General features: G+C 42.2%; 54 protein-coding genes (1 of these 54 running past the window's edge). 44 read left to right on the forward strand and 10 right to left on the reverse strand.

Going from position 1 to position 57,671, the window contains the following annotated elements; translation table 11 throughout:
• Nucleotides 1–921 precede the first annotated feature (921 nt).
• The 32 genes from ACI35L_RS03470 (at nt 922) to ACI35L_RS03625 (ending at nt 37,043) form a co-directional block, all read left to right on the forward strand.
• Nucleotides 922–1,665: a ClpP family protease gene (locus tag ACI35L_RS03470; protein WP_049672949.1), complete on the forward strand. Its 744-nt coding sequence runs from the start codon at nt 922–924 to the stop codon at nt 1,663–1,665.
• Nucleotides 1,662–1,874 carry a YlzJ-like family protein gene (locus ACI35L_RS03475; RefSeq protein ID WP_049671378.1) on the forward strand — a complete coding sequence of 71 codons (213 nt, stop codon included), beginning with the start codon at nt 1,662–1,664 and terminating at the stop codon, nt 1,872–1,874. Before ACI35L_RS03470 ends, ACI35L_RS03475 begins: the two co-directional genes overlap by 4 nt.
• A 177-nt stretch (nt 1,875–2,051) precedes the next feature.
• Nucleotides 2,052–4,391 carry a DNA translocase FtsK gene (locus ACI35L_RS03480; protein WP_049671377.1) on the forward strand — a complete coding sequence of 780 codons (2,340 nt, stop codon included), beginning with the start codon at nt 2,052–2,054 and terminating at the stop codon, nt 4,389–4,391.
• Nucleotides 4,392–4,951: 560 nt separating this feature from the next.
• Entirely contained in the window at nt 4,952–6,031 is a 1,080-nt protein-coding gene (locus ACI35L_RS03485; RefSeq protein WP_049671376.1) for a BMP family lipoprotein, read from the forward strand.
• A 600-nt stretch (nt 6,032–6,631) separates the two neighbouring features.
• Nucleotides 6,632–7,357, forward strand: coding sequence for a GntR family transcriptional regulator (locus ACI35L_RS03490; protein WP_049671375.1), 726 nt, complete (start codon nt 6,632–6,634; stop codon nt 7,355–7,357).
• 52 nt (nt 7,358–7,409) lie between these two features.
• A complete protein-coding gene (locus ACI35L_RS03495; protein WP_439802253.1) occupies nt 7,410–8,498 on the forward strand; it encodes a BMP family lipoprotein in 1,089 nt (362 codons plus the stop codon).
• A 185-nt stretch (nt 8,499–8,683) separates the two neighbouring features.
• Nucleotides 8,684–10,219 carry an ABC transporter ATP-binding protein gene (locus ACI35L_RS03500; protein ID WP_049671373.1) on the forward strand — a complete coding sequence of 512 codons (1,536 nt, stop codon included), beginning with the start codon at nt 8,684–8,686 and terminating at the stop codon, nt 10,217–10,219.
• Nucleotides 10,212–11,264 carry an ABC transporter permease gene (locus tag ACI35L_RS03505; protein ID WP_049671372.1) on the forward strand — a complete coding sequence of 351 codons (1,053 nt, stop codon included), beginning with the start codon at nt 10,212–10,214 and terminating at the stop codon, nt 11,262–11,264. Before ACI35L_RS03500 ends, ACI35L_RS03505 begins: the two co-directional genes overlap by 8 nt.
• Nucleotides 11,265–12,224, forward strand: a complete 960-nt coding sequence (locus ACI35L_RS03510; RefSeq protein ID WP_049671371.1) for an ABC transporter permease — start codon at nt 11,265–11,267, stop codon at nt 12,222–12,224.
• 252 nt (nt 12,225–12,476) lie between these two features.
• A complete protein-coding gene (yfmF, locus tag ACI35L_RS03515; RefSeq protein ID WP_049671370.1) occupies nt 12,477–13,754 on the forward strand; it encodes an EF-P 5-aminopentanol modification-associated protein YfmF in 1,278 nt (425 codons plus the stop codon).
• On the forward strand, nt 13,754–15,046 hold the full coding sequence (gene yfmH, locus ACI35L_RS03520; RefSeq protein ID WP_439802254.1) for an EF-P 5-aminopentanol modification-associated protein YfmH: 1,293 nt from the start codon (nt 13,754–13,756) through the stop codon (nt 15,044–15,046). Before yfmF ends, yfmH begins: the two co-directional genes overlap by 1 nt.
• A 167-nt stretch (nt 15,047–15,213) precedes the next feature.
• Complete coding sequence (ymfI, locus tag ACI35L_RS03525) at nt 15,214–15,942, forward strand: elongation factor P 5-aminopentanone reductase (RefSeq protein WP_439802255.1); 729 nt, start codon at nt 15,214–15,216, stop codon at nt 15,940–15,942.
• 111 nt (nt 15,943–16,053) lie between these two features.
• The gene (locus ACI35L_RS03530) at nt 16,054–16,845 is read left to right on the forward strand and encodes a DUF3388 domain-containing protein (RefSeq protein ID WP_049671367.1); all 792 of its coding nucleotides are present in this window, start codon (nt 16,054–16,056) and stop codon (nt 16,843–16,845) included.
• A 27-nt stretch (nt 16,846–16,872) separates the two neighbouring features.
• A complete protein-coding gene (locus ACI35L_RS03535; protein WP_439802256.1) occupies nt 16,873–17,769 on the forward strand; it encodes a helix-turn-helix domain-containing protein in 897 nt (298 codons plus the stop codon).
• Between the two features lie 97 nt (nt 17,770–17,866).
• Nucleotides 17,867–18,439, forward strand: coding sequence for a CDP-diacylglycerol--glycerol-3-phosphate 3-phosphatidyltransferase (pgsA, locus tag ACI35L_RS03540; protein WP_049672948.1), 573 nt, complete (start codon nt 17,867–17,869; stop codon nt 18,437–18,439).
• Nucleotides 18,440–18,482: 43 nt separating this feature from the next.
• Nucleotides 18,483–19,721, forward strand: a complete 1,239-nt coding sequence (locus ACI35L_RS03545; protein ID WP_439802257.1) for a competence/damage-inducible protein A — start codon at nt 18,483–18,485, stop codon at nt 19,719–19,721.
• Nucleotides 19,722–20,103: 382 nt separating this feature from the next.
• Complete coding sequence (gene recA, locus ACI35L_RS03550) at nt 20,104–21,156, forward strand: recombinase RecA (protein WP_049671364.1); 1,053 nt, start codon at nt 20,104–20,106, stop codon at nt 21,154–21,156.
• 376 nt (nt 21,157–21,532) lie between these two features.
• Complete coding sequence (gene rny, locus ACI35L_RS03555; RefSeq protein ID WP_049671363.1) at nt 21,533–23,092, forward strand: ribonuclease Y; 1,560 nt, start codon at nt 21,533–21,535, stop codon at nt 23,090–23,092.
• Between the two features lie 110 nt (nt 23,093–23,202).
• On the forward strand, nt 23,203–24,000 hold the full coding sequence (locus ACI35L_RS03560) for a TIGR00282 family metallophosphoesterase (protein ID WP_049671362.1): 798 nt from the start codon (nt 23,203–23,205) through the stop codon (nt 23,998–24,000).
• Nucleotides 24,001–24,135: 135 nt separating this feature from the next.
• Nucleotides 24,136–24,396, forward strand: a complete 261-nt coding sequence (spoVS, locus tag ACI35L_RS03565; RefSeq protein WP_029281188.1) for a stage V sporulation protein SpoVS — start codon at nt 24,136–24,138, stop codon at nt 24,394–24,396.
• 92 nt (nt 24,397–24,488) lie between these two features.
• The gene (locus tag ACI35L_RS03570) at nt 24,489–25,403 is read left to right on the forward strand and encodes a dipeptidase (protein ID WP_439802258.1); all 915 of its coding nucleotides are present in this window, start codon (nt 24,489–24,491) and stop codon (nt 25,401–25,403) included.
• A 169-nt stretch (nt 25,404–25,572) separates the two neighbouring features.
• On the forward strand, nt 25,573–27,309 hold the full coding sequence (locus tag ACI35L_RS03575) for a 2-oxoacid:acceptor oxidoreductase subunit alpha (protein ID WP_439802259.1): 1,737 nt from the start codon (nt 25,573–25,575) through the stop codon (nt 27,307–27,309).
• Nucleotides 27,310–28,176, forward strand: a complete 867-nt coding sequence (locus tag ACI35L_RS03580) for a 2-oxoacid:ferredoxin oxidoreductase subunit beta (protein ID WP_049671359.1) — start codon at nt 27,310–27,312, stop codon at nt 28,174–28,176.
• A gap of 227 nt (nt 28,177–28,403) precedes the next feature.
• Nucleotides 28,404–28,667 carry a hypothetical protein gene (locus ACI35L_RS03585; protein WP_049671358.1) on the forward strand — a complete coding sequence of 88 codons (264 nt, stop codon included), beginning with the start codon at nt 28,404–28,406 and terminating at the stop codon, nt 28,665–28,667.
• Between the two features lie 118 nt (nt 28,668–28,785).
• Entirely contained in the window at nt 28,786–29,268 is a 483-nt protein-coding gene (locus tag ACI35L_RS03590; protein ID WP_197089938.1) for a sortase, read from the forward strand.
• Between the two features lie 240 nt (nt 29,269–29,508).
• Nucleotides 29,509–30,537: an L-threonine 3-dehydrogenase gene (gene tdh / locus ACI35L_RS03595; RefSeq protein ID WP_049672947.1), complete on the forward strand. Its 1,029-nt coding sequence runs from the start codon at nt 29,509–29,511 to the stop codon at nt 30,535–30,537.
• A 40-nt stretch (nt 30,538–30,577) separates the two neighbouring features.
• Nucleotides 30,578–31,756, forward strand: coding sequence for a glycine C-acetyltransferase (locus ACI35L_RS03600; RefSeq protein WP_049671356.1), 1,179 nt, complete (start codon nt 30,578–30,580; stop codon nt 31,754–31,756).
• A 169-nt stretch (nt 31,757–31,925) separates the two neighbouring features.
• Entirely contained in the window at nt 31,926–32,477 is a 552-nt protein-coding gene (lepB, locus tag ACI35L_RS03605; RefSeq protein WP_439802260.1) for a signal peptidase I, read from the forward strand.
• 169 nt (nt 32,478–32,646) lie between these two features.
• Nucleotides 32,647–34,194 carry a tRNA (N6-isopentenyl adenosine(37)-C2)-methylthiotransferase MiaB gene (miaB, locus tag ACI35L_RS03610; RefSeq protein WP_439802261.1) on the forward strand — a complete coding sequence of 516 codons (1,548 nt, stop codon included), beginning with the start codon at nt 32,647–32,649 and terminating at the stop codon, nt 34,192–34,194.
• On the forward strand, nt 34,195–34,626 hold the full coding sequence (locus ACI35L_RS03615) for a RicAFT regulatory complex protein RicA family protein (RefSeq protein ID WP_049671353.1): 432 nt from the start codon (nt 34,195–34,197) through the stop codon (nt 34,624–34,626).
• Between the two features lie 129 nt (nt 34,627–34,755).
• On the forward strand, nt 34,756–35,967 hold the full coding sequence (locus ACI35L_RS03620; protein ID WP_439802262.1) for a phospholipase D-like domain-containing protein: 1,212 nt from the start codon (nt 34,756–34,758) through the stop codon (nt 35,965–35,967).
• Between the two features lie 86 nt (nt 35,968–36,053).
• Nucleotides 36,054–37,043 carry a Gfo/Idh/MocA family protein gene (locus ACI35L_RS03625; RefSeq protein WP_439802263.1) on the forward strand — a complete coding sequence of 330 codons (990 nt, stop codon included), beginning with the start codon at nt 36,054–36,056 and terminating at the stop codon, nt 37,041–37,043.
• Between the two features lie 166 nt (nt 37,044–37,209).
• Here ACI35L_RS03625 and ACI35L_RS03630 read toward each other — a convergent pair whose 3' ends face one another.
• Both ACI35L_RS03630 and ACI35L_RS03635 read right to left on the reverse strand, forming a co-directional pair.
• The gene (locus tag ACI35L_RS03630; RefSeq protein ID WP_053103759.1) at nt 37,210–38,004 is read right to left on the reverse strand and encodes a TPM domain-containing protein; all 795 of its coding nucleotides are present in this window, start codon (nt 38,002–38,004) and stop codon (nt 37,210–37,212) included.
• Nucleotides 38,004–38,576 (reverse strand): LemA family protein, encoded by a 573-nt coding sequence (locus ACI35L_RS03635; protein ID WP_049671350.1) that lies wholly within the window; start codon nt 38,574–38,576, stop codon nt 38,004–38,006. The genes ACI35L_RS03630 and ACI35L_RS03635 overlap by 1 nt, the downstream gene beginning before the upstream one ends.
• Before the next feature lie 171 nt (nt 38,577–38,747).
• Here ACI35L_RS03635 and ACI35L_RS03640 point away from each other — a divergent pair, with 171 nt between their 5' ends.
• Nucleotides 38,748–39,470: a hypothetical protein gene (locus ACI35L_RS03640; RefSeq protein WP_049671349.1), complete on the forward strand. Its 723-nt coding sequence runs from the start codon at nt 38,748–38,750 to the stop codon at nt 39,468–39,470.
• A gap of 289 nt (nt 39,471–39,759) precedes the next feature.
• Here the strand turns inward: ACI35L_RS03640 and ACI35L_RS03645 are convergent, their stop codons facing one another.
• Nucleotides 39,760–41,031, reverse strand: a complete 1,272-nt coding sequence (locus tag ACI35L_RS03645) for an MDR family MFS transporter (protein ID WP_439802264.1) — start codon at nt 41,029–41,031, stop codon at nt 39,760–39,762.
• A gap of 295 nt (nt 41,032–41,326) precedes the next feature.
• On the reverse strand, nt 41,327–42,154 hold the full coding sequence (locus ACI35L_RS03650) for an STAS domain-containing protein (RefSeq protein WP_439802265.1): 828 nt from the start codon (nt 42,152–42,154) through the stop codon (nt 41,327–41,329).
• 462 nt (nt 42,155–42,616) lie between these two features.
• Here ACI35L_RS03650 and ppc point away from each other — a divergent pair, with 462 nt between their 5' ends.
• The 9 genes from ppc to ACI35L_RS03695 all read left to right on the forward strand — a co-directional run bounded on the left by ppc (nt 42,617) and on the right by ACI35L_RS03695 (nt 52,182).
• On the forward strand, nt 42,617–45,367 hold the full coding sequence (gene ppc / locus ACI35L_RS03655) for a phosphoenolpyruvate carboxylase (RefSeq protein WP_439802266.1): 2,751 nt from the start codon (nt 42,617–42,619) through the stop codon (nt 45,365–45,367).
• Between the two features lie 165 nt (nt 45,368–45,532).
• Entirely contained in the window at nt 45,533–46,258 is a 726-nt protein-coding gene (locus tag ACI35L_RS03660; RefSeq protein ID WP_439802267.1) for a hypothetical protein, read from the forward strand.
• A gap of 345 nt (nt 46,259–46,603) precedes the next feature.
• Nucleotides 46,604–47,080 (forward strand): competence protein ComK, encoded by a 477-nt coding sequence (locus ACI35L_RS03665; RefSeq protein WP_049671344.1) that lies wholly within the window; start codon nt 46,604–46,606, stop codon nt 47,078–47,080.
• Nucleotides 47,081–47,350: 270 nt separating this feature from the next.
• The gene (locus ACI35L_RS03670; protein WP_439802268.1) at nt 47,351–47,614 is read left to right on the forward strand and encodes a DUF2187 family protein; all 264 of its coding nucleotides are present in this window, start codon (nt 47,351–47,353) and stop codon (nt 47,612–47,614) included.
• 372 nt (nt 47,615–47,986) lie between these two features.
• Entirely contained in the window at nt 47,987–49,495 is a 1,509-nt protein-coding gene (locus ACI35L_RS03675; RefSeq protein ID WP_439802269.1) for a class I adenylate-forming enzyme family protein, read from the forward strand.
• Nucleotides 49,496–49,524: 29 nt separating this feature from the next.
• Nucleotides 49,525–50,415: a R2-like ligand-binding oxidase gene (locus tag ACI35L_RS03680; RefSeq protein ID WP_439802270.1), complete on the forward strand. Its 891-nt coding sequence runs from the start codon at nt 49,525–49,527 to the stop codon at nt 50,413–50,415.
• A gap of 139 nt (nt 50,416–50,554) precedes the next feature.
• Nucleotides 50,555–51,319 (forward strand): beta-ketoacyl-ACP reductase, encoded by a 765-nt coding sequence (locus ACI35L_RS03685; protein ID WP_439802271.1) that lies wholly within the window; start codon nt 50,555–50,557, stop codon nt 51,317–51,319.
• A gap of 12 nt (nt 51,320–51,331) precedes the next feature.
• Nucleotides 51,332–51,781: a MaoC family dehydratase N-terminal domain-containing protein gene (locus ACI35L_RS03690; RefSeq protein WP_439802272.1), complete on the forward strand. Its 450-nt coding sequence runs from the start codon at nt 51,332–51,334 to the stop codon at nt 51,779–51,781.
• On the forward strand, nt 51,778–52,182 hold the full coding sequence (locus ACI35L_RS03695) for a MaoC/PaaZ C-terminal domain-containing protein (RefSeq protein WP_049671339.1): 405 nt from the start codon (nt 51,778–51,780) through the stop codon (nt 52,180–52,182). Before ACI35L_RS03690 ends, ACI35L_RS03695 begins: the two co-directional genes overlap by 4 nt.
• A gap of 49 nt (nt 52,183–52,231) precedes the next feature.
• Here the strand turns inward: ACI35L_RS03695 and ACI35L_RS03700 are convergent, their stop codons facing one another.
• A complete protein-coding gene (locus ACI35L_RS03700; RefSeq protein WP_049671338.1) occupies nt 52,232–52,588 on the reverse strand; it encodes a helix-turn-helix domain-containing protein in 357 nt (118 codons plus the stop codon).
• A 215-nt stretch (nt 52,589–52,803) separates the two neighbouring features.
• The gene (locus ACI35L_RS03705) at nt 52,804–53,496 is read right to left on the reverse strand and encodes a hypothetical protein (RefSeq protein ID WP_049671337.1); all 693 of its coding nucleotides are present in this window, start codon (nt 53,494–53,496) and stop codon (nt 52,804–52,806) included.
• 130 nt (nt 53,497–53,626) lie between these two features.
• On the opposite strand from ACI35L_RS03705, the gene ACI35L_RS03710 reads away from it, so the two are divergent.
• Complete coding sequence (locus ACI35L_RS03710) at nt 53,627–54,205, forward strand: GNAT family N-acetyltransferase (protein ID WP_049671336.1); 579 nt, start codon at nt 53,627–53,629, stop codon at nt 54,203–54,205.
• A gap of 23 nt (nt 54,206–54,228) precedes the next feature.
• Here the strand turns inward: ACI35L_RS03710 and ACI35L_RS03715 are convergent, their stop codons facing one another.
• Both ACI35L_RS03715 and ACI35L_RS03720 read right to left on the reverse strand, forming a co-directional pair.
• Nucleotides 54,229–54,516 (reverse strand): hypothetical protein, encoded by a 288-nt coding sequence (locus ACI35L_RS03715; protein WP_156185629.1) that lies wholly within the window; start codon nt 54,514–54,516, stop codon nt 54,229–54,231.
• Nucleotides 54,517–54,920: 404 nt separating this feature from the next.
• The gene (locus tag ACI35L_RS03720) at nt 54,921–55,223 is read right to left on the reverse strand and encodes a hypothetical protein (protein ID WP_049671334.1); all 303 of its coding nucleotides are present in this window, start codon (nt 55,221–55,223) and stop codon (nt 54,921–54,923) included.
• A gap of 312 nt (nt 55,224–55,535) precedes the next feature.
• Here ACI35L_RS03720 and ACI35L_RS03725 point away from each other — a divergent pair, with 312 nt between their 5' ends.
• Nucleotides 55,536–56,732, forward strand: a complete 1,197-nt coding sequence (locus ACI35L_RS03725; RefSeq protein ID WP_439802273.1) for a S1C family serine protease — start codon at nt 55,536–55,538, stop codon at nt 56,730–56,732.
• A 55-nt stretch (nt 56,733–56,787) separates the two neighbouring features.
• On the opposite strand, the gene ACI35L_RS03730 is transcribed toward ACI35L_RS03725, so the two are convergent.
• Together ACI35L_RS03730 and ACI35L_RS03735 are read right to left on the reverse strand one after the other, a co-directional pair.
• A complete protein-coding gene (locus ACI35L_RS03730; protein ID WP_439802274.1) occupies nt 56,788–56,988 on the reverse strand; it encodes a hypothetical protein in 201 nt (66 codons plus the stop codon).
• 367 nt (nt 56,989–57,355) lie between these two features.
• Nucleotides 57,356–57,671 carry the 3' end of a LysM peptidoglycan-binding domain-containing protein gene (locus ACI35L_RS03735; protein ID WP_439802275.1) on the reverse strand. Its footprint extends 467 nt past the window's final position, so 316 of the gene's 783 nt are visible here — the last part of the coding sequence; its start codon lies off the right edge, out of view; the stop codon is at nt 57,356–57,358.

Raw genomic sequence — 57,671 nt, forward strand, 5'->3', positions numbered from 1 at the left:
GTTTTCGGCTTCAATCGGATGGATGAAAAAAATGGACTTTACATTCCTTTTCCTGAATGAATAAAAAAAATAAAAAAATGTTTGCAAGCGGTTTCTTTTTATGTGAGCCGGGTAAACTATAAATGAAAGGAGGATAGGAAAGAAATTAAAAAGAAAGCAGGATTAACACCTCAGGCGACTCAATCATATAGTGTTTCGTTCCGTGCAAGTACCAGTAAGAAGTAAATAAGCAAGAAACGTGAACGTTGGCTATATACCTGAATTGCCATGCGAAGAAGGGTTGCATGAATGGTCTAATGAAGATGTGGAGATATGGATTGCAGACCTGGAAGTAAAGGATATTCTGGCTTATAAACATAACTCAATCGGGAGAGGATGGAAGGGCTGATTTGGCAGACAGCTAGTGGGGATGTCACAAAAGGCCTGAATAGAATCGACCAAAAGCCTTTTATCGGATTTTCATTATAAAGGTGGCGTTATGGATATTACTTTACTTAAGGACAATCATCGATAAGCCCGATAATGACACTATTCATTGAGACATGGAAGATCGATTCCACATGTCAACACCAATCAAGTCGCAAAAGATGGGTTGAGTAACCAATAACTAAATATCAATGCAGTGTGTGTAATGTTTAGAACAAAAGGTGTAAAGAAACCTTTTATTAAGCGGAAGAAACACACTTCAGCTGAATGCAGGAACGTAAAGTACCGGACAGGAAAGTTAAGAATATAACCAGTTTATATTTAAATCAGCTGATGCATGGTTGAGTCACCTAAGGTGTTAAGAGAAGGGGAACCCTATAAAAAGGGTTCCTTTTTTGTATGCAGTGTGTTTATGACTAAACGTATGATTTCATCGTGTTTGCCCATACTAATGAGAAGCGTTTGCTTGATTTAAGAAGGGAGCCTGTGAAAACAATGGATAAAGCTGAAGAGGTGCCACGTGAGGAAAAGGCTGCTGATGAGAAGGGGGTTTCCCCAAGCAGCTTAATTGATAAGATTCAATCCCTGGGACAGACGAATGTGCCGCAATTACCAAAGGATTCAAATATTCATTGCTTAAATATCATTGGGCAGATCGAAGGGCATATGCAATTGCCTCCCCAAAATAAAACAACAAAATATGAACATGTCATTCCACAGCTTGTAGCGATTGAGCAGAATCCTGCCATTGAGGGACTGCTAGTCATCCTGAATACGGTAGGGGGAGATGTGGAAGCTGGACTGGCAATATCTGAAATGATTTCTTCTTTATCTAAGCCGACTGTATCAATAGTTCTTGGCGGAGGCCATAGCATTGGTGTTCCCATTGCGACTAGCTGCAATTATTCCTTTATCGCAGAATCGGCGACCATGACGATTCATCCCATTCGTCTGACAGGCTTGGTCATAGGTGTTCCGCAATCATTTGAGTATTTGGATAAGATGCAGGACAGGGTCGTTAATTTCGTCGTAAAGCACTCCAGTATTGATGAGGAAACCTTTAAGGATTTGATGTTTGCCCGCGGGAACCTAGCCCGTGACATCGGCACGAATGTCATCGGGGAAGATGCGGTGCGAACAGGCTTAATCAATGAGGTAGGAGGAATCGGGAGTGCCATTGCCAAGTTGAATGAATTAATCAAGGCAGGCAAAGAACAGGAGGGTACACCTATCCAATGACGTACTACACAATCATACCTGAGGAATTATTATCGATGGATCAGACGAACGTTGATTACCATAGCGTCTTTAACAAAGGCGGTGTGCCATTTGTTGGCGAGAGATTGCCTGATGGGTCCGTCCGGGTACACCGTATCATTAGCACTGAACCGAATGATTATTTATCCACTTCTCTATCCCCCGGCAATATAATTTATCATCCGGAATAAAAGGTTTTGAAAGGCCAAATATGCTATAATTAAGGGAACAGGGATAGGCAGCCGGGGCCAGGCTGCTTTCTTTGTTTTCCTTAAGCGTTATGTCAGCACTTTTTCACCAAGAAGTACATACATAGACAATTGGCTGATATGAAGCTGCTAATTTTAGAAAGAAATACGGGTGGTTGGATGGCTAAAAATAAACGAAAACCTAGGTCTAAGAAGAAAGACCAGATCAAGTCTACCTTAAAATACGAAATATCCGGACTCGCCTTATTTGGCTTTGCAGCGATTGCCATGGCCAGGCTGGGTGCAGTTGGAACTTCATTCGTGATTTTGGCTCGCTTTTTCATGGGAGAATGGTACATATTATTATTATTAGGCCTTATGATATTCAGTATATACTTGATATACAAACGGGAGATTCCGTTCTTCTTTAAAAGGCAGCTTGTCGGCATTTACTTAATGGTATTGGCGATTCTTTTATATCATCATACGATTTTGTTTGAGCATCTAGCTTCATCTGCAAACGATGCTCTGCGCCCTAGTGTCATTTTGAATACGTGGGAAATCTTTTGGATGGAAGTGAATGGCTCAGCCAGTACGATTGATTTAGGAGGGGGAATGATTGGTGCATTCCTTTATGCGGCTTTCCATTTCCTATTTGCTGATGCCGGAAGTAAATTTATTGCCTTTCTATTCATCGTTGGCGGCATCATACTCATAACCGGCAGGGGACTCATGGATTCCATCGGCAAGGTTATCTCCTCCTTTGGACGTTTCATTAAGAAACAGTGGGATGCCTTTATAGAGGATTTCCGCAGTTCCAAGACAACAAGGAAAAAGGCAGACAAACGAGCGACACGCAAGACTGAGCCGGTCATGAAAGACATAGATGTTGAGGTGCCTGGCGAGAATGCGGCAGAAGAGGTGCCATTCGAGGAAAGAATCATTTCCAATTTCGCAGACCGAGCTTATCAGGAAACGGATGGAGTGTCTGAGCCGGTATCAGATCAAGCGGATGTGCGGCCGAAAGCTGGAGAAGGGAATGCGGCTGAAAAGGAAGAGCCTATGACCTTCATGGAAGTGGAAAATGTCGACTACCAGCTTCCAAAGCTGTCATTATTAAAATCGCCTAAAAAAGCAGACCAAAGCGGGGAATATGAGCTGATTCATACGAATGCCGAGAAACTTGAGAGCACCTTTAAGAGCTTTGGGGTGAAAGCGAGAGTGACTCAGGTTCACTTAGGACCTGCTGTAACGAAATATGAGGTTCATCCTGATGTCGGCGTGAAGGTATCGAAGATTGTCTCACTGGCAGATGACCTTGCGCTGGCCCTGGCTGCGAAGGACATTCGAATTGAGGCCCCGATTCCGGGTAAATCAGCTATCGGAATCGAGGTTCCGAATTCAGATGTAGCCGTTGTTTCCTTGCGGGAGGTTCTTGAGGTCCAGCCGTCTGAGAAAAGCGGGTCTAAGCTCTTGATTGCACTTGGACGAGATATCTCTGGAGAAGCTGTTTCGGCCGAGTTGAATAAAATGCCCCATCTTCTTGTCGCAGGGGCGACAGGAAGCGGGAAAAGTGTCTGTATAAACGGCATCATCACCAGCGTATTAATGCGTGCAAAGCCCCATGAGGTAAAAATGATGATGATTGACCCGAAAATGGTTGAGTTAAATGTCTATAATGGTATTCCGCATTTGCTGGCTCCAGTTGTTACGGACCCTCACAAAGCGGCTCAAGCCTTAAAAAAGGTCGTAAGCGAGATGGAGCGGCGATATGAATTATTCTCTCACTCTGGTACGAGAAATATAGAAGGGTATAATGATCTAATTACACGCCAGAACTTGGAGGAAGGAGAGAAAAATCCTCTCCTGCCATATATTATTGTCATTGTGGATGAATTGGCTGATTTAATGATGGTTGCGTCAAATGAAGTGGAGGACGCGATTACGCGTCTCGCCCAAATGGCCAGGGCTGCTGGGATTCATTTAATTATCGCGACTCAGCGTCCGTCTGTTGATGTTATTACAGGGGTCATTAAGGCCAATATTCCTTCGAGGATTGCCTTCAGTGTATCCTCTCAAATCGATTCAAGAACGATTCTCGATATGGGCGGCGCAGAGAAGCTCCTGGGCCGAGGGGATATGCTCTTTATGCCGGTCGGGGCATCCAAGCCAATCCGTGTGCAAGGGGCTTTCCTGTCTGACCAAGAGGTAGAGGATGTGGTTGATTTCGTCATTTCTCAGCAGAAGGCGCAATATCAGGAGAATATGATTCCTGAGGATATACCGGAGCCGAGCAAGGAGACCACAACAGATGAACTGTATGATGAAGCTGTCCGTTTGATTGCAGATATGCAGACGGCATCAGTATCCTTGTTGCAGCGCCGCTTTAGGATAGGTTATACACGTGCGGCCAGGCTGATCGATGAGATGGAAGCACGAGGGGTCGTTGGCCCTTATGAAGGCAGCAAACCGCGTGCTGTCCTGGTGCCAAAGGATTTTGACCAGGCGAGTAATTCTTAATAAAGAGGACTGAAAAGGACTTCAGCGTATATAGGCTGAAGTCCTTTCGTTTTGTCTGAGTATTCGATCATATATAGGCTGATTAATTACCGGGTTATTATCGAACTAGGATGACTAAATGGTTAGATAAACATGAATAAGGTTATATTATTATATCAATAAATGATTTTGTCTATTCTTTATTATCAGGCAATATAATCGATTGATTACATATTTATCAACATTTTCTGTAGATTTCAACAGAGTTCCAAAAATTTAAAGTGTAACATTATTTTATATTAGAAAAACATATTCATTTTTTCTTTAAACCATGTTAAATTATCATTTGTTAGTAGACTTTCTATACGCGTCTGTTTTATTCATGATGTGAACTCCATGCGAAAGCATTGGAAACGTACAAGATACGGAATCATCTTAAGGCCTAAATACATATATAGATCACGTTGAATGACGGTATCTTTTTATTACCTAATTGATCAATGGAGATTTTACTCATAAATGCCGAAAAAATAGCTCATATTAAAAAGGCTACTGACTAGATTATTTTGGAGGTTAATGCAGTGAAGAAAAGAAAATTTGGAATTGCGCTTTCACTTGTTTTAGCGGCAAGTACCTTTATGAGTGCTTGTGGAAACAATGATGACAGCAGCAAAAATAATGCAGACAAGGATCATTTCACCGTTGCTATGGTGCCTGATACTGGAGGAATCGATGATAAATCCTTTAACCAATCAGCTTGGGAAGGGCTTCAAGCCTTCGGTAAGGAAAATGGCCTGGAGAAGGGCAAAGATGGATACAACTATCTGCAATCAGAATCTGATGCAGATTACACAACAAATCTAAACCAATTAGTACGCCAGAACTTCAACTTAATTTACGGGGTAGGATTCACAATGGATGGAGCCATTAAAGAAGTGGCTAATCAGAATCCTGACACAGAGTTTGCCATTATTGATTCAGTTGTAGAAGAAGATAATGTGGCAAGCATCATGTTCAAGGAAAATGAAGGTTCCTTCCTTGTAGGGGTTGCTGCTGGGTTGAAGACAGCCTCTAACAAGATTGGATTTGTTGGCGGAGTGGAAAGTGAACTCATTAAGAAGTTTGAAGTTGGTTTTATTGCCGGCGTTAAATCAGTTAATCCTAAGGCGGATGTCCAAGTGAAATATACAGGCACATTCAGTGATGCTTCCTTAGGAAAAGCGACTGCAGAAGCGATGTATAAATCAGGCATTGATGTCATTTATCATGCGGCTGGAAATAGTGGTAATGGTGTATTCACTGAAGCCAAAAACATAAAGAAAAATAATCCTGATAAAGATGTTTGGGTAATTGGGGTCGATAAGGATCAAGCCGATGAAGGAAAAATTTCCGGAACAGATATGAATGTTACGCTGACATCTATGGTAAAACGGGTAGACCTAGCTGTACAACAAGTATCAAAAGATGCGAAGAATGGGAAATTCCCAGGTGGTGAAACAGTCGAATTTGGTCTTGAAGAGGATGGGGTGGATTTAGCTCCGTCGAAGGATAATCTATCCGATGAGATCATAAAGGCTATTGATGATTATAAAGAGAAAATCAAAAAAGGCGATATTAAAGTACCGGCAAATGAAAAAGAGCTGGCTTCCTTCTTGAAATAAGGATATATCACTTCCTTATAAACAGATGGATAGAAGCAGACAGACTTCCTTTTGAGAAGGGTTTGTCTGCTTTTTTGATGGTTCATCAGCTGACTATAAAGAAGTCGTTTTTATCCATTAGTGAGCCTATTATAGGGGATACGAACGAATATATATTATTTTAGGATAGAATTAGTATGGCGTAATGGTTGATCGGAAGCAGAAGTTTTATTAAGGTATACTGTTTAGAAATTACCGGATAATACACCATATGATATGGGAAAAATAGGTAGTTATGTTTTCGTAAACAGGTTTTTAAGCTGCTTTAGGATGGCTTATATACAAGAAAACGTTTTTAATAGGTCATGCTAAATGGAATAGAATGAAAATTTCAAAAATATAATCTTTTGGATGGTACAAAAGTCCTTTCAGTTAAAAAACATTGATTTAATAAGGTTTACGGCGCTTACATGGCGAAAATTCGTCAATTCGACAAGTGTGACATTATTTATATTTTAGGCAAACCTATTTATTTCTTCCAAAATCCATGATAAATTATGATTGGTTAGTAGATTTGTATCTTTTAAATGATTAGGAAATAAGTAACTTGGAGGAAAAAGGATGTCTATCAAACAGGACAACCGGCAGCTTTATCTGCAGGTAATCGACAAGATTAGACAAGATATTAGCTCGGGTGTCTATAGGGAACATGAGAAGTTGCCTTCAGAGTTTGCATGGGCAAAAAAACTTGGTGTAAGCAGAGCGACATTAAGGGAAGCACTTAGGGTTCTAGAAGAGGATAAGGTGATTATTCGCAGGCATGGGGTCGGTACCTTTGTTAATGCGACACCGCTATTTACATCCGGCATAGAACAACTTAATAGTGTAACTGATATGATTCGGGAAGCAAACATGACTCCAGGAACGATATTTCTTTCATCATCCATTGAAGGTGCAACGGAAGAAGATATGGAAAGGTTCAACTGTAAGAAAGACGAAAAGTTTCTGATAATAGAGCGAGTCAGAACCGCAAACGGAGATCCGGTAGTCTATTGCTTGGATAAGATGCCGATTCATGTGGTATCGGATGCTTCCATGTTTCAAGAAGAGTCGATGCTGGCCTTGCTGGAAGAGAAGGCGGGCGTGAAGATTACATATGCTGTCGCTGACATCGAGCCTATTGGCTATGATGAAAAGGTATCGCCTCTATTGAACTGTAATCCGGAGACAGCCCTTCTATTACTGAAACAAACTCATTTCGACAGTCAGGACAAGCCATATCTCCACTCTGCCAACTTTTTTAGAGCTGATAAGTTTCATTTTCATATTCTGCGTAAAAGAATTTGAGAAGGCTCATACTAAAAAAGCTACTGCCAAAATTATTTAGGGGGTTAAGAACGTGAAAAAACGCAAATTTGGAATGGCGTTGTCTCTCGTACTAGCTGCAGGAACTATTCTTGGTGCTTGTGGAAACAATGATGACAGCAGCAGCAGTGAAGGTGATTCAAAAAAAGATAATTTCACCGTCGCAATGGTTACTGATACTGGTGGCGTTGATGACAAATCCTTTAACCAATCTGCATGGGAAGGCTTGCAAGCTTTCGGTAAAGAAAATGGTTTGGAAAAAGGCAAGGACGGCTACAACTATTTGCAATCAGAATCTGACGCTGATTATACAACTAACCTAAACCAATTAGTCCGCCAAAAATTTGATTTAATCTACGGTATTGGGTTCTTATTGGAAGGCGCAGTAAAAGAAGCAGCAGATCAAAACCCTGACAGCCATTTTGCAATTGTTGACTCTGTAGTTGATGCAGACAATGTTGCAAGTATTACATTCAAAGAACATGAAGGTTCTTTCCTAGTTGGTGTAATTGCTGGTTTACAATCTAAATCTAATAAAATTGGATTTGTTGGCGGAGTGGAAAGTGAACTTATTAAAAAATTCGAAACTGGTTTCGTAGCCGGTGTTAAATCAGTAAACCCTGATGCAAATGTTCAAGTGAAATACACTGGAAGCTTCAGTGATGCTTCTCTTGGAAAAGCAACAGCAGAAGCTATGTACAAATCCGGCATTGATGTTATTTACCACGCTGCAGGCGCAACTGGTAATGGTGTATTTACAGAAGCGAAAAATATCAAGAAAAACGACCCTGATAAAGAAGTATGGGTAATCGGTGTAGACAAAGACCAAGCTGCCGAAGGTAAAATCGACGGTACTGACATGAACGTTACGTTAACTTCTATGGTTAAACGTGTTGACCTTGCAGTTAAGCAAGTTGCAACAGACGCTAAAGATGGCAATTTCCCTGGCGGTGAAGTTGTTGAATTCGGTCTTGATTCTGACGGTGTAGATATCGCTCCAACGACTGATAACTTAACTGAGGACATGATCAAGTCTGTTGACGAATACAAAGAGAAAATTAAGAATGGTGAAATCGAAGTTCCTGCTACAGAAAAAGAACTTAATGCATTCTTAAAAAAATAAAGAAAACGATGAAGGGATAAGGGCGTCATCCTTATCCCTTCATTACCCTTGCATATGACTGTCTGACATCAGACCTCTTAGGGAAAATGGTAAAGGAAAGGTAGCGCAAGGGTGTAACATTGGGTTGCTTTTCTTTTGCCATCTTGCTTATGAATCTTCATGGAAATTAAAAGGAGTGAATATCCGTGAACTATGTTATTGAGATGTTAAACATCCGTAAAGAGTTCCCCGGCATTGTAGCCAATGATGATATTACCCTGCAGGTTAAAAAGGGTGAAATCCATGCGCTGCTAGGTGAAAATGGTGCGGGAAAATCTACATTAATGAATGTCCTGTTTGGCTTATATCAGCCAGAAGAGGGCGAAATCAAAGTAAATGGTGAAGCGGTTCGCATCACAAGTCCTAATATTGCGAATGACTTGGGAATCGGTATGGTCCATCAGCATTTCATGCTGGTTGACACGTTCACAGTTACAGAGAACATCATTCTAGGTAAAGAACCAACAAAAGCTGGCAAAATTGATTTGAAAGAGGCTTCTAGAGAAGTCCGCGAGCTGTCAGAGCGCTATGGATTGAAAATTGACCCGGATGCGAAGATCTCTGAAATATCTGTTGGAATGCAGCAAAGGGTAGAAATATTGAAAACCCTCTATCGCGGAGCTGAAATCTTAATCTTTGACGAGCCGACAGCTGTATTGACTCCTCAAGAAATTAAAGAACTAATCCAAATCATGAAGAATCTAATTGCTGAAGGTAAATCCATCATTCTTATCACTCATAAGCTGAAAGAAATTATGGAAGTATGCGACCGCTGTACAGTTATTCGTAAGGGTAAAGGAATCGGAACGGTTAATGTCAGTGAAACGAATCCAAATGAACTGGCAAGTCTTATGGTTGGCCGTGAGGTAGTATTCACAACCGTTAAGAAGGATGCCAAGCCTGCTGAGGATGTTCTCAAAATCGATAATCTCGTTGTAAAGGATTCAAGAGGTGTTGACGCAATTCGAGGCTTGAATCTATCTGTACGGGCTGGAGAAATTGTCGGCATTGCCGGTGTTGATGGCAATGGTCAGACTGAATTAATCGAAGCTATTACAGGTCTTCGCAAGAGTGAATCAGGAAGCATTACCATTAATGGAAATGATATTATGAACAAGAAACCGAGAAAAATCACGGAAACCGGCATTGGTCATATTCCACAGGACCGACATAAGCATGGACTTGTTCTTGATTATTCTATTGGCGAAAATATGGTGCTCCAAACCTATTACAAAGAGCCATTCTCAAAGCATGGCATCTTGAAATTTAAAAATATCTTTGATAAAGCGAAGCAGCTTATTGCAGAATTTGATGTACGGACGCCGAGTGAGTTTACCCCGGCACGTGCCTTATCAGGCGGGAACCAGCAAAAAGCCATCATTGCAAGGGAAATTGACCGTAACCCTGACTTGCTGATTGCTGCACAGCCGACACGCGGACTCGATGTCGGAGCTATTGAATTCATTCATAGACGTTTGATTGAACAGCGTGATAAAGGCCGCGGGGTCTTGTTAATTTCATTCGAATTGGATGAAATCCTGAATGTAAGTGACCGAATTGCCGTCATCTATGAGGGGGCTATCGTAGCGGTTGTCGATCCTAAGAAGACAACAGAGCAAGAGCTTGGTCTCTTAATGGCAGGAAGTAAAGTGAAGGAAGCGGGGCAGGAAACACATGTATAAACGTCTATCAAATATACTAATCCCTGTAATCGCCGTTATTTTGGGTCTTATTGCAGGTGCTATCGTCATGCTGGCGAGCGGTTATAGCCCTGTAGATGGATATATCGCATTATGGGAAGGCATATTCAGTGACACATATTTTATGGGAGAAACCATTCGTCAGGTAACTCCCTATATCTTAGCAGGTCTAGCAGTAGCATTTGCTTTCAGAACGGGTCTATTCAATATTGGTGTTGAAGGACAATTCTTGATGGGGTGGCTTGCATCCGTATGGATTGGAACCTTATTCACCGATCTTCCACGACTCATTCACCTTCCGCTGGCTGTATTGGCAGCAGCAGTAGCCGGTGCGCTATGGGCATTCATCCCAGGCTTGCTGAAAGCGAAATTCCGAGTTCATGAAGTTATTACGACAATCATGATGAACTATATTTCTCTGCATGTTGTCAACTATATTATTTCGAATGTACTGACTGACCGATCTGATAAGACTGAAGCAATCGCGGGTTCTGCGACACTGCGTTCGGAATTCTTTGCAGCATTGACAGACAACTCACGGATGCACTGGGGCTTTGCTATTGCCATTGCCGGTGCAATCATTATGTGGTTCCTATTAGAGAAGACCACAAAAGGATATGAACTGAAGGCGGTTGGGTTCAACCAGCATGCTTCTGAATACGCAGGAATCAGTGTTAATAAAAATATTATTTATGCCATGTTAATCTCCGGTGCATTTGCTGGTCTAGCTGGCGCGATGGAAGGTCTTGGAACATTTGGTTACATTGGTGTTAAAGGCGCTCATACAGGTGTCGGATTCGACGGTATCGCTGTTGCCCTTCTAGGTGCAAACACAGCCCTTGGTGTTGTTCTTGCCGCATTACTATTCGGCGGGCTGAAATATGGCTCATTGAACATGCCGCTTGAGACAGGCATTCCAACCGAGATTATTGATGTTGTCATAGCCCTGATTATTTTCTTTGTGGCTTCAAGTTATATTATTCGCGTCGTAATCAGCAAGTTTAGCAAGAAGAAGGGGGTGGAATAAGTGAGTTTCGTAGAAATTTTAGCTATACTTGTTCCTTCTACACTTGTCTATGCAGCTCCGCTTATTCTTACCGCTCTTGGCGGCGTGTTTTCTGAACGATCTGGTGTTGTTAACATCGGGTTGGAAGGGATCATGATTATTGGTGCATTCACAAGTGTCGTATTTAACTTAACATTCTCCGATTCATTAGGAAGCTGGACCCCTTGGGTTTCTCTAGTGGTAGCCATGGTTGTTGCGGGGATTTTCTCCTTGCTTCATGCCGTTGCGTCCATTACATTCCGTGCGGACCAAACGGTCAGTGGTGTCGCGATTAACATGCTGGCGCTTGGGGCGTCTCTGTTCCTCGTGAAATTAATCTATGGTGCTGGTCAAACAGACAAAATTGCTCAGCCTTTCTATAAGGAAGATATTCCGATTCTTAGCGACATTCCGGTTTTGGGCGATATTCTTTTCTCTGATGTTTACTATACTTCCATCATCGCCATCTTCATTTCGGTGATCGTGTGGTATGTTATTTATAAAACGCCGTTTGGGCTTCGTCTTCGCTCTGTTGGGGAACATCCAATGGCGGCAGATACGATGGGAATCAATGTAAATCGTATGAGATATATCGGGGTATTCCTAAGTGGTATTTTAGGTGGTTTAGGCGGTGCTGTTTACGCGACGACCATTGCCCTAGATTTCAACCATGCAACCATTTCAGGCCAAGGGTTCATGGCCCTTGCCGCAATGATTTTTGGTAAATGGCATCCAATTGGTGCGATGGGTGCGGCATTATTCTTCGGATTTGCTCAATGTTTGAGTATCGTAAGCTCGATGCTTCCGTTCTTCAGTGAGATTCCGAACGTCTACCTGCTCATCCTTCCATATGTTTTAACCATTCTTGCCCTTACTGGATTTATCGGGCGTGCAGATGCACCGAAAGCATCCGGGCAACCATATATCAAAGGCAAGCGATAAGAATGAACGTTCAAGCAGGCAAAGGAAAAGGGGAAAATCCCTCTTACCTTTGCCTGCTTTTTTTATTCGAAACGATCATCATTGATTGTAAGCCCGCTCCTTTCTACATAAGTATAAGTAGGCGGGGCAGGTGCTGTCCCTTGCTTTATTTTCATTCAACCATGTATATTCAAACTAAAGGTTTAAAATCATTCTGTGAGACGAACAATATGGATAATTTAACGATCAATCTCATATAGGGAGGTCAATGTTATGGCCGTAGTAACTGAAAGAACGATAAAGCATCAAGGTGTAACTGTCCACTTTGTGCCTACGAGCAAGTACAAGACAAATACTTTGGTATGGAAAATGAAAGCCCCTTTAAAAGAAGAAACCGTTACACTTAGGGCGCTTCTTCCCAATGTACTCCAAAGCAATACGGAAACATTTCCCACCTCAACTGCCTTCCGAAATCATCTTGACGGGCTATACGGGGCCAGCCTTTTTGCGGATGTAGGAAAAAAAGGCGAATATCACATCATGAGCTTTCAAATGGAGATGGTCAATGAAAAGTATCTATCCCATAAGGAGCCGTTACTCGAGCAAGCATTTGGGCTTTTAGCAGAGGTTTTGACGAAACCAAATGCCAAGGGAGGTCAATTCGACTCCAATACGGTTGCAAAGGAAAAGAGAGCGCTTAAACAGAGATTAGAATCCATCTATGATGATAAAATGCGCTATTCATCCCTTCGATTGACACAAGAGATGTGCGTGGAGGAGAATTACCGACTTGATGCAAACGGAATTGCCGACAGAGTTGAGGAGATTACGCCTGAATCCCTATATGCCTATTATGAACGTGCTTTCGCAGAGGATGAACTGGATTTGTATGTAATCGGGGACATTGAAGAAGAGCATGCAATGGATGTGGTCAACCGCTACTTCCAATTCGGTGAAAGAAAACCAGAGAGCGTATCGTACATAAATCATCAAGTACAAGAGGCGAAGGAGCTTCAAGAAATCCAGGATATAAAACAAGGAAAATTAAATATCGGCTACCGAACAAATATTACGTACAAGGACCCGGACTATTTTGCCCTGCAAATGTTCAACGGCATATTTGGCGCCTTCTCTCATTCAAAGCTGTTCATTAATGTACGTGAGAAAGCGAGCCTTGCTTATTACGCAGCTTCCAGGCTTGAAAGCCATAAAGGACTGCTTATGGTTATGTCCGGAATTGACAACAAGAATTATGAGCAGGCCGTTACAATCATTAAGGAACAAATGGAAGCAATGAAGCGCGGTGATTTCACGGAACAGGAAATCGTGCAAACAAAAGCAATCATTAAGAATCAATTGCTGGAAACGATTGATACCTCACGGGGGCTGACAGAGGTCCTCTATCATAATGTTGTGGCAGATCAGGATATTACGCTCGATGAGTGGCTCAGGCGCGTAGATGAAGTGACTAGAGAAGAGATTATTGCCTGCGGGGAGAAAATTGTGCTCGATACAATCTACTTCCTTCATGGAATGGAGGTGGCTGAATAATGGAAAAACAAATCTTTGAACAGCTGCAGGAAGAGCTATATGTTGAACAGATGGATAATGGATTATCGGTTTATATATTGCCGAAGCCTGGTTTCAACAAGACTTATGCCACTTTTACAACGAAATACGGCTCCATTGATAATCATTTCAAAGAACCAGGGGTAGAGGATTTCTCACGCGTGCCGGACGGCATCGCTCATTTTCTTGAGCACAAGCTGTTTGAAAAAGAGGATGGTGACGTATTCCAGCAATTCAGCCGACAGGGAGCTGCGGCTAATGCATTCACCTCCTTTACACGTACAGCTTACTTATTTTCCAGTACCTCTGATGTCGAAAAGAATCTTGAAACCTTGATTGATTTTGTGCAGGAACCGTATTTCTCTGACCAAAGCGTGGAAAAAGAGAAAGGAATCATCGGACAGGAAATCATGATGTATGATGATAATGCTGATTGGAGGCTTTATTTCGGCATTATCGAGAATCTGTATCACAATCATCCAGTCAAAATCGATATTGCTGGTACGGTTGAATCTATTGCTGGAATTACGAAAGAGCTGCTCTACCAATGTTATAATACCTTCTATCACCCAAGTAATATGCTCCTTTTCATCACGGGGCCGGAAGATCCGGAAACAATCATGAAGCTTGTCCGGGATAATCAGGCGAAAAAGGAATTCACGAAACAAGGAGAAATCAGCCGCAAATTTGATGATGAACCGACATCAGCAGCGATTAAGGAGCGCTCCATCCAAATGCATATACAGTCACCTAAATGTGTCGTCGGTATAAAAGCCGCTGACACAGATCTGCAAGGGATGGAAATGCTTAAACAGGAGCTATCAATCGGCCTGTTTCTCGAATGCACCTTTGGCAAGAGCTCTGAGTATTATGAGAGCCTGTTTGAGTCAGGAATGATCGATAATTCCTTCTTTTATGATTATACACAGGAATATGGCTTTGGCTTTGGGATGATCGGCGGTGATACACGGGAGCCTGATCAATTGGCTGAACGAATTAAATCCATCTTATTTGAAGTGAAAGAGGGCGGATTCTTGACGGAAGAAAAGCTCGATGCCGTTAGAAAGAAACGAATTGGCGGCTTTCTTCGCTCATTAAATTCATTGGAGTCCATCGCGAATCAATTTACACGGTATGCTTTCAATGAAATGGAGTTATTTGATGTCGTTTCTGTCCTTGAGGAATTGACATTGGCCGACGTGCAGAAGGCGGTTGACGGGTTGATTGAGAAGGACCGTCTCTCTGTTTTTCAAATACTTCCTTCTTCATCTTGAAGACTTTCTGTTCCATATGCTTGGTTCACACCAGCATATGGAACAGTTTTTTTATGCAGCAGAGTCAGAAACAATTTACCAATTGAGATTGATGGTTTTCCTTTTAGCCGCCAACCTTTATAATGAAAAGGATTGTTAGTGTTTATTGAAGTAAGGGGTATGGTAAGATGTCAGAAAAATTCGCGCTCATCACGGGTGCCAGCGGAGGAATCGGCCGTGCTATTGCCCGCCGGATGGCATCAGAGGGCTGGAATCTATATTTACACTATCACCAAAACGAAGCCGGAATTCATGCACTAGCAAAAGAGCTCGAGCAGTATTCGGTTAAGATAGAATTGATTCAGGCTGACTTGAGCTGCCAAGATGGGCATCTGCCCATTGTGAAACGGGTTTCAGACCTTGATGCGGTGATCCTGAACAGCGGAGACAGCTATTTTGGCCTAGTGACAGATATGTCTGATGAAGAAGCCCGGAGGATGATAACACTCCATGTGACAGCCCCGTTCTTACTTACGAAAGGGCTGCTTGGCAGGCTTATTCAAAAGCGGTCTGGAAATATTATTGCTGTTACATCTATCTGGGGGGAAATAGGTGCCTCCTGTGAAGTGCTATACTCTATGGTTAAAGGCGGGCAGAATACGTTCGTGAAGGCACTGGCAAAAGAAGTAGCTCCCTCAGGGATTCGAGTAAATGCCGTATCACCGGGTGCGATTTCAACACCGATGCTCGCTCATTTTGACGAGGAAGAATTGAGCGGATTGGCTGAAGAAATTCCAATGGGAAGACTTGGCCGTCCTGAGGAGGTAGCAGGTGCGGTATCCTTCCTGCTATCAGAGGATGCTGCCTATATGACAGGGCAGGTTTTGTCTGTGAATGGGGGATGGAGCACAGCCTAAAGTGTCAGATTGGTTTTTTTACTTTTCAGTCCACTGGAAATCAGATATGATTAGACTTAAGGAAAATATTGAGGGAATTTGTCAAATGATTTTTCCTTTGGAGGGGACGAAATGGAGAAGAAAGAATGGTATTTTGAGTACGAGATTCAAATTAACCGTCCCGGTCTGCTAGGGGACATTTCGTCATTGTTGGGGATGCTTTCCATTAATATCGTAACAATCAATGGTGTTGATGAAGGACGGAGGGGCATGCTCCTTCTCGCGAAAGATCATCGTCAAATCGAGAGGCTCGAATCAATTTTAAATACAATGGACACGATAAAGGTAACGAAATTGAGAGAACCAAAGCTGAGAGACCGCTTAGCTGTCAGACACGGCCGGTACATACAACGTGACGCGGATGACCGCAAAACCTTCCGTTTTGAACGGGAGGATTTAGGGCTGCTTGTAGATTTCATGGCAGAGCTCTTTAAGCAGGAAGGACATAAAATGATTGGCATCCGGGGTATGCCGCGTGTTGGAAAGACCGAATCGATTGTAGCGGCAAGCGTGTGTGCCAATAAGCGCTGGCTGTTTGTGTCCTCGACCCTGCTAAAACAAACCGTGCGCAATCAATTGATTGAGGATGAGTACAACGAAAACAATTTATTTATTTTAGATGGAATCGTATCGACAAGAAGAGCTAATGAAAAGCATTGGCAGCTTGTCCGGGAAATTATGAGGCTTGATGCAATCAAAGTGATTGAACACCCAGATGTATTTATACAAAATTCTGAGTATACGATGAATGATTTTGATTATATTATTGAACTCCGCAATGACCCAAATGAGGTCATCACCTATGAGACTGTCAATAATCAGCCTCTTTTTGGTGAATCAGAATTTGGTTCGTTTGAATTTTAAGAACTATAGTGAGTAGAAGGTGTTTAAATGACTGAACTAGGAAAAATATTAAAAGAAGCTCGTGAAGCCAAGGGGCTGTCATTGGATGATTTACAGCAAATCACCAAAATACAGAAGCGGTATTTAGTTGGAATTGAAGAGGGAAACTATGACATGATGCCGGGCAAGTTCTATGTCCGTGCCTTCATCAAACAATATGCAGAAGCGGTCGGCTTGGATGCGGAGCAATTATTTGCAGAGCATCAGACGGATATTCCAAAGGCAGTCCAGCAGGAGGAAGTTCCACAAAATCTTTCTCGTGTTCAATCCAAAAAGTCAACATCAATCGCTGTTCAGGACTCTAAATGGGTTGACCTTCTGCCGAAGATCTTGATTGCCGTTGTCCTAATCGCTGTTGCTGCGGTGATCTATTATTTCGTGGCCAAGGCAATCAGTAATAACGATGGAAGCGAAACGCCGAATGAAAGCAACCAGCAGGTTCAGGTTGAACAAGGAAAAAACAATGCTCCTGATACAGAGGAGAAGGCAACAGAGGAGACAACAGAAGAGGAGAAGCCAGCAAAAGAAGATGAGGCGGACTCTGATAAAGATAAAGAGGATGAAGCAGCTGCCGGTGAGCTAAAACTAGCCTCCTCAAGCGGTAATTCCTCCACATATGAATTATCGAATGCTGACGAGTTTAAGGTATCTGTCAAATCTACAGGCGAGACGTGGGTTACTGTGAGGGATTCAAACGGAAAGACGCTGTTTAATAATATGATTACAGCCGACAATCCTCAGGAATTTGACCAAACAGACGACACCAAAATCACCTTGAATATTGGACGCTCAACAGATACAGAAGTATATGTCAATGATGAGAAAGTTGACTATGCATCAGATTCCATCGTTCAAAACATTACCATTAATTACACGAAGGAATAACCGCAGGAGGTCATCAATGGTGATGGCCTTCTCATCTTTCCTTATACATAATAGGCAGGCATGCCAGGAAAATAAAAAGCAAAGTGAGGAACATCAAGTGAATTTACCAAATAAGATTACTGTATCAAGAATTTGTATGATTCCTATTTTCATCATCATCATGATGCTTGATTGGGGAGTTTGGACAATCAACGGAGTAGAGCTTCCAATCGCTCATTTTGTCGGTGCCCTGATTTTCATTATTGCCTCAACGACAGACTGGGTTGATGGATACTACGCTAGAAAGCATAACCTCGTTACCAACCTTGGAAAGTTTCTGGATCCTTTAGCGGACAAGCTGCTCGTATCTGCCGCTTTAATTATCCTAGTTGATTTGCATGCAGCGCCTGCATGGATTGTCATTTTAATTATCAGTCGTGAATTTGCTGTAACCGGCCTGCGTCTTATTTTGGCCGGCGGAGGAGAAGTCGTTGCTGCCAACCAGCTGGGCAAGATCAAAACATGGACACAGATTATTGCCATCTCAGCTTTGCTGCTTCATAATCTGCCGTTTGAATGGATTTCATTTCCGTTTGCTGACCTTGCCCTTTATGTAGCTTTATTCTTTACAATTTGGTCTGGGTGGGACTACTTTGCAAAGAATAAACATGCGTTTTCAAATTCAAAATAAGGGTATCATTCCCATATAATTCGCTGAATGGAAGGTGTATGGAATGAATGCTGAGATTATAGGCGTGGGTTCAGAATTGCTGCTTGGCCAGATTGCCAATACAAATGCGCAATTTATCTCCAAAGGCTTAGCAGAGATTGGTGTGAATGTTTATTTCCACACAGTGGTAGGAGATAATCAAGAACGATTGAGACAAGCCATTGAGACAGCGGAGCAGAGAGCTGACCTGATTATATACACTGGAGGCCTCGGACCGACCAAGGATGATTTGACGAAGGAAACCGTTGCTGAATACATAGGGAAGACCTTGATTACAGATTATAAATCAATGGAGAACATTGAAGATTACTTCGCGAAGGTCGGACGCCCGATGACGGAGAATAACCGCAAGCAGGCTCTCGTGATCGAGGGCTCTGAAATCCTGCCTAATAATCACGGTATGGCTCCTGGGATGGCCGTTTCTCATGGGAATATTATTCATGTGCTTCTTCCCGGGCCGCCAAGCGAAATGCAGCCGATGTATAAAGATTACTTAGAGCCATTTCTTTTGAAGGATATGGGAAGAAGGGAGCGGATCGAATCAAGAGTTCTCCGCTTTTTCGGAATCGGGGAATCCCAGCTTGAAACCGATATCGAGGATCTTCTTGATGCACAAACGAATCCGACCATTGCCCCTTTGGCGGCGAATGGAGAGGTTACCCTTCGAATTACGGCCAAGCATGAAACAGCTGCGGGGGCTGAGGAGCTGATCAGAAAGGCGGAAGAGGAGATTCTCAGCCGTACAGGGCAATATTTCTATGGGTATAATGATACGACGCTCATGAAAGAAGCCATCGCCTTATTGAAGGAACGTGAATGGACAATCTCTGCAGCGGAAAGCCTGACAGGAGGCATGTTCCAGGAAGAGCTCACACGAATTCCTGGAGCGGGTCTCATCTTGAAAGGCGGGATTGTCTGCTATACGAATGAAGCTAAGCAAAAACTCCTTCAAATTAAAGAATCAACCATTAACGAGCATGGAGTTGTCAGTGAGGCATGTGCAATCGAGATGGCCGAAAACATCAAAAAACTGCTTGGCTCTGATGTTGGCATCAGTTTTACTGGCGTAGCAGGCCCGGATGAATTGGAAGGAAATCCGGTTGGGACTGTCTATATAGGCCTCTCTCTGCCAGGCAGAAAGCCTTTCGCCAAGAAATTAAATCTTGGCGGAATGCGTGAAGGAAACCGGGTACGCAGTGTGAAATATGGCTGTCACTTCTTGGTGCATGAGCTGAAACAATAAGCAGGAATTGATTGATTATGAAGGCTCCCCGAGCGCAGCTTAGGATCGCCTCCGACTGAAACGAAAATCAACCCGTAAGATAACAGAGCTATTGTGAAAAGGGACTTAGAAGATGCTTCTTAGTTCCTTTTCTTTTTGTCTGCTGCAATGTTTCTTATTGTTTCTTAATCAAGTAAAATGAACATTCAGTTCATTTTTTGCTGGGAAAAGACAAATATATATAGGGAATATCGCCTTTTCAGCCTATATTGCCGGACGAAAACTATGCGAATAAATGTTCGGTTTTTACTTGGCAAATGGACGTGGATGAGGTATAGTATAGATATGTTCTAACAAGATTATAGGCAATTGTTTTCATATAGATATGGGGAGGAAATAAATAGTGAGTGATCGTCAAGCTGCGCTGGATATGGCGCTAAAACAAATCGAGAAGCAATTTGGTAAAGGTTCAGTCATGAAATTAGGAGAAAGAGCTGACAGAAAGGTATCGACCATCCCAAGTGGTTCCTTAACATTGGATGCGGCTCTTGGTGTCGGCGGATATCCGCGGGGAAGAATCATTGAAATCTACGGACCAGAGAGTTCTGGTAAGACAACAGTTGCTTTGCATGCAATTGCTGAAGTTCAGGCTCAAGGCGGACAAGCAGCATTTATCGATGCTGAGCATGCACTAGACCCTGCTTATGCACAAAAGCTTGGGGTAAATATTGATGAATTATTGCTTTCACAGCCAGACACAGGCGAACAAGCGCTTGAGATTGCTGAAGCTTTAGTACGAAGCGGGGCAGTTGATATTATCGTTGTTGACTCCGTTGCGGCTCTTGTTCCAAAAGCAGAGATTGAAGGAGAGATGGGTGACGCTCACGTTGGTTTGCAAGCGCGCTTAATGTCTCAAGCTTTGCGTAAATTATCAGGGGCAATCAACAAATCTAATACGATTGCCATCTTCATCAACCAAATCCGTGAGAAGGTCGGAGTTATGTTCGGAAACCCTGAAACAACTCCTGGCGGACGTGCGCTTAAATTCTACTCTACAATTCGACTTGAAGTAAGACGTGCTGAGCAGCTGAAACAAGGCAATGATATCGTCGGAAACAGAACGAAGATCAAGATTGTCAAGAACAAGGTTGCGCCGCCATTCCGTGTGGCTGAAGTTGACATCATGTATGGAGAAGGAATTTCAAGAGAAGGAGAAGTCATTGATATTGGCTCAGAGCTGGATGTCGTTCAAAAGAGCGGTTCTTGGTATGCGTATAATAACGAACGCCTTGGACAAGGCCGTGAGAACGCCAAGCTATTCCTGAAGGAAAATCCAGATATCCGTGCGGAGATTACACAAAAAATCCGTGCAGAATATGGCTTAGACACTGATGCAGCTATTGAAGCATCTCGAGAAGATGATGAAGCACTAGATGGTTTCGACCTTTCAGAATAAGGAATTACTGTGAAAGAGGCAGCCGATTTTTTGGCGCCTCTTTTTTACCATCAGTAATTTAAGAGGGGTGCAAGAATAGAGCTGTCTTATTGAATCAGCGTAATTTTGTTTTCACAAATTTGAAAAGATGGAAATATCATGGAAAGAAACGATTGAGTGAATATAATTTCTTTATTTTCGGAAAATGAGCCTGAGTCGCGTTCTGACTTGCTCTTGACAACAAATTTTCATAACTTTACAATAGAAATGTATTAATTTCTTTTTAAAAGACATGCGTGATATTAATGATGCTGTATATTTTAAAAGCGATGTACAAGCAAGAGTGAAAATGTAGTAAAAGAGATTAAAAAAGATTATAGCAAGAGGAGGTGTATTGATGGATCCAATCACTATCATCTCCATTTTGCTTGGCCTAATTGTTGGTGCAGTTGTTGGCTATTTGTTAAGAAAATCCATAGCGGAATCCAAAATTTCCGGTGCAACAAATGCGGCTGAAAAAATTATTGAAGACGCAAAACGGGAAGCGGATGCCTTGAAGAAGGAATCCCTTTTGGAAGCAAAGGATGAAATTCATAAACTTCGGACTGATGCTGAAAAGGAGGTTCGTGAAAGACGAGCTGAATTACAGAGACAGGAAAACCGAATTCTGCAAAAAGAAGAGAATCTTGACCGCAAAGCGGATTCACAGGATAAACGTGAATCTGTTCTTGAGAAAAAGGAAGATTCTCTAAACCAAAGACAACAGCATATTGAACAGATGGAAAGCAAAGTGGATGAGATAATTCGAGCTCAGCAATCTGAACTTGAACGAATTTCGAGCCTGACTAGAGAAGAAGCAAAATCCATCATCCTTGATCGGGTAGAAAAGGATCTTTCACATGACATCGCGGTCATGATTAAAGAAAGCGAAAACCGAGCGAAGGAAGAGGCGGACAAAAAAGCGCGTGAAATCTTGTCACTTGCCATTCAGCGTTGTGCTGCTGACCATGTCGCAGAAACGACGGTTTCAGTCGTCAATCTGCCTAATGATGAGATGAAGGGCCGGATTATCGGACGTGAAGGGCGAAATATTCGTACGCTCGAGACGCTTACAGGGATCGATTTAATCATCGATGATACACCTGAAGCTGTTATTTTGTCAGGTTTCGATCCAATCCGTCGGGAAACAGCAAGGCTTGCCCTTGAAAAGCTTGTTCAGGACGGACGCATCCATCCAGCACGTATTGAAGAAATGGTGGATAAAGCCAGAAGAGAAGTGGATGAGCATATCCGCGAGATTGGGGAGCAAACCACATTTGAAGTGGGTGTTCATGGCTTGCATCCAGATTTAATTAAAATCTTGGGCCGCCTTCGTTATCGTACGAGCTATGGTCAAAACGTGCTTAAGCATTCCATGGAGGTTGCCTATCTTTCCGGTCTTATGGCCGCGGAGCTGGGTCAGGATGTTACCCTAGCTAAACGTGCGGGCTTACTTCATGATATTGGGAAAGCAATTGACCATGAAGTGGAAGGAAGTCACGTTGAGATTGGAGTCGAGCTGGCGACGAAATATAAGGAGCATCCGGTTGTCATCAATAGTATTGCTTCCCATCATGGAGACACAGAACCACAATCGATTATTGCGATTCTTGTCGCGGCAGCTGATGCATTATCAGCAGCTCGTCCTGGTGCGAGAAGCGAGACGCTGGAAAATTATATTCGCCGTCTTGAGAAACTCGAAGATATCTCAGAATCTTATGAGGGTGTTGAGCGATCATTTGCTATCCAAGCTGGACGTGAAGTGCGAATTATGGTCAAGCCTGAAAGCATTGACGATTTAGAAGCGCATCGACTGGCGCGGGATATCCGCAAACGGATAGAGGATGAGTTGGATTACCCAGGACATATCAAGGTAACCGTTATTCGTGAAACAAGAGCAGTTGAATATGCAAAATAAAGCGGTGATTTTCACCGCTTTATTTTTTTGAATAATCCCTTAGGCTAAGCTTAGTCTTTTGTGAGATGCTAGAGCTAAAGCAACCGAGGTTAAGAAAGGAATTCAAGCAAATGAGGTTATTATTTATCGGCGATGTTGTCGGTTCGCCGGGAAGAAATATGGTAAAAGAATATCTTGGAAAACTGAAGGATAAATACCGTCCGCAATTTGTCATTATCAATGGTGAGAACGCAGCAGCAGGTCGGGGAATCACAGAGAAGATATACAAGGAATTACTCGAGTATGGTGCAAATATGATCACACTTGGCAATCATTCTTGGGATAACCGAGATATCTTTGAATTTATCGGTGAGGCGAAATACTTAGTTCGCCCAGCGAATTTCCCAGAAGGAACACCTGGGTCAGGACTTAAATTCATTAAGATGAATCAATATGAATTGGCCGTCATCAGTGTTCAGGGGAGAACGTTTATGCCGGCATTGGATGATCCGTTTTTGGCCGCTGATAAACTAGTGGACGAGGCGGCAAAGCGCACGCCATTTATTTTTGTTGACGTCCATGCGGAAGCCACAAGTGAAAAGCAGGCAATGGGCTGGTATTTAGACGGCCGGGTATCTGCGGTTGTAGGAACCCATACACATGTACAGACAGCGGATAATCGCATTCTGCCAAATGGTACAGCTTACATGTCAGACGTCGGGATGACAGGTCCGTATGATGGTATTTTAGGGATGGAAAGAGAAGCGGTTATTAAAAAGTTTCTCACGTCTATGCCAGTGCGTTTTGAAGTGCCAAAAGACGGCCGTGCCATCTTGAGCGGGGTCATTATTGATTTAGACCCAAAAACAGGCAAGGCAGTTAAAACAGAAAGAATCTTAATCAATGAGGACCATCCATTCTTCTATTAATCAAGCATTGGAGGACCGGCTATTTATGGCCGGTCCTTTTTGTATGGCATAACTCATCCGCCCTTTGAATATAGTTAACAGAAAATGCAATTCCACCAGGGGACATGTATTGGAATAAGATGAGGAGGACCAGAAATGGAAATATTAAAAGTATCAGCGAAATCGAATCCAAATTCTGTTGCCGGAGCACTGGCAGGTGTATTGCGTGAAAGAGGTGCAGCAGAAATCCAGGCAATAGGAGCTGGAGCCCTCAATCAGGCAGTAAAAGCAGTGGCGATTGCAAGGGGGTTTGTCGCGCCAAGCGGCGTTGATTTGATTTGTATTCCAGCATTCACAGATATTTTGATCGATGGCGAGGAACGAACAGCGATAAAATTGATTATTGAGCCCAGGTAAGCAATGGATAGAGCGGACTCATGAAGTGATGTTTAGGATATCGACTTCATAAGGGGATGCTCTTTTTTGTTGCTTTTTAGGAGGGTCGGGGGATGAAGATATTTGATGCTCATTGTGATGTTTTAATGAAAATGCTGCTGGAACCAAAGATTGATTTTATTCAAGCTTCTTCCTTGCAGGTAACAAAGGCCGGGATGGTGAAGGCTGGAATAAAAGTGCAGGTCTTTGCCATTTATGTACCAGAAGCGATTCATCCTTCTATGCGGTTTGAAGCGGCTTTAACGATGATTGAGCTTTTTTTTGAGCGAATCATAAAGGGAGCGGGCTTGACGTTTATTCAGCAAGAAGAGGATCTTTTCTCCTTGAAAAACGGAGAGATAGGAGCTGTTTTGGCTCTTGAGGGCTGTGATTGTATTGAGCAGGATCTATTGCGTTTACGAACGCTCCTTAGACTAGGAGTCCGCTCTGTCGGGTTGACTTGGAATCATGCTAACGCTCTTGCTGACGGAGTACTAGAAGAGCGAAACGGAGGGCTGACAAGACTCGGGAAGCAAGCTGTTTCCCTTCTAAGCGAAAGAAACTGCTGGTGTGATGTATCCCATCTTTCAGAAGCGGGTTTTTGGGATTGCCTTACACTTCATAACAAAATCATTGCCTCTCATTCTAATTGTCAATCCATTAGACCTCATCCTCGAAACCTGACGGATGAACAAATTCAAGCGCTTATTCACCACGGGAGTCCAATTGGAATTACGTTTGTCCCAGAATTCCTTACAAATAGACCGAACGCGCGTATTTCTGATGTGATTCAGCATGTAGAGCACATATGCTCACTTGGAGGGGTCAAGCATATTGGTTTTGGATCTGACTTTGATGGGGTTGATAATACGGTTATTGGCTTGGAAAGAATAGAGTCCTATGAAAACTTGATCAATGAATTGCTGAGACATTACGCTGAGGAAGATGTACAAGGTTTCTTGTATAAGAATTTCACGAACCGCTTTTGAGGTTATATTTTTATAATTTTTTGACAAATTGTCTGAAAAGGGTTGCGCTTTTTATGGTCTGCCCTTAATATTAAATACGTTTAGATGGTTTCTTTTGATAGATTTGGAAGTATATTCATAAGAGATTTCATGTACGTATTTCTGATGGAATAGAAGGGGTGTAGGGCAAATGATCGATCAACTTTCATGGAAAGTTGGAGGGCAGCAGGGCGAGGGCATAGAAAGTACAGGAGAAATATTTTCGATTGCTTTAAATCGGCTAGGCTATTATTTATACGGGTACCGCCATTTTTCTTCTCGAATCAAGGGCGGTCATACGAATAATAAGATCAGGGTCAGTACGAAAGAAATACGTTCCATTGCAGATGATTTAGATGTACTGGTTGCATTTGATCAAGAAACAATAGATGTTAACTATAAGGAATTACATAGCAATGGGATCATATTAGCGGATGCTAAATTTGGTCCTGTGGCACCGGCGGATACAAATGCCGTGTTATATGCGGTTCCTTTTACGGAAATCGCCCAGGATTTAGGGACATCCTTGATGAAGAATATGGTGGCTATCGGAGCGTCCAGCGCCGTGCTAGGCCTGAATATTGGCGTCTTCACTGAGGTAATTGATGAGATTTTCGGCCGTAAAGGACCACAGATTGTCGAGAAGAACTTAAATGCTGTCAAGGCAGGCTATGACCATATGATTGAGAAGATGGGCGACAAGGCAGGTGTGCTGCAATTAGCGGAAGCAGATGGCCAGAAGCGTTTGTTCATGATTGGCAATGATGCGATAGCAATGGGTGCTCTTGCAGGAGGAGCGCGCTTTATGGCGGCCTACCCAATCACGCCAGCATCCGAAATTATGGAATATTTAATTAAACATTTGCCAAAGTTCGGCGGCACGGTCATCCAGACTGAGGATGAAATTGCCGCTTGTACGATGGCTATTGGCGCCAACTATGCAGGAGTCCGCAGCTTGACCGCATCTGCGGGTCCAGGACTTTCACTCATGATGGAGGCCATCGGTCTGTCCGGAATTACCGAAACACCGTTAGTCATTGTTGATACGCAAAGGGGAGGCCCTTCTACCGGAATGCCGACGAAACAGGAACAATCCGATTTGATGGCCATGATCTATGGCACCCATGGAGAGATTCCAAAGATTGTCGTAGCGCCAAGCACCGTTCAGGAGGCCTTCTATGATACCGTAGAGGCTTTTAATTTGGCAGAGGAATACCAATGTCCTGTCATCGTCTTATCCGATTTGCAGCTGTCTTTAGGCAAGCAGACTGTTGAACCGCTTGATTTCAGCCGGGTTGAGGTCAGACGCGGTAAATTGATGCAAGAGGAGTTGCCGGAGATAACAGATAAGTCCTATTTCAAACGATATGAAGTGACAGAAGACGGCATATCTCCACGAACATTGCCAGGTATGAAGAATGGGATTCACCATGTGACAGGTGTAGAGCATGATGAGACTGGAAAGCCTTCTGAGGTAGCTTCTAACCGTGTAGCTCAAATGGATAAGCGTATGAGGAAGATTGAATCCGTCCATTTCAAGAACCCCCTTCATGTCCATGCTCCGCATGAAGAGGCAGATCTTCTTTTCGTTGGGTTTAACTCAACAAGGGGAGTGATTGAGGAAGTGATGGAGCGCCTTGAGGCTGATGGCGTGAAGGTTAATCATGTCCATGTCAGGCTCATTCACCCGTTTCCAAGCTCGGAGATTCTGCCGCATATTGAGAAAGCGAAAAGAGTCGTTGTCGTCGAAAATAACGCAACAGGCCAATTGACTAATCTGATGAAGATGAATGTCGGCCATGCTCATAAAATGACGAAGGTATTGAAATATGATGGCAATCCTTTCTTGCCGAATGAAGTATATTTTACATGCAAGGAGCTGGTTTAATTGGCTACATTCAAGGATTTTCGCAATAATGTCAAACCAAACTGGTGCCCTGGCTGTGGAGATTTCTCTGTTCAGGCATCTATTCAGAGGGCTGCTGCTAATGTTGGCCTTGAACCGGATCAATTAGCCGTTATTTCAGGGATTGGCTGTTCAGGCCGTATTTCAGGCTATATTCAGTCCTATGGATTTCATAGCATTCACGGCAGATCCCTCCCTATAGCACAAGGGGTCAAGATGGCAAACCGTGAATTGACCGTTCTTGCCTCAGGCGGGGATGGGGACGGCTTCGCCATTGGAATGGGGCACACGGTCCATGCTATACGGCGAAATATTGATATTACCTATATCGTCATGGATAACCAAATCTATGGATTAACAAAGGGACAAACATCCCCGCGGTCCGCTGCCGGCTTTAAGACAAAATCAACACCGTCAGGCTCCATTGAACAAGCCATCTCACCGATGGAAATGGCTCTGTCAGTTGGAGCAACCTTTGTTGCGCAAAGCTTCTCCAGTGATTTGAAGGACTTAACTGCACTGATAGAGGCCGGAATCCGTCATAAGGGATTCTCCTTGATTAATGTGTTCAGTCCTTGTGTCACGTATAACAAAATCAATACGTATGATTGGTTTAAGGAGAATTTAACAAAGTTAAGCACAATTGAAGGTTATGACCCTCATAATAAGGAAATGGCCATGCAGACATTAATGCAGCATGATGGGCTCGTGACGGGCTTAATCTATCAAAATACTGAACAGCCATCTTATCAGGAATTGGTATCCGGCTATTCAGAAGAACCATTATCCGAAGCAAATTTAACCTTAACACAGGATGATTTTGATCGCCTAACCGCGGAATTCATGTAATGGAATCCTAATCTTTCTTTATCTATTTTATATTAGGCAGGAACGCGATAATCCAGGGCGCTCCTGCCTTTTATTATGCTTTTCCTGTTCCTGTGAATCTTTCATAAGCAGGTATTATACAGTGATTGCCAAGAGAGGGATAATTTTAGCTGTTTGTACCATTGCTTCAGGGGAAATAGAGTATAAATATACTTTTTTATGAATGTCGTATGAAAGGCAGAATCTGTATGAATAAGACAGCAATGATTTTTACTGCAGCCATGTTTCTATCTGTATCCGTCTTGATTATTAATAACGGGGATTCTTATCATTCAAATGCCGAGGCAAAGATAAGTTTTTACTGGAATGAAATTGACGAAGGGGAATTACAGGAAGATAGCCTGTTTGGTCTTTTTTCCATCCTGGGCTTTGATAAGCCGTATATTAGGCAATTTACCGGTGCCATTTGTTTATTGCTTGCGTGGCTTCTGTACAGCTCAGGAGGGGATTGACATGATGACAAACAAAAGAATAGTGATTTTACTGCTGTCTTTTATAGGGCTGTATCTTTTGTTATCTCCTTTGGTAAATGTTATAAGGGATAGGTACTTAGCACAGGAGGTCTATGAAGTGGAGGAAGGTCAGATTTCCAGCAGTGCTGAGAATCAACAGAGCGGGAAAAACGATAATAAGAATAAGATCACAGAACCGCCATATGAGGATGGAGACATCATCGGTCAATTGATTATTCACAAGCTTGGCTTGGAAATTCCAATTGTGGAGGGGGTCCTTCAGAAAGACTTACAGAATGCGGTGGGGCATTTAGTGGAGACGGCCTATCCGAATGAAGGAGGCAATATCGTGATTGCCGGATTTAGAACGACTGATTCGGGTCCGTTATTTAATAAGCTGACAAGGCTTGAGGTGAAAGATCAGGTTGAGATTATTGATTTTCAACAAACATACATATATGAGGTAACAAATATTTGCATCATTGATAAGGACGAACAAGAGGATTTGCTCGATGAAATCAATGAGCAGCTGGCACTTGTCACAAGCACATGTGATGGAGCGGGAAGGATTGTTGTTATCGCCAATAAGGAAGAGAGATGAGGAACTGCATGATCTAAATGGATCATGACAGTTCTTTTTTTTGCCTTGAAATAAGCAGAGAAGCATCATTATTTGCCCTGTATAGGGAGATGTCTGGAAAAATTATCATAAAAAAATATCCATCATAGAGGCAGTTGTCTATACAGGGAGGAAACGCCCTTTACAAAAGATGGTAACTATTCTAAAATTTCTGTGATATTGAGCTGTCGTAAAGGATGTGTATGCAAGTTGGATGGGAAAATGAAGGCAATTGTAAAAACCAAAAGGGGTTATGGTGCTGAATTAGCAATGATTGATATTCCATCAATCCAGGATGATGAGGTGCTCATTAAAGTGAAGGCCACCTCCATTTGCGGAACAGATGTGCATATTTATACGTGGGATGACTGGGCCAAGAACAGAGTGAATCCCCCTTATGCGTTCGGACATGAATTCTCAGGTGAAGTTGTGGAAGTGGGGGCTGCTGTTTCGGGTATCCAAATAGGGGAGAATGTATCGGCAGAAACCCATATTATTTGCGGGAGATGTCCTCAATGCATGACAGGGCAATTCCATATTTGTCAGGAAACAAAAATTATTGGGGTGGATACACAAGGCTGCTTTGCTGAATATGTAGCCCTTCCGGCAAAGAATGTATGGGTAAACCCGAAGGATATGCCGGCTGCCATGGCTTCAATACAAGAGCCGATGGGAAATGCCGTTCATACGGTTCTCTCAGGAGAGGTTACCGGCAAGAGCGTTGCCATCATCGGGTGCGGACCAATTGGCATTATGGCAGTGGGAGTAGCTAAAGCCGCTGGTGCATCGAAGGTGATTGCACTTGATGTGAATGAATATCGATTGGAGCTTGCCAAAGGCATGGGAGCGAGTGCTGTCGTTAACTCTGCAAAGGAAGATGTTTTAAACCAAATGAAGCGGTTGACAGATGGATATGGTGTCGATGTCGTTTGTGAAATGAGCGGTCATCCAGAAGCCATCAATCAAGGATTTAAGATGGCGACAAATGGCGGAAGGGTTTCTATTCTAAGTCTTCCTGTCAAGCCGGTTTCTATTAATATTACGGATGATATTGTGTTTAAGGGGTTGACGGTACAAGGTATTACAGGAAGACAGATGTTTAAGACATGGGAACAAGTCTCTCGGTTATTGGAATCAGGCTTAGTAGATGCTGGAAAGGTCATTACACATCAATTTCCGCTCGAGGAGTTTGAGAAAGGCTTTGATTTGATGATCAAAGGGCAGTGCGGCAAGGTAGTCTTATTGCCATAATGAAAGGTAACGATAAATGATTAGTGAGGAGGAATTGGGGATGAAGGGTTTTGAGTATTTGCAGGCTGAGCTTGATGATATGAAGGAAAAAGGGGTGTTTCGCACACTCGTGCATTTGGAAACGGCTCAAGGGTCGAAGGTTCAAATTGATGGGAAATCGGTTATTCAATTATCATCAAATAATTATCTGGGCTTAACAGCTCATCCTAGGCTGCGTGAGGCAGCACTGGAAGCCGTCAAGACATATGGAGCAGGTACAGGATCGGTAAGGACGATTGCGGGTACATTCAATATGCATGGAGAGCTTGAGCGAAAGCTTGCTGAATTTAAGCATACGGAAGCGGCATTAGTCTTTCAATCGGGCTTTACGACGAATCAAGGTGTTCTTTCTGCTATTTTGACAGAAAAGGATGTTGTCATTTCCGATGAGTTAAACCATGCCTCAATCATTGACGGAATACGTTTGACAAAGGCAGCCCGCCGGGTTTATTCACACGTCAACATGGAGAGCCTTGAAGTAGCCTTGAAGGAAACACAATCCTATCGGAGGCGCCTGATTGTAACGGATGGTGTCTTCTCCATGGATGGCAATATCGCTCCCCTTCCTGCTATTGTAGAATTGGCGGAGAAATATGACGCCCTTGTGATGGTTGATGATGCTCATGCCTCTGGTGTTTTAGGAAAGAACGGACGAGGAACGGTCAATCATTTTGGGCTGGACGGTCGAGTTCATATTCAGGTCGGTACGCTAAGCAAGGCAATCGGTGTTCTTGGAGGCTATGTGGCAGGCCCCAAGACCTTGATTGATTATTTAATTCATAAAGGCCGTCCCTTCCTCTTCAGCACCTCCCATCCGCCCGCAGTGACGATGGCGAATATAGCAGCAATTGATGTGCTGCTGTCTGAGCCTGAGCTGATTGATAAACTATGGGAGAATACACGGTTTTTTAAAGAGGGACTTCATAAGCTTGGCTACGACACAGGAAGCAGCATGACACCCATAACACCTGTCATTGTCGGAGATGACAAGGCAGCATACGAGCTGTCCGATCGATTGTTTGAGTATGGGGTTTTTGCACAAGGGATTGTCTTCCCAACGGTTGCGAAAGGGAAAGCGAGAGTACGAACAATCGTGACAGCAGAACACACGCGTGAGGAATTGGCCGAAGCGTTACGCATATTTGAACAAGCAGGAAAGGAATTGAAGCTAATAAAATAGCGTTTTAATAGAAGTCACTTGGTGCGAATCAGGTGGCTTTTTATATTTTTCGGCGAGGGATTTGACGGCATTTCGTTTGCTCGTTGATTTTTGGGGAAATATTGGTAAGGAGAGAGTGAGAAGGTTTATCCCCTGCAAAAGATCATTGGGGAAGGAGTAAGTTAGAGGAATGAATAACCGTAAAGTATCAAGTGAACTTGCATCATGGCTGAAGGCTATTCTAATCGCGGTTATTGTGGTGCTTGTTTGCCGTCAATTTGTCTTCACACCCACAACGGTTAAGGGGAAATCAATGATGCCAAGTCTACAGGATGGCAATCGTGTCATCCTTAGCAAGATTACCCATATCGACCGCTTTGACGAAGTTGTATTCCATGCGACCGATTCACCGGATAAATATGTCAAACGGATTATCGGCCTTCCTGGAGATAAAGTGGAAATGAAGAATGACACCTTATACATTAATGACAAGCCATACGAAGAAGAATATCTAGATGAGCTTAAATCCAGCCTGGATGACGCTGGTCTATTTACGGAAGATTTCACATTAAAGGAACTGACCGGTGAAGAAGTCGTTCCGGAAGGAGAAATGTTCGTATTAGGAGATAATCGCCCATATAGTAAAGATAGCCGTGTGTTCGGATTTGTTCCGATGGAGCGGATTGTTGGAGAAGTAAAGATACGCTATTGGCCGATTAAGGATATAGGGATTGCCTTATAGGATAGTCACAGCCGTGCTCAACTGCTTGAGTACGGCTTTTTCTTTCCTCTAGTGCTATATTGTGAAATTTCGCTAAAAGCTTTATACTTACTTAATGTAAACTTACCTATTACCAATCAAATGGAATTCGATCCATAGATGATGATATTGGATAGAAAGGGGATTTTTTATGAACGAACAGCAACGATTAGATTCGGCCGCTGCTAAATCTGAAAAGAAACCTGATAAGGATTACAGTAAATATTTTGAAGCTGTCTATATGCCTCCTTCATTAAAGGATGCAAAGAAGCGCGGGAAAGAAACGATAAGTTACCATCAAGATTTCAGCATCCAAGACCAATACAGCCGCATGGGAGAAGGGCGTAAATTCTATATTCGCACGTACGGCTGCCAAATGAATGAGCATGATACAGAGGTGATGTCCGGAATCTTAATGGCTTTAGGATATGAACCGACGGACAAGGTGGATGAGGCTAATGTGGTGCTGCTGAATACCTGTGCCATCCGTGAAAATGCAGAGAATAAGGTATTCGGTGAGCTTGGCCACTTGAAAAGCTTAAAAAGAAATAAACCGGATTTATTGCTCGGTGTATGTGGATGTATGTCTCAGGAAGAATCAGTCGTTAATAAGATTCTACAAAAGCATGCGTTTGTCGATATGATTTTTGGCACTCACAATATTCATCGTTTGCCTGAAATTCTGATGGAAGCCTATATGTCTAAGGAAATGGTCGTTGAGGTTTGGTCTAAGGAAGGCGATATTATCGAGAATCTTCCGAAGGTGCGTAAAGGAAATATTAAAGCTTGGGTCAATATTATGTATGGCTGTGATAAGTTTTGTACATATTGTATCGTTCCTTACACACGAGGGAAGGAACGAAGCCGGAGACCAGAGGATATTATTCAAGAGGTCCGCAGCCTGGCAGCTCAAGGATATCAGGAAATCACCTTGCTAGGTCAAAATGTAAATGCTTACGGAAAAGATTTTGAAGACCGTGATTATCGTTTAGGTGATTTAATGGAGGATATCCGCAAGATTGACATACCGCGTATCCGCTTTACGACAAGCCATCCGCGTGATTTTGATGATCACCTGATTGAAGTGCTGGCTAAGGGAGGCAATATGATGGACCACATCCATCTGCCTGTACAGTCTGGTAATAACGAAGTATTAAAGATCATGGCTCGAAAGTATACCCGTGAGCAATATTTAGAGCTTGTCAGGAAAATCAAGGAAGCGATTCCGGATGTGAGTTTAACGACGGATATCATTGTCGGTTATCCAAATGAAACGGATGAACAATTCGAAGAAACACTCTCCTTGTATAAAGAAGTGGAATATGATCTTGCGTATACATTTATTTATTCACCGCGAGAGGGTACTCCTGCAGCGAAGATGAAGGATAATGTGCCGATGGAAGTGAAAAAACAACGGCTGCAGCGCTTGAATGCTGTTGTCAATGAAACTGCACTCAAGAAAAATAAGCAATATATCGGACAGGTTCTGGATGTACTTGTTGAAGGGGAAAGCAAGAACAATCCAGATGTACTTGCAGGCTATACGACGAAGAATAAGCTAGTCAACTTTGCTGGGGATAAATCTTCTATTGGCAAGATTGTCAAGGTCAAAATTACCGATGCAAAAACATGGTCACTAAATGGAGAGATCGCTGTTGAGCCGGAAACAGAAATTATAGGGGTAAAGGCGGGAGTATAAATGGAAAAATTCACGAAAGAACAAATTATTGATAAGGCAAGAGATTTAGCACGGATGATTTCAGAAACAGAAGAAGTAGATTTCTTCAAAAGAGCAGAAGAACAAATCAATGGCAATCAAACGGTTGCTGAACTTATGTCTGTCATTAAGGGGCTTCAAAAGCAGGCGGTCAACTTCCAGCATTATGGAAAGACAGAAGCATTGAAGAAGACGGAGGAAAAGCTGGCGAAAGTGGAAAGAGAGCTTGATGAAATTCCTGTCGTTCAGGAATTTAAGCAATCACAGGTGGAGGTAAATGACATGCTGCAAATGGTTGCAAACGTCATTTCCAATACGGTTACAGACGAAATCATCAAATCCACAGAAGGTGACCTTCTCCATGGAAAGACAGGCTCTAAGCTAAAAAGCGAAGAGGGCAGCCACAGCTGTTAATAAAAGAATCCAGTACGGTACTTTAACCTTACTGGATTCTTTTTTTGTTCTGCTTTCCCTTGCCATTCACAATAAATCATGGCTTCTTGTACATACTAACAAAAAATAACGGCTTAATAGGAGTTAGCTATGATCAAGAAATGTATATATACAGTCTTATGGGCACTAGGGATGTTCCTGCTTTTTTTGGCCCTGCTTTTAACTTGGATCCATCATGATATTCGAAAAGGGAGGGAAGCTGCTAAGGATGACAGCAGCCCGGTTATCTACCCCTTGAGGCAGAGTAACTTCGAGTTATTTACTGAATGGGATACATTTTATCCGCAGTTCGCTCGGGATATTGAACAGGCGAAGGAGTATGTGTATATCCATTTCTTTTCGATTGGAAGCGGGGAAGCCAGTGATCAATACTTTGATTTATTAAAGAAAAAGGCAAAAGAAGGAGTACAGGTGTACTATTCTGTTGACCGCGCTGGTTCTCTTAAGGGAAATCGAGCATGGTTCAAGAAACTTGAAGAAGCAGGTGTCCATGTCACCTACAGCAATGATCCTCATTTTCCGCATATTTGGTATACCATTCAGCACCGTAATCACCGCCGTATAGCCATTATGGATGGCAAGGTGGCTTATACAGGCGGAATGAACGTCGGAGAGAAGTATACGAAATCAAGCTGGCATGATTATCAGCTGCGGATGACAGGGGAAGGCATACAGGATTTTGAAAAGCAATTCTGTCATGACTGGAAAATAAACACGGGAGAATCCCCGCCTCTGCACACGGTACGGGCTTCTGCAGGCGTCACCCCGCATTACTTGAAATCGTATTCAAGCGGGTATGAGGTAGTCAATGATCTTATTCAGGCCTTTCATTCAGCTAAGGAGGATATTCTCATTGCCACGCCTTATTTTATCCCGGATAATGAAGACTTCATGGATGCGCTCAAGAAGGCTAAGAAGCGGGGAGTAGAAATCACGATTATGTGGCCGAAGCATTCAGACGGCCTTATGCTCACGCAAGCTGCTTATCCCTTTGTGAAAGAGGCACTCAAAAATGGAATGAACGTATATCAATATGAAAAGGGAATATTTCACGGAAAGCTAGTGCTGATCGATCGCAAATACCCTCTCATTGGAACAGTGAATATTGATTCTCGCTCCTTACGCTTAAATGATGAAATGACGCTGTTTATGGATGATTCTCCATTTACGGATCGTATCATTAATCAAGTGGAGCGAGATTTGGATGACTCATCTAAAATTACGCTGGATTATTTCAAAAAGCTTTCGACAAAGGACAAAATCCTCATGAAAATTGCCAAATGTGTTGATTATTATTTATAATAGACCTATCGACAAGAGCGAACACCAAAATTGGGAATCGCTCTTTTTTTGATATCGATTCAAATCCAGCTGAAGGGAGCAAGGAAATGAGTAAAGTGAAATGGGGAATTTTAAGTACGGCTAACATTGGACAAACACAAGTTATTCCTGCCATCAACCGTTCAAAGCTGGGGGAAGCAATCGCTATCGCAAGTTTGAGCGGCAGAGCACAGGAGGCAGCCGACAAACTGGGCATACCAAAGGTTTATGAATCCTATGAGGCACTATTGAGTGATGAAGAGATTGATGCCGTCTACATTCCGCTCCCAAATCATCTCCATGCCAAATGGGTAATGGAGGCAGCAAAAGCCGGCAAGCATGTGCTTGTCGAAAAGCCTGCTTCATTGACAGCGCATGAAATGGAAGAGATGTTGGATGTATGTAACCGTCATGGTGTCATTTTTATGGAAGCATTCATGTATCAATTCCATGCCCAGCATAAGCGGGTTAGGGATATATTGAAAACGGGTGAGATTGGCGAAGTGAAATATATGTATGCCAGCCATTCTTTTTTCCTTGATGATGAGGAAAATATCCGCCTTTCACCAGAAAAGGGCGGGGGTGCATTATATGATGTAGGCTGTTACAATATCCATGCTTTCCGTCATATCCTGCAGGCAGAACCAAAAGAGGTGCGAGTATTCTCTAAAATGAATAATCCTTATCATATTGATATGACGACAACCGGACATCTTTGGATGGATAATGGCGTTCAGGCCATGTTTGATTGCAGCTTCGAGATGAAAACGAGGGATGAGTACAGGGTAGTAGGTACGAAGGGAGAGATTATCTGCCAGCATGCCTATCGTCCAGATCGTAAAGACCATAAAGGGACCTTGATCATCAAAACGAATGAGGAAACAAGAAAAGAAATCATCTCCTGTGATCAATACCTTATGCAGGTGGAGCATTTTGCTGAGTGTGTGATTGAAGGGAAACAACCGCAATATACGGGGACTGATACCTTGCAGAATATGAAGGTGATTGACGCTTGCTATGAATCCATCCGGACAAATCAAACCGTAACGCTTCTCTAAGTAACCGAAGCTGATCTAATAAGCTCCATAAAGGAGTTCTTTGGATCAGCTTCTTTTCATACTAAGGCTGATGGCAGACAAACTGTTCAAACGAATCAAACCTAACCAAAAAAAGCAGGCAGAATCCTAAATGGGAATTCTGCCTGCATAGGCTGACATGGTTTAATCACCAGCCGCGGGAAGCACCGCCTCCGCCTGATGAACCTCCTCCTCCGCCTCGAGAGCCGCCCCCGCCTCTACCTCCGCCGTTTCTTGCGATTGCCGAGAGTATATGAAGCAGCATGTACGTAAAGGTCCCGCCAAAGAAGGTCATGTCGATGATAATAAAGATGATAATGATGGCTGCAATCAAGATTTTTTTCCAAGTGGCCATTCCGCTTTCTTGGCCCGCGTTGCTGGAATTCTCCGTTAAGCTATAGTCACTGATAGAATCAGCCGTTTCATCAAGACCATATTCAGCAGCTACCTCGTTAAATAATTGCTCATATGTAAGGATGATAGCTTGGTCAGGCTTGCCCTCTTTCCAATATGGCATTGTGTATTCATCAAGGATACGGCCAACCTTGCCATCCGGCAGTGCACCCTCAAGTCCATAGCCGACTTCAATCCGGGCTGATTTATCGGAGTCGTTTTCCTCAAAGGCCATGAGAAGAAGAACGCCATTTTCCAGTTCCTTGTCACCAAGACCATATTTCCGGAACGCTTCAAGTGCATATTCTTCTGGAGTGGAACCATCTAAAGAATCAATGGTCAGCACAGCAATTTGTGCTTTTGTCTGATCCTCCAGTTTTCTTCCTAATTGATTGAGTCCTTGCTTTTGTTGTTCAGATAAGATTCCGGCAAAATCTTGAACATAAATATCCCCTTTAGGTTCCGGGACTTCAGCATGAATGATATTCCCTGCGAAGCTTGATGCAATCACTGCAAGCATGCTCAGAATCAGGAATAGTTTTTTGCACATCAGTCTGTACCAAAATCAACTGTCGGAGCTTGATCAGCGCCTTCAGAAGAACGGAAATATTCCTTTTCATCAAAATTGAACACACCCGCAATCATGGAACCTGGGAATCGCTTAACCTTTTTGTTATAGGAAGCCACTTGATCGTTATAATCCTTGCGAGCTACCGCAATACGATTTTCGGTGCCAGCCAGCTCATCCATTAATTGCTGATAATTCTTGTTAGCCTTCAGGTCAGGGTAATTCTCAACCACAACAAGTAATCGATTTAAAGCACCAGTTAATTCATCATTGGCAGTTGCCTGATCTTCAGGGGTTCTGGCGCCGGCTAAATTTGCCCGTGCCTGTGTGACATCATTAATGACTGATTCCTCATGGGATGCATACCCTTTAACTGTGTTTACTAGGTTGGGAATCAAATCAGCTCTTCTTTGCAGCTGTGTCTCAATCTGGGAATAAGATTGATCGACGTCTTCCTCAGCTGAAACAAAGCCGTTATAGCTGGAGGCAAACATGGCAATCAGGATGCCTACCACAGCAATGCCGCTGATAAGGATAATTGTTCCTCTTTTCATACTGTACACTCCTTTCAATTCATAACCTATATAACGTTTCACATGCGGAAAGGTTTCACTTCACCATTTTACCCTGAAAACAGCTTCTGCAACCTTATAGCAAACGTTGTTTAAATTTGGCAGGGTTAGGGGATAACATGCTAAAGGGACGGAGAGAGAAGGAGGGATAAGATGAATTGGAAGGTATGGAATACGATTGTTTTCGTGTTGGTAATTGCCATGAATGCACTTGCTAATCTTCTCCCCATCAATGGGAAGACAACAGGAGAAATATCTAATCAAATCAATGTATTAATTACACCGGCAGGATATGCCTTTTCTATATGGTCGCTCATTTATATACTGATTGGCATTTGGATAATCCGCCAGTTCATCGGTGACAGGGGAGAATCTCCTGTATATACAAATACATGGCCTTGGTTTATCATGAGCGGTTTATTCAATATCGGGTGGCTTCTTGTATGGCATTATGAATTGTTCCTGTTAAGTATTGTGTTTATGCTGATGTATTTGATCAGTCTCATCATGCTATATAGAAGGCTGACTGAAGCACGAGCCACAATCCTTGAAAAGGCTCCCTTTTCCATTAATCTTGGCTGGATTAGTGTGGCGACGATTGTCAATATCGCTTATGTGCTGAAAGTGAATGGCTGGAATGGGTTTGGGCTGACTGATGAGATATGGACAATGATCATGCTTGCTATAGGAGCTGTTCTGGCAGTCCTATTCAGGATAAGGGAAGGGGATTTTCTCTACCCGCTTGTTTTCGTATGGGCTTATATAGCGATTGGAGTAAAGAATATGGGGGAAGCTGAAATGGCGGCATTTACGGCCTTTATAGCAGCCGTTGTTATTCTTATAGCCGATATAATCCCTTGGCGAAAAAAAAACTAGGAGACTCAAGGCATGTGCCGGGTCTTATTTACTTTGTGGGAACCGTCATTTTGTTTCTCTTTTGAAAGCAAGAAAATTTGAACGGCTGTGCAGGGTACAAGACCAATTAATGGAGCTGTTATGGATGAAGCTATTCATAGGGGGCTGCTAGACGATAAGATTCAGACAGAGGGGAATGGTCGAGTTAATCTCAAGTGAAAAGCAAAGTGATAATCAAAGGATGCCCAGTCTTAAACCATTATTGATAGGGGAAAAGGAGCGCTCAGAATAACGCTCCTTTTTCTTATGCTTATATGGATACTTCCTTCATTTCATTCTTTGCATAAAGACGGTACATCAAGAGATAGATACCAGCTGAAAGGAAAGCGACGACTGCTAAGATATAGGTCGTTTCCCGGGAGCCAATCAAGCCCGTTAAAGTAATGGATAGAGGAGCTAGTACTCGGCCAATGCTGAAACGGAGCTGTGCGGCTGAGAAATACATGGCTCGCTGATGCTTTGGCGCAATGACAGAGACGAAATTCTGGGCTATTCCAACGGTCATCAGCTCAGCAAGGCTGAAGATGATAATACTCACTATATACATCCATGGATAAGGGAATAAGCCCATTAATAGAATGGATATCCCATATAAGATTGAGGAGCCGGCGAATACATATTTCTCCCGATAAGTCATCATCCACTTCGTCACAAGAACGGTGCATAGGGCGACAATTCCGCCATTTAACGCCACAACAAAGCCGAAGAGCTCTGTTGCGCTCAAGGAGACGATCAAATTTCCTAAGGAAAGCAAGTTTGCTTCATCTACGGTCTCGGTAATATGTATGGGTATGAATAAATCCAATTGCATAAAGGTTTGCGAAACCAGGATTCCAGCGAGAATAAAAAGCAGCAATACCCGATCGGTAAATATAACTCGGTAATCAGCAAACTGTCCTTTGACGACCTGCTTGAAGCTGAGTGATTTGCTGGTTGCTGCTTCTCTGTCAGGAATGGTTTCCCGAGAGAAGAAGTAGAGGAGCAGGAATAAAAAGATCGCTCCGCAAGTAACAATCACAAGCAGCCAGAATCGGTGATTGGTGAAGAAAATGGCTCCTATTATCGGACCAACGACGACCGCAATATTAGTCATCATATAAAAGATGGAAAATACATAGCTTCTATTCTTGGGCTCAACCACATCCGCAACCATTGCCTGGGCTGCAGGCTGATAAATATTCGAAAATAAACTAGCAATGGTAAAGCCAATAAAGCCAAACATAGCTGAATCAATGGCAGGGTGACTGGCTAAAGCGAAGATGCCGTAACCCATGGCCTCCCCTCCAATAGCGATGAGCATCATTCGTCTCCTTCCAAAGTGGTCGGCAAAAAAGCCTCCGAATAATCCACAGACAACCGCGATTACTTGTGACAGCATCAAAAGTGCACTTGCGGTTGTGATTCCCATTGTCTCTGCAAAATAAATGGCAAGGAAGGGAAAGACCATCCAAAAAGCTATTTGTACAAATGCCTCACCAAGCAAACGAACCTTCAGGTTGGTGTCCCAATGTCTAATACTCATATGTTTACTCCTTCTACTGCTATCTGTTTCTAGTGAGCTGTTTAATAGTAAATAAAAAATTATCACACTATTATTTATTCTTATATAATAGATGATTCTTGTAAACACTTAAATTATTTTAAACTGCTCTGTTCATTTTAATGGCAGTTCTACAGCAGGTGAAACTAAGAGGTCTTCTCTGTCCGCTAATCCAGCAGTCATTCGCCTAAAACGTATGGAGCGGAGTTCTACTATCGCCATTCATCTTTAACAAAGCCAAAAAAAAGAACCTCTTTACAGAGGAACTGTTCTTTCATTATGGGGCGATTTTGACCCCATAATTTCGCAGGGCCTGCTTTAATGTGCTTGAGGTGGAAAAATGACTTAAGTTAATGCCTGATTGGATTGTATACAGTGCGACTTCCGGTTTCATTCCTGAAATGGTGGCGGAAATACCGAGAAGCTTGAGCATTTTGGTTAATCTGGAGAGCTGCTCTGAGATGAGGACGTCAATGACGGGGATACCGGACATATCGATAAAAAGATGATTGACCTCGAGATGAATACACTGGTTTGGGACAGCCTTTAGAACAAATTCGAATCGTTCAGAATCCATCTGTCCGGTTAAAGGGAGGACGCCGATTTGATTGATTAATGGAATAACAGCCGTACTCAACTCATTGATAAGCCGCTGCTGTTCAGACAACTGACGGTTCTTGTATGTATCCATCCGGTGGATAAAATGAGATAGCATCCGGTCAAATCCTTCATTAATGAGAGAAAACCAATGACAGGTGATGCCGAGGGTCAGCTCTTTTCCTTGGCTAAGGATAAATTGTTCAATATATTGACAATAGATTCGACGGTCATGTGTTAGAAGGTCGGCAAGGTAAGAAACAGAGATATTCAACTGTAAGCTTCTTTTCATGACAATGTCTGCCCATTCTTTCAAATGTGATTCGAAAAATCGAGAGCTGTCCAACAGACGGCTGTTAATTGTCTTAACGGTAGTGTTGGCTATTTCTTTTAATATATCTGCCGGCAGGCTCTCGCGGTTGGTGTCCATTTGGATTATATCATTCAGAATGGATTCATGATTATCTTTTAAAAAGTCATACAGTTGGATATCTGTTAGTGGTTTCATTTGATTTCCCCAATTCTTAATTTGATGTCTCCATTGGCGCTGTTAAGCCTAGTGTATCGTATGATTTCAAAATTCGATACTTACAAATAATTTAAGGGGGGTTAGAAGAGGGGGCTATTTCTGTAGCTAACGGTCGAAAAATCTTGATGAATCAACGTTCTTTTTGAAAAAAATAGCCAAAAAGAGGAGAAAATCCTATCTTTTAAAGGCGTTCTTACCCTTTTTGAAGAGATTTTTCAAGCGGATTATGCGAAAGCTCTGTTGTATCCTTACCGATGTCGAATTGGATAGGTGTCGAAAAATTTTCATCTATTTCTTGAAAGAAAGGGTAAAAATTTGTGAGATTACCAAATATTGATTAGAATATAAGAGAGTGTTGGAATTCTTTGTTAGCAATAAGGTTAAATAATAAAGACTGAATATTCAGAACAACACGATCGATTAGCGACGAGGAGGGTTTTGATGGTCACAAAGCAGGATACAAGTTTGCCCCTTCGCAAGGAAGTTAAAATGCTTGGCAATATTCTAGGGGAAATATTAATCTATCAAGGCGGACAAGAACTGTTTGATACAGTTGAACGGATCAGAATCATGTGTAAGTCCCTTCGTCTACATGTAGAGGATGAGACATACCATGATTTAAAGAAAGAAATTGCTTCCTTATCACCATTGATGAGGATGCAGGTTATTCGGGCATTTTCTGTTTATTTTCATTTAATCAATGCAGCGGAACAGAATCATCGAATAAGACGACGCCGTGATTACCAATTAAATTCAGAGGATGAGCAGCCTGGTTCCATTGAACAGGCGATTCAATCCATGAAGGATAAACAAATATCCGGAGAAATTATCCAAGATGTTCTTAAACGTTTGTCATTAGATTTAATTATCACAGCCCACCCGACTGAAGCGACGAAGAGATCGGTTCTTGAGATACAGAAAAGGATATCCAATCTGCTTATTCGTTTAGACAGTCCTCTCTTGACGAATAAGGAAAGAAAGAATATCGAGGAAAGCTTATATAATGAGATTACGACATTATGGCATACAGACGAATTAAGGGATCGAAAGCCGACTGTTATTGATGAGGTTCGTAACGGACTCTATTATTTTGATAAGATCTTTTTTGATGTCCTTCCTGAAATACATCAAGAGGTGGAGGACAGCCTGAAGGAACATTATGAGGATGATGACTGGAATGTGCCGACATTTCTCCGTTTTGGATCATGGATTGGCGGAGATAGGGATGGCAATCCCTTCGTAACGCCTGAAGTGACATGGGAGACATTGACAAGACAACGTGGCCTTGTTCTGAGAAAGTATGAGAAAGTATTAATTGAATTAATGAAACGCTTATCGCATTCCAGTGCGAGAGCCCCAATAAGTGATGCTATTTTGCAATCGGTCGAATACGGCGAGTCAAACTATATAGCAGCAGATAAAAGATGGCCTGTACATAATGAAACCTATCGTCGTATGCTTGCCATTGTAATCGAAAGACTGCGAATGGTTGGTGAAAGCTCTCTGGGATATAAAAGCGCCAATGAACTATTGGACGATTTACAGATGATCAAGGAAAGTATTTATGGTCACCACCCAAAAGCGCATGAATTGAAGCTTCTTCAGAAACTTATCCGTCAGGTTCAATTATTTGGATTCCATCTTGGTACATTGGATATCCGGAATCATAGTGAAGAGCATTCTGCCGCATTAACGGAAATATTGAAGAAGGTTAATGTAGAGAAGAATTATCAGGCTCTTACAGAAGAGCAGAAGCTGGATTTGCTTGAGAACCTGCTGACAGACTCCCGGCCATTATTGCTCGCTCGTGAGGAATACAGCGAGGAAACGAGGGAAATGATTGAGGTATTTGACCTGATCAAGAGAGCACATAAAGAATTTGGAAAGGAATCAATCCGTGTTTATATTGTCAGCATGACCAGATCAGCGAGTGATTTGCTTGAAGTGCTGCTGCTGGCCAAGGAGGCAGGACTATATAGACGCCATGTTGATGGGACAGTTGAGAGCGATTTGAATGTTGCCCCTCTGCTTGAGACGATTGAGGATCTATCCAATGGTTCAGCCATCCTTCAGACATTGCTGCAAATGCCGGTATATCGTGAGCATTTACGCATCTTGAATAACCAGCAGGAAATTATGCTGGGCTATTCAGATGGAAGTAAGGATGGAGGCACATTGACAGCAAATTGGAAGCTGTACAAGGCCCAGATTGAACTGCATGATATAGCGAAGGAATATAGTGTATCAACGAAGTTTTTCCATGGACGCGGCGGTTCACTTGGCAGGGGCGGCGGTCCGCTTAGCCGAAGCTTATTATCACAACCGCTTGAAACGCTTGGGGATGGAGTGAAGATTACCGAACAAGGCGAGGTTCTCTCATCTCGCTACCTCATTAAAGATATAGCTTCCCGTTCACTGGAACAAGCGGCTTCAACCTTGATTGAAACGGCGGCTAATGTGTCGAAACGTTCGGAGCAAGGTCATTTCCGTGATCCATCGTGGGTGAGGGCAATGGAGGAAATTTCAGACATTTCCTATCAGAAGTATCAATCTCTTGTATTCCATGATGAAGGTTTCTTAACTTATTTCAACCAAGCTACTCCTCTAAAGGAAATTGGTGAGCTCAACATCGGCTCAAGGCCAATGGCGAGAAAAAATAGTGACAAGTTTGAGAACTTAAGGGCCATTCCATGGGTGTTTGCCTGGACGCAAAGCAGGCAGCTATTCCCTGCCTGGTATGCAGCCGGAACCGGCTTAATGAGCTATGTAGAACAGGCACAGGGAAATATTCATGTCTTGAGAGAAATGTATCAGGACTGGCCATTTTTCCGTTCCACGGTCGATAATTTACAAATGGCACTTATGAAGGCAGATTTAAAGACTGCGAAGGAATATGCTGCTTTAACAAGTGATCCGGAGATTGGAACAAGAATCTTTGCTAATATTGTAGAAGAGTACAACCTAACGAAGAGGGTGCTGCTTGATATTACCGGTGATGAGGAACTTCTTGAGCAAACGCCGAATATTAAAGATTCGGTTCACCGCCGAAATCCATATGTTGATCCTCTGAACTTCATACAGGTGCACTTAATCCATGAATTACGAGAAAAGGACGGGAAAGATACGGATTTGCTTATCCAGGTTCTGCACACAATCAATGGAATAGCTGCAGGGCTTCGTAATACGGGTTGATTAATGCAGATATTCAGCAGGGATGCCTCTCCCTTCTGCGAAGGAGGCGGGGAATCATTATGGTTCTTCGCCTTTTACGCTGTTTTAAATCGTGCGGGCTAAAGGAATTGGCTAAAGCGGCAAGGATGCAGTCGGTTGAGGAATGAAAAATAAGATGGGGAGTGCATGATGATAGCTAAAAAAACATGGCGGTTACTAGGGTCAATTATTTTAATCAGTTTCGTCGCAGCAGGATGTTCCATTAATGAAACGGATTTAGAAGAAGTAAAAGGTGCTGGCCTTACATATAGTGAGTATTTCAAATCCTATGACGGTCTGGACGAGAGGGAAAACATTCATTACTACAAACCTATATCACTTAGCGACGGAGAATCCTCTTTACTAAATGATATAGAAGAGAGGATGAATCTGTTTCATTCCGAAAAGCTGCCCTTCCATGTTGATGAGGAAAAAGCGTATTTGGTGACCTCAAAGGATGAGAAAGGTAAACCGAAGGACGAGGTTCAATTGAGCTATTTCGGAGACACATCAGAGGAGTTTTTTATCATTTCTGTCACAGAGGTAGATGAGAATCCACTTAAAGGATATGATTATGCGGATAGCTATGATTCAATAGGAAACCAATTGAAAAAAGAAATTCTAACGGATGATTTACCGATTTATCAGCAGATTGTGACAACAAATAGTGCTTTATTATACTCCTACTATGATTATGATGAAACGAATAATCGTATTGGTACTGTTGGGACGGCTGCTAATGAAATGTATGCTTATTATAATAAGTGTATTTATCATATCGGTTATCTCATCGACCAAGAAAAGAATACAGAGGAAATGCAGGAAAAGATGCTTCATTTAGCTCGTGAATATATTTTAGGAAGTCATTTGTAAGCATGCACTGAAGACAACTGAATGTTTAAAGCCGACCGCTTTCAAATGGAGCGGTTTTTTTGCTTCTTTACACGCTAATAGTCTATATAGAAGAATCACAAAGAAGTGTTTTAACGATCAGTGTATCTGAATGATAAACAAATCCTCAAGGAAAACAAAAGGGAAAATTTGGAGAATTCAGAAAGTTAGTGTATAATATTGGAAAATGATAGGATAATAGTCTTGTTACTAAAGATGGAGGTGTGGAGGTTGAAATAATACACGAGACTGCAAAAAAACTCCTTTGCTTGCCGAAGAGACAGAATTATTACTCGCTTGACCATTTTTGTAGAGTAGGTGGATAGGATGGATGATTTATTAAATCAATACATAGGGGTTGGGACTCAAGCTCTGTTTCCAGTATTTGAAAACGGGTATCCGCTAACGAAGGTTTATTCCGTTAGCGGCGAATCAATTATACAAATGTCTACCATTCAGTTGATTAAGGAAAGTATTATTCGGTATGGTTCCGATTATGATGGAGCAATGAAGAGCTCGAAACATCATTTGGGTAAAAGCTATGTACTTCCGCTGCAAATCAGTGGTCATTATAAGATTTATATGTTTCCAACAAAAGCTTGCCTTCAAGCGGACTGTGTTTGGATTGCTCTTGATCATTATAAGGGCTGTGAGAAGGTGGACAATCAACATACTCGCATTTATTTATCTCATAATACTTCTATTATTGTTGAATGTAAGGCTACAATCCTCATGCATCGTTTCAATAAAGCCTTAACCTTAAAAAACAAGATTGATAACTTTCTTATAAGCATGAAATCCTGATAGAAGAAACCCGCTGTATTTGGCGGGTTTTTCTTTATAATATCCCAAAATGTGTTACTATATAATTATTCAGAATTTTCTATACATAATATTACTTTAGGGTATTTTTTTAGAAAATAGGAAATAGGACACTGTTTTTTGAAAACTTAATTGATTCTCAATACTAAATGTGATAAATTCTATGTATAAAGTTATAATTTACACTTTTTTAAATATTTATATGGTATAAAAGTCATGTTATCTCAAAGAGTCATTAGGAGGAGAAGAAAAATGGAAAAGGGGCAACCCAATGAAAATTTACTCGCAAATATGGCTAATATTGGTGATGTGGTAGAGTTTAAACGTCGAGATTTAAATATCATTGGAAAGGTATCACTAGTGAAGGAACTATCTTGCATTGTTGATATCGACTTGGATGTAGCAACTTATTTCGGCTATGAGACTCCTAAAACGGTTGTTCGCCATGGTAATTACAAAATTATTTCCAGTCCAGAAAGTGTCTATAGCAGCAAACTTCATGCTGCTGAAATGTAATGTGTAAATCTCCATAACATAGGTAAAATAGGCAAGAGTGTATACATACTGAATAGGGAGAATGATTCAATTATGGATAGTACCTTGATTATGCCCAAAAGAATGAGTTTGGCCATGTCACTCATGCTATCATAATAATAGTTAGACCCCTATTTTTTGCACCCAGTGAAGACTGGGTGTTTTTTTTGTTTATTTACAATAATTGGTAGGAAATCCCGGTGTATTTGGAGAAATAAAACACGAAGCGGGCTTCAGCATCATAGGTATTCGGAGGAGCTCGTGATTGATGTGGGGGGCGACAGTGACAAATAAGCTGGAGAGGGGGAGAGATTCCTAAAGGGAAGACATTCTACTAGGAAAGGGAGAGATAGAATGAGGTTGTCATTTTTGTTGGATCAGAATATTCAAGAGTTTGGCGAGTATCCCTTTTTATACTATGGTGAAAAGAAATTCACAAATGTCGAGACAAGAGCATATGCCAATCAGTTAGCGATAGAGTTACAGCGGTCAGGAATCAAAAAAGGAGACCGTGTGATCGTTATGATGCCGAACAGTCCAGAAGTTCTCATTGCCTATCAAGCGATAACAAGAGCTCAAGCGGTCATTGTTCCAGTACTCTTTACTCTCCACCCGAAGGAAATCGCCTATATAGCTGAGAATTGCGAGGCAGCTAGAATACTTTCATCTTCCTCCATCCAAGGTCAAGTCAATCAGATTGAGAAAGAACTGAGTACAAATATCCCCATTGTCATGATAGATGATTTGAGTGATCTGACATCCCCCTCGGTCCGAGTAGAGGAGAATGACGGCATGCATGTGCCAGACTTCAATGATGATGAGGTAGCAGTCATTTTGTATACATCAGGCACCACTGGCAGTCCGAAAGGTGTCATGCTTACTCATAGGAATTTATATAAGAATGCGGTTAACTCCTCCGTTCATGCTAATGTGGAACGCGGGTCCACAATTGGGGCTTTGCCTCTTGCTCATGTATTTGGTCTGACCATTTCACATGCGTGCTATGTGACAGGGAGCTCAATTGTCATCTTTCCCCGTTTTATTCCGAGTGAAATCTTTTCGGCAATTGAGAGATATCAAGTAAAGTCATTTTCAGTCGTTCCAGCCATGATTTATGCCATGATGGCTTCAAATGATGCTGAGCGTTTCAACTTAACTAGCCTGGAATCGGTCAGCTCAGGCTCTGCGCCGCTCCCTGTTTCATTGCTGCAAGCCTTTGAGAAGAAATTTGGCGCTTCTGTATATGAAGGGTACGGTTTATCTGAGGCAAGTCCCATTGTTACGGCCCATAAGAAAGGAATACCCATTAAGCCTGGGTCTGTCGGTATTCCAATTCCGGGAGTAGAATTAAAGGTTGTCGATGCGACAGGACAGGAGGTTCCTAGAGGGGTTATTGGCGAAATCTTTTTAAGGGGAGAGCATATCACCCCGGGATATTTTCAGAATGAACGTGAATCAGAGAAGGCAATTGTTCAAGGATGGCTTCATACGGGTGATATTGGCCAGATGGACGATGAGGGGTATCTCTATATCGTTGACCGGAAGAAGGACCTTATTATTAAGAATGGATTTAATATATATCCTCGGGATTTAGAAGAGGTTCTCTCAAGACATAAAGCGGTCATTGAAACAGCGGTTATTGGTGTTCCTGATGAACAGTCCGGTGAGGAGGTCATGGCCTGTGTCGTTAAAAAGCCTAATGAAGAGGTTACGGAAGAGGAGCTCATCGCTTATTGTGCAGAACAGATAGCTAAGAATAAGCTTCCAAAGCATATTGTTTTTCTCTCGGAGCTTCCGCGTAATGGTGTCGGAAAGGTATTGAAGGCAAGTTTACGTAAATCGATTGCGGAGGGAAAAGTCTAATTGAATAAGCATGAAGGAGTGAGTACGCTATGCGTAAGACAATCACGGCGACGCCCAGGGGGTTAATGGTTGATTCTTTCCCTTATCGCCTTTATCAAAAAGCCAAAAAAGTTGGTACGTGGAATCCGGCAGAAATTGACTTCACACAGGATGCGAAGGATTGGCAGGCGGCAACCGACACTCAAAGGCAGAGTATATTACGCCTTCTCTCCCAGTTTCAGGCTGGAGAGGAAGCGGTTACACTTGATTTGCTTCCTTTAATCATGGCGATTGCAAAGGAGGGACGGATAGAAGAGGAGATGTTCTTGACAACCTTCCTGTTTGAAGAGGCGAAGCATACAGAATTTTTTCGAACGGTACTGGATGCGATTGGCGAAAAAGGTGAATTGAATCTGCTTTTAAGTGACTCCTACAAGCAGGTTTTCCATGTGATTCTTCCTGAAACGATGGACCGTTTGATTACAGATCAGTCTCCTGAAGCCATCGCAGATGCTTCGACGGTATACAATATGTTTGTGGAGGGTGTATTAGCTGAAACGGGCTATTTTTCCTTCTATAAATCGTTGGAGGAGTCAGGGATTATGCCTGGTTTGCTGGAGGGCATCGGGCATTTGAAGAGAGATGAGTCCAGGCATATTGGCTATGGAACCTTCCTTTTACAGAGATTGATTTGTGAGCATCCACATCTTTTAGATGAGGTTATTTTGAAGAGAATGGCTGAAATGACTCCTTTAGCCCTTCAAATTGTTGAAGAAGGATTTGATGAGGCAGATATGGAAGCCTTTGGAGCAGAGCCAGAGGAAGTCATGAATTTTGCCATGAAGCAATTGCAGGTTAGAATGGATATCCTGCAGCGAGCTAAAGGAAAACAGCTGGATGAAATCTATGCGGCAAGTAATCATGACCTGAGCCTGATTTAAGGTCTCATTGGATGAGCGTCTATTAATCTTTCAGCCTGCATTCCCTTTTAAATAGCTATATTCTCGAAGAAGAAGGAGAATTGAAGCTTTTTGGCGAAAATAGTAAGCGATTACATTTTTGGGATGGAGGCATTTTTTGATGAGTGAGAGATTTATCGGAAGAACAGCGGTCATTACAGGAGGCAGCAGGGGAATCGGCAAGGCAATTGCTGAGCAGCTGGCATCAGAAAAGGCTGCAGTGGCAGTGCTGGATATTAATGAAGATGCGTTAAAGGCATGTGAAGAGGATTTTAAGTCAAAAGGGTATGATATTATCGTGAAAAAAGCAGACGTCACTTTATCTGCTGAGGTTAATAAAGCAGTCGAGGAAATCGTCGAGCAGTTTGGACAGATTGATATTTTGGTCAATAATGCGGGTGTCATTCGTGATAATCTGCTTTTCAAAATGGAGGATGCTGATTGGGATATGGTCATGAATGTGCATTTAAAGGGCTCCTTTAATATGACGCGAGCGGTTCAATCCCATATGGTAAAGCAGAAATACGGAAGAATCATCAATATTTCCTCTACTTCAGCGTTAGGAAACCGTGGACAAGTCAACTATTCAGCTGCAAAAGCAGGACTGCAAGGCTTTACGAAGACATTGGCTATTGAGTTGGGCCGATATGGGATTACAGCTAATTCCGTGGCTCCTGGTTTTATTGAAACCGATATGACAAAAGCCACAGCAGAAAGGATAGGCATAACCTTTGAGCAATTAATCGAAGCAAGCGTATCCGCCATCCCAGTAGGGAGGAGCGGGAAACCAGAGGATATTGCCAATGCTGTAGCCTTCTTTGCGGATGAGAAGTCATCCTTTGTAAGCGGACAGGTGCTCTATGTGGCTGGAGGACCCAAAAATTAAGGAGGAAGCTCTATGTTTGAGACGGCAATAGGGAAACAATCAAAACGGGTTAAAAATATCGTGGATCGAAATCGGGTTAAGCTATTCGCCCATGCTATCGGTGATGAGGCATCGATTTATTTGGATGAGTCAGTGGGGGAAGCTTCGCGATATGGCGGTAACATTGCCCCGCCTACATACCCAAGGGTGTTTGATTATGGACAGATTGATGGGTTGAAGCTTCCCTCAAAGGGATTAATTCATGGAGAGCAAATTTATCATTATGAACGTCCGCTTCTTGTCGGGGAAGAGGTATACTGCTATGCGAGAGTCGCAGATTACAAGGAGAGGCAAGGACAGAACGGCAGAATGGGCATTATGCGTATCGAAAACAACGGAGAAGATGCCAATGGACAATCGATCTTTTCTTCAACGGTTGTCATTATCATAAACGAAGCGGCTATAAAGGGGATGAATGAATGAATATGATGGAACGGCTGCAGGCTGGTGAAGGAATTGAACCCATCCAGTTATCTCCGGTAACACCAGAGATTTTGATAGAGTATGCAGAGGCGTCTGGAGATCATAATCCGATTCACCTTGATGAGAAAGAGGCAAAGCAGCTTGGGCTCCCTGGCATCATTGCCCATGGCATGTGGACGATGGGCAATTTAGCGAAACTGTTTACACCTTATTATGAGGAAGGTTTTTTACAGGATTATCAAATTCGGTTCAGGGGAATGGTGTTTTTGGGAGACATCATCACCTTGCAGGCAGAGCTTATGTCAAAGAATGATCGGCTGTTAACATTCCAAGTATCTGCGGTCAATCAACATGGCATTGATGTACTAAAAGGAAAAGCTGTCTTTAAATTATTCCATTAAACAAGGAGAAAGAGGAACCGGTGTTTATACTGGATCCTCTTTCTCCTTTCTACCGATAGAACAAGCCCAAGGAAATATCTAGCAGACGCTGTTTTTCATCCTCGGTCAATGTCCTGCCATAAAGAATGACTTCATTATCATGGAATAATTGATGTAAATCATAGGCCCCTTTTGGGTGGATATGTGTTGCTGACTCACGTAAATCTGAATTTCCCAGCAAATAATCCACAGAGACTTCAAAATAATGAGCCAATTGTAAGATACCTTCAATACTTGGTTCGCGTGTCTCTCTTTCATAAGAGCCTAGAGTGGACTGGGCTACCCCAATGATCGATCCCAGCTCTTCTTGTGATAATCGTCTTTCTTTTCGCAATTCTTTTAATCTAGATCCAAAAGAAGATGTCATCGCAGCTCCCCACCTTTTTACGGAACGTATTGTATACTATTATTATAGGACAAAAGAGCTAAATGAGCGAGTGATAGGGTGTAAAAAGAATCTAATTATTACAAATTTAAATGATTATTAGACAGAGTCTTAAGGTCTATACTTTTAGTCATTTAGTCATTGGCAGGATATTAGGGTTTAGCCGTAATCCTTGAAAATATGATTTGTACAGGTGCTTATATCCCTTCAGTATTATAGACTTTTTTGGAGTCTAAATTGACCCCATACCAGCCCTGAGTAGCCATATGCTGAGATTCTCCATCATCAATGACTTCATAAACATGAATACAAATATCGCTGCTGCCCGGCACATTGCCTTCTATATCAAAGTGGATATTCGAATCATTCGTATAACCGACATACTCTTTAACGAGTTTAATGGCTTCTGTGGATTCTTTAGAAGTGGAGGTGTCTGACTGCTCATCTGACTCTGTATCAGCTGTTTCTTCAGTCGACGGCTCTGAAGAGGAATCCTCTGTGCTGTTTGAAGCTTCGATAGATTGATCATCCTTATTCGTTTCGGCTTTATTCGTTTCAGTCTCATTTGTTTCGGCCTTATTTGTTTCAGTCTCATCGTTAACTTCTGCTTCAGCTGTATCCTCTGTGTTCTCGTTTGAATCGGCATTTTGTAGTTGTTCTTCTAAATCTGTGATGGTTTCCTCAGCTTTTTTAATTTCCTTCTGTTGGTTCTCGTTTTCCTTCTTTTGTTCCGCTAAGGACTTTTTTAAACTTTCGATTTGTTTTGTCTTTTGTTCCAGTTCATTGATATGGCCGCGATGTGGCAGCAGATAACCTATCATTGTACCAAATAATAAAAATGTGATACCCATTACGAGCAGGGCAATGGTTCTTCTTTTTTTTCTATTCACGTAAATCCTCCCTCATAATATGTATAGGTCTATTATAGCGGATAAAATTTTTCTAATATAGTTTAAACCTAAACAAAATAGTGAAAAAATACGATAATTCATAAAAAGTGAAATAAAAAGGTGATTGATCATGCAGGTTTATTTACAAACGGAGAGAACGGTGATGAGGGAGATTGTGTTAAAGGATGCAGATGAACTGCTGGCCATTTGTCGACAGCCTTCTATTCTTAAATGGCTTCCTCAATGGAATGTTAGCTTGACTCAATTGCGGAATTGGATTAGGAAGGTGAATGCAAATCCATTCCAAGAGGGGACAGGGACTGGAAGAATGGTGCAGGTCATTTGTTTAAAAAACGAGGGAACCATGATAGGACTGTTGGCAGCAGAGAGGAAACCAGATGTAGATAACCAGCTGGAGATTGGGTATTTTCTTGTGGAGGAATATAGGGGAAATGGGATTATGACGGAAGTACTCGAGGCTTGGATTTCATGGATGCGGGAAAGGTATTGGCAAGGCTCTTTCATCGCTCTTGCCAACCCGGATAATGAAGCTTCTCAAAGGCTTCTTCACCGGATTGGTTTTTGCCGAGTTTCAACCATAGCAGTGAATAGGGAATATGATGGGAGGGTGGTTTATGATTGTTTTCAGCTAATGCTCGGACGGTCCTTAAAAAAGGCTAACGCAAAAAGCCAGGGGCATCAAGTATGAACCTGGCTTACGAGTATCTTATATTATTTATTTTCGGCCGCCGTCATTGGAATCGCTTTCATAAATAAACCGGATATAAGCAGCAGCAGGCTCCCAGCCATAATCGTCGTATGGAAGACCAGGATGCTTGAAGAACCAGCTTCACCGATTAAGGAATAGGATACGCGGAAAAGTACACGGTAGAAGAAAAGCATGAACAGGAAAATACCGACAGAGTATAGTATTCTGTCCATCCGTTGATTAGAAGTGGTAAGGAAGCAGAGGGCAATCACAAATACAGCTAAAGCAAACGCAAGAGTTACATACATCATATATTCCTCCTTCGCAAGTCCTTTTACATAATTTTACTATATCGGATAATTTAATGAAAGGTAATTTTCACTAAATTGTTATAAATATTTATTTTAATCCATTGACATGAAGTTTATTTTATGATTTTTACATTTCTTTTCCTCACAAGGGGATTGACGTTTAGACAGAGGATTTAAGAATCTTTGTTTGCTGCTGCAGCTTTAGTGCTTGTCTCGGAACCAATGTCAGCATTGCCTTTAATACTGATCTCAAAAACAAAAAGACTGCAGACTTATTTATCCTAATTGGATGTTGTCTGCAGTCTAAGAATCCTCATGGTTAATAAGAGGACTTATGGAGTCCCTATACTGCGCTTAGCATTCATCTCTATGATGAAGACATGATTGGTAAGCGCAGCGTCCAATCATGACATAACGGGTACTCGGATGGAACGAATCACATTATTTATATATTTTCTGCGTTTGTAAATAAAAGATTTTAACTCTTCGATGGTTAAAGGTGTTTCAGCTACATCACAGTAATTGGGCCCTTTTCCGTGAGTTGTCCATTTCTGTGCATCCTCATAAAACATTAATGTCCACTGTCCGCCTCTAATATGGTCCTCAAAGACGAAATAAAATTTGTTACCTGCTTCATCCAAAGAAGAGATTGACTTAAAGTTTTCTAAGAAGTGATCAACATCTTTTTTGTACACTATGACTTTCATCCAATATCCCTCCAATTAAGTAATGAGTCTACTCATTTCATCTTTTCTTATTTAATTATATAGATTTATCAAATTTTTCTCCATAGCAATATAATTGAAGTTTCTTCCTCGTCTTCTTTTCCTGCCAATGAACCAAGACAAACGGTTTATATTGAAAGGAGACAGGGGAAAGGGGAGACCATTTAAAAAGAGAAATTGTGATGGATGATAAGGAAAAAATCGTGTTTTTTATTTTTGGTGCTTCATCTTTCCTCTTTTCTAACGAAATAAAGAATAGGTAGTTCTTTTGTTGCTTGAAAAGGGGGTGGCTTGGTGGAATGTAGAATTTGCGGCAGGAATATGAAGACGAGGGGACATTATTGCTATGATTGCGGAAGAAAAAAGAAAAGGAAACGCTCCAACTTTATTGCAATAATCCAAATCTTTTCGCTCTTCTTGCTTTCATTTACTCTCTTTCATTTATTCTCGAACCGACCAGAAAAGACAGTGATAGGAACAACTCCACAAGTATCCATAGAAAAGCCGGAAATGGCAGAGATAAAACGGGAAGAGGAAGAATACCTTGATGAAGAGCATTTATCAGGTGAGACAGAAGAGAAGGTGCCGGCACCAAAAAGAGAGGATATTTCAGCAGTCTCAAAGCCGCCTGATGAAATAACGGATGATGTGCAGAGAGGTCTATCTGCTCTAATTCAAGATTCACACCAAAAGGTATATACGATTTACACAGATAAAAATCAAGGTTCTGGATTTTTGATCAATGACCAAGGTGATGTACTGACAAATGCGCATGTAGTAGAGGGATTTTTTACGATTACAGCTGTTGATTCCTCTAATCAAGCCTTTGTAGGCAATGTTATCGGCTATTCCAATGAGACAGATATTGCTGTTATCCGTTTTCCAGCATTAAGCGGACAAGTATCACTTAGGCTGGATAAACAAAATAAGTATGGAATTGGTGTAGATGTGTTAGCTTTAGGAAGTCCTAATGGGCAGGCAGGAGCCGCAACACTAGGGCAAATATCCGGTATTGAACGGAGCTTTTACATTGGTGAAAGAATATATGAGAATCTATATCAAATGACAGCAAAGATTGGTCAAGGATCAAGCGGCGGACCCTTGTTATCCATTCAAAGCGGTGAGGTCATCGGCATAAACTCCGCAAGGTCTTTGGAGGATGATTCAGTTGGATTTACAATTCCTATGACAGATGTATATCCGCTCATAGAGAGATGGATTGCGTCGCCTCTTTCTGCAGATGATGTTATGGCTTTATTCTATAATGAACATGGGAAGCTTTATTATGAAGAAGAGCAGGAAGACGTGAAAGAGAAAGAATGGTATTTTGATGGTGGAGAAAAAACAGATGATGAAAAATCCTATTATGAAATTCCGGAAGAATGGTATTTGGAAGAAGAGTTGACGGACCAAGAGACAACTGATAACCCTAAAGAGGGTACTGGACGGTCAGCAGATAATGAAGAAACACTTTCACTGGATGAGGACTAAAGATATTTTGGGAAGTAAGGCCAAACAGGTTGGTTTGGCCTTTTGATTCCTTCCGTTAATCATTGATTTTTCCAGTGCCGCCGCATTCTGGGCAATCCTTTACAGCTGGATATAGACGTATTGCGCGGTTAAAAGCATCTTCATATGAAAAATGACTCACTTCTGTCAGGCGGATAATCTCTCTGTCCAATTTCTCATATTGTTCATGCTGTTCATCATATATTTTCCCATCAAAACAATCTCTGCAATTCCCCAATATCCCAAGCCTCCCAATTTCTATTTATATCCATTGTATCGAATGGACGATTTGGGGGCAAAGAGACAGCTTATTGAATATATTTAAAGGATATTTTAGCAAGATTTAAATAAACTGGCCTAAAGTTTGAAAGATATTATGAATAAAATAGATTCATGATATGAGCTTTACATAAAGGGGCATTCAATATATCAACCAGCAGCAGAAAGAAATGGCTGGGTCAGTCAATAGAAGATGTAAAAAGGAAAGTAACCGGAATAATCGGTGTGGAAGATGAAAAGGTGATATCTTTATTCTCGATTTTGAAGAAAAAAACACCTCTCAAGAACTGGATGTAAACTCGAGAGGTGTCTAGGGTGGTTAATGTTTAGTTTAAAACTTGTACTTCAACTGTTTTGCGTCCCCATTGCATGGCTTGATCATGTGATGGGATGAATACATCAATTTTGTTGCCTTTGATAGCGCCGCCTGTATCAGCTGCAGTCGCATATCCATAGCCTTCAACATAGACTTTAGAGCCTAATGGAATGACACTTGGGTCAACAGCGATAACTTTTGCATCTGGATTTGCTTTCAGGTTAACACCAGTGGCGGTGGTACCTGAACATCCGTTACAGTTTGCCGTATAGGCCGTTGCTGATACTGTAATGGTTTTTCCGGAATTTTCCTTCTTAGTAGTAGAA

This window comes from Pradoshia sp., assembly GCF_051873915.1.
Lineage (GTDB): Bacteria > Bacillota > Bacilli > Bacillales > Pradoshiaceae > Pradoshia.

Excerpts from the sequence above, each read along its gene's own strand:
- ACI35L_RS03470 (WP_049672949.1), top strand. The coding sequence starts at position 922 with ATGGATAAAGCTGAAGAGGTGCCACGTGAGGAAAAGGCTGCTGATGAG.
- ACI35L_RS03475 (WP_049671378.1), top strand. The coding sequence starts at position 1,662 with ATGACGTACTACACAATCATACCTGAGGAATTATTATCGATGGATCAG.
- ACI35L_RS03480 (WP_049671377.1), top strand. The coding sequence starts at position 2,052 with ATGGCTAAAAATAAACGAAAACCTAGGTCTAAGAAGAAAGACCAGATC.
- ACI35L_RS03490 (WP_049671375.1), top strand. The coding sequence starts at position 6,632 with ATGTCTATCAAACAGGACAACCGGCAGCTTTATCTGCAGGTAATCGAC.
- ACI35L_RS03505 (WP_049671372.1), top strand. The coding sequence starts at position 10,212 with ATGTATAAACGTCTATCAAATATACTAATCCCTGTAATCGCCGTTATT.
- yfmF (WP_049671370.1), top strand. The coding sequence starts at position 12,477 with ATGGCCGTAGTAACTGAAAGAACGATAAAGCATCAAGGTGTAACTGTC.
- yfmH (WP_439802254.1), top strand. The coding sequence starts at position 13,754 with ATGGAAAAACAAATCTTTGAACAGCTGCAGGAAGAGCTATATGTTGAA.
- ymfI (WP_439802255.1), top strand. The coding sequence starts at position 15,214 with ATGTCAGAAAAATTCGCGCTCATCACGGGTGCCAGCGGAGGAATCGGC.
- ACI35L_RS03530 (WP_049671367.1), top strand. The coding sequence starts at position 16,054 with ATGGAGAAGAAAGAATGGTATTTTGAGTACGAGATTCAAATTAACCGT.
- ACI35L_RS03535 (WP_439802256.1), top strand. The coding sequence starts at position 16,873 with ATGACTGAACTAGGAAAAATATTAAAAGAAGCTCGTGAAGCCAAGGGG.
- ACI35L_RS03545 (WP_439802257.1), top strand. The coding sequence starts at position 18,483 with ATGAATGCTGAGATTATAGGCGTGGGTTCAGAATTGCTGCTTGGCCAG.
- rny (WP_049671363.1), top strand. The coding sequence starts at position 21,533 with ATGGATCCAATCACTATCATCTCCATTTTGCTTGGCCTAATTGTTGGT.
- ACI35L_RS03560 (WP_049671362.1), top strand. The coding sequence starts at position 23,203 with ATGAGGTTATTATTTATCGGCGATGTTGTCGGTTCGCCGGGAAGAAAT.
- spoVS (WP_029281188.1), top strand. The coding sequence starts at position 24,136 with ATGGAAATATTAAAAGTATCAGCGAAATCGAATCCAAATTCTGTTGCC.
- ACI35L_RS03570 (WP_439802258.1), top strand. The coding sequence starts at position 24,489 with ATGAAGATATTTGATGCTCATTGTGATGTTTTAATGAAAATGCTGCTG.
- ACI35L_RS03575 (WP_439802259.1), top strand. The coding sequence starts at position 25,573 with ATGATCGATCAACTTTCATGGAAAGTTGGAGGGCAGCAGGGCGAGGGC.
- ACI35L_RS03585 (WP_049671358.1), top strand. The coding sequence starts at position 28,404 with ATGAATAAGACAGCAATGATTTTTACTGCAGCCATGTTTCTATCTGTA.
- tdh (WP_049672947.1), top strand. The coding sequence starts at position 29,509 with ATGAAGGCAATTGTAAAAACCAAAAGGGGTTATGGTGCTGAATTAGCA.
- ACI35L_RS03600 (WP_049671356.1), top strand. The coding sequence starts at position 30,578 with ATGAAGGGTTTTGAGTATTTGCAGGCTGAGCTTGATGATATGAAGGAA.
- lepB (WP_439802260.1), top strand. The coding sequence starts at position 31,926 with ATGAATAACCGTAAAGTATCAAGTGAACTTGCATCATGGCTGAAGGCT.
- miaB (WP_439802261.1), top strand. The coding sequence starts at position 32,647 with ATGAACGAACAGCAACGATTAGATTCGGCCGCTGCTAAATCTGAAAAG.
- ACI35L_RS03615 (WP_049671353.1), top strand. The coding sequence starts at position 34,195 with ATGGAAAAATTCACGAAAGAACAAATTATTGATAAGGCAAGAGATTTA.
- ACI35L_RS03620 (WP_439802262.1), top strand. The coding sequence starts at position 34,756 with ATGATCAAGAAATGTATATATACAGTCTTATGGGCACTAGGGATGTTC.
- ACI35L_RS03625 (WP_439802263.1), top strand. The coding sequence starts at position 36,054 with ATGAGTAAAGTGAAATGGGGAATTTTAAGTACGGCTAACATTGGACAA.
- ACI35L_RS03630 (WP_053103759.1), bottom strand. The coding sequence starts at position 38,004 with ATGTGCAAAAAACTATTCCTGATTCTGAGCATGCTTGCAGTGATTGCA.
- ACI35L_RS03635 (WP_049671350.1), bottom strand. The coding sequence starts at position 38,576 with ATGAAAAGAGGAACAATTATCCTTATCAGCGGCATTGCTGTGGTAGGC.
- ACI35L_RS03640 (WP_049671349.1), top strand. The coding sequence starts at position 38,748 with ATGAATTGGAAGGTATGGAATACGATTGTTTTCGTGTTGGTAATTGCC.
- ACI35L_RS03645 (WP_439802264.1), bottom strand. The coding sequence starts at position 41,031 with ATGAGTATTAGACATTGGGACACCAACCTGAAGGTTCGTTTGCTTGGT.
- ACI35L_RS03650 (WP_439802265.1), bottom strand. The coding sequence starts at position 42,154 with ATGAAACCACTAACAGATATCCAACTGTATGACTTTTTAAAAGATAAT.
- ppc (WP_439802266.1), top strand. The coding sequence starts at position 42,617 with ATGGTCACAAAGCAGGATACAAGTTTGCCCCTTCGCAAGGAAGTTAAA.
- ACI35L_RS03660 (WP_439802267.1), top strand. The coding sequence starts at position 45,533 with ATGATGATAGCTAAAAAAACATGGCGGTTACTAGGGTCAATTATTTTA.
- ACI35L_RS03665 (WP_049671344.1), top strand. The coding sequence starts at position 46,604 with ATGGATGATTTATTAAATCAATACATAGGGGTTGGGACTCAAGCTCTG.
- ACI35L_RS03670 (WP_439802268.1), top strand. The coding sequence starts at position 47,351 with ATGGAAAAGGGGCAACCCAATGAAAATTTACTCGCAAATATGGCTAAT.
- ACI35L_RS03675 (WP_439802269.1), top strand. The coding sequence starts at position 47,987 with ATGAGGTTGTCATTTTTGTTGGATCAGAATATTCAAGAGTTTGGCGAG.
- ACI35L_RS03680 (WP_439802270.1), top strand. The coding sequence starts at position 49,525 with ATGCGTAAGACAATCACGGCGACGCCCAGGGGGTTAATGGTTGATTCT.
- ACI35L_RS03685 (WP_439802271.1), top strand. The coding sequence starts at position 50,555 with ATGAGTGAGAGATTTATCGGAAGAACAGCGGTCATTACAGGAGGCAGC.
- ACI35L_RS03690 (WP_439802272.1), top strand. The coding sequence starts at position 51,332 with ATGTTTGAGACGGCAATAGGGAAACAATCAAAACGGGTTAAAAATATC.
- ACI35L_RS03695 (WP_049671339.1), top strand. The coding sequence starts at position 51,778 with ATGAATATGATGGAACGGCTGCAGGCTGGTGAAGGAATTGAACCCATC.
- ACI35L_RS03700 (WP_049671338.1), bottom strand. The coding sequence starts at position 52,588 with ATGACATCTTCTTTTGGATCTAGATTAAAAGAATTGCGAAAAGAAAGA.
- ACI35L_RS03710 (WP_049671336.1), top strand. The coding sequence starts at position 53,627 with ATGCAGGTTTATTTACAAACGGAGAGAACGGTGATGAGGGAGATTGTG.
- ACI35L_RS03715 (WP_156185629.1), bottom strand. The coding sequence starts at position 54,516 with ATGATGTATGTAACTCTTGCGTTTGCTTTAGCTGTATTTGTGATTGCC.
- ACI35L_RS03720 (WP_049671334.1), bottom strand. The coding sequence starts at position 55,223 with ATGAAAGTCATAGTGTACAAAAAAGATGTTGATCACTTCTTAGAAAAC.